Here is a 44,978-nt window from a genome sequence, read left to right on the forward strand (position 1 = left end):
GCCGCCGCCCTGCGGGCGCGGGGACTGCGGACGGGCCATACCGGCGTTGCCGCCGGAGGTGAAGGGGTTGTTGCCCGGACGCGGGCCGGACGGACGGGCGCCGGGGCGCGCCGCCGGGGCACCGGGACGCGGACCGCCGGAACGGCCCTGCCCGCCACCCTGCTGGCCCTGGCCCTGGCCCTGACCGGGACCGGAGGGCCGGCCGCCGGGACGGGGAGCGCCGGGACGCGCGCCGCCGGGCCTGGGCCCGGACGGGGCGGGTGCGGAGGGAGCCGCCGCCGCGGGCGGCGCGGTGAACTCGGGCGCGGCCGGAGCCGGACGCGGCGCGGGCTTGGGACCCGGCGTCGGACGCGGGCCCGGGGCCGACGGCGCGGGGGCCGAGGGCGCCGAGGAGGCCGCGGGGGCCTGCGGCTGCTGGGCGGCCGCGGGCTTGGGCGCGGCCGGCCGCGGGGCGGCCGGACGGTCTCCGGCCGGCTTGGCGGCGCGGGGGGTGCCACCCGGGGCAGCCTGCGCCGGCGAGGGCGCGGCGGGCCTGGGGGCGGCCTTGCGGGGCGCACCGGGCTTGCCGGCGGACCGGCCGTTCCCGCTGCCCTGCTGGAAGGCGTCTGTCAGTTTGCGTACGACGGGCGCTTCGATCGTCGAAGACGCCGAACGGACGAATTCACCGAGTTCCTGGAGCTTGGCCATGACGACCTTGCTCTCGACACCGAACTCCTTGGCGAGTTCGTAGACCCGGACCTTAGCCACTTCGCTCCTTTGAGGTCCGGGTTGCGTCCGGACCGTCGCTAGTTCATGGGCGTACTCATCGCGTACTCATCGAGTGCTCATCGCAATCTCGACCTGCTTTCGACTCGCGAGGTACCAAGCCGTACGGGGTTCCGTACGGCACGTCTTACTTGCCGTGGTTGCCCGACCAGCAATCCTGGTCAGCAACCCTCCGTCTGCTCGACGTACTGGCGCAACGCCTTTACGTCGAGCGGTCCCGGGACGCGCAGTGCCCTCGGGAACGCCCGGCGGCGTACCGCCTGGTCGAGACAGACCTGGGCGGGGTGAACGTACGCACCCCGGCCGGGCAGCGTACCGCGAGGATCGGGGGCGCATTCACCCTCGACCGCCACGATGCGCAGCAGTCCGGTCTTGGCCGCTCGCTCCCGGCACCCCACACAGGTGCGTTCAGGGCATGCACGAGCACGCGTCCGGCCAGACACTCCTAAGTCTACCTCCCCGCGGCGACCTCACCCCTTCGGGGCAAGAATCGAACGCCACGCCGTCTCGGAAGCTGTCGATGATCTCAGCGCTCCGGCGGCTTCGGTCTATTCCCTCACTCGGACGGCTGCTGCTCGGTGTCCGGGCGGATGTCGATGCGCCAGCCGGTGAGCCGGGCCGCGAGGCGGGCGTTCTGGCCCTCCTTGCCGATGGCCAGCGACAGCTGGTAGTCGGGCACGGTCACCCGGGCGGAGCGGGCCGCCAGGTCGACGACCTCCACCTTGGTGACACGGGCCGGCGAGAGCGCGTTGGCCACCATGTCGGCCGGGTCGTCCGACCAGTCGACGATGTCGATCTTCTCACCGTTCAGCTCGCCCATCACGTTGCGGACCCGGCCGCCCATGGGGCCGATGCAGGCGCCCTTGGCGTTGAGTCCGGAGCGGGTGGAGCGGACGGCGATCTTGGTGCGGTGGCCGGCCTCGCGGGCGATCGCGGCGATCTCGACGCTGCCGTCGGCGATCTCCGGGACCTCCAGGGCGAACAGCTTCTTCACCAGGTTCGGGTGGGTGCGGGAGAGGGTCACGGACGGGCCGCGGACGCCCTTGGCGACCCGGACGACGTACGACCGCAGGCGGGTGCCGTGCGGGTAGGTCTCGCCGGGCACCTGTTCCTGCACCGGCAGGATGGCCTCCAGCTTGCCGATGTCGACCAGCACGTTCTTCGGGTCGCGGCCCTGCTGGACCACTCCGGTGACGATGTCGCCCTCGCGGCCGGCGTACTCGCCGAGCGTGGCGTCGTCCTCGGCGTCCCGCAGCCGCTGCAGGATGACCTGCTTGGCGGTGGTGGCGGCGATCCGGCCGAAGTCCGACGGAGTGTCGTCGAACTCGCGTGCCTCCTGCCCCTCTTCCAGGTCGTCCGGGTCCTCCTTCGCCCACACGGTCACATGGCCGGTCTCCCGGTCGAGCTTGACGCGCGCGTGGCGGCGGCTTCCCTCGGTGCGGTGGTAGGCGATGAGGAGGGCCGACTCGATCGCCTCGACCAGCAGGTCGAAGGAGATCTCCTTCTCCCGCACCAAGCCCCGCAGGGCACTCATGTCGATGTCCACGGCTACGCCTCCTCCTCTTCTTCCTTCATGTCGTTCTCGTCATGCTGGTGTTGCTTGTCCTTGCGGTTGAACTCGACCTGGACCCGGGCCTTGGCGATCTCGTCGAAAGCGAGGCTGCGGGCGGTGGCCTTGCGGCCCTTCACGCCGGGTACTTCGAGGTCGAGCCCTTCGTCGTCCACGCCGAGGATCCGGGCGACCAGTTCGCCGCCCTCGGTGAGCTGGAACCTCACCAGGCGGTCGACGGCCCGTACGTAGTGCCGGTGTTCCGTCAGCTCGCGCTCCGCGCCCGGGGTGCCGACCTCCAGGGTGTACTCCCCCGCGCCCATCGCGTCCGTCTCGTCGAGCTTCGCCGAGAGCGCGCGGCTCACATCGGCGATCGCGTCCAGGTCCGCACCGGTGTCGGAGTCGACGACGACGCGCAGCACCCGCTTGCGTCCGACCGAGTCCACCGCGATCTCTTCCAGATCCAGACCCTGGGAGGCGACCAGCGGTTCCAGCAGTTCTCGCAGCCTCTCGCTCTGGGTGGTGCTCATCCGGGTGACTCCTCGGCCGCGTGTGCTGTTGTGGGACGGTGCGCGTGTCAGGTCAAAGGGTATCCGGTCGCGGGGGGTGTTGCCGTCCACCCGGGCTCGACGGTGCCGCTGAGTGGCGCCGGGCGGCCTCCCGGGTACGGTGATCAAGGCGCACGCCGCCTCCGGCGACCGCCTCCCCGTTCCCTCCCGTTGCCCTCCCGTCACTTCCTTCCCGCCACTTCCGTACGAGCCTGCCGAGGACGTCTGCCGTGTCGTCGTTGCCCTCATCGCCGCGCCCGCCCTCGCGACCGCGCAGAAGGAGTCTGTTCGCCGTGGCCACCGGGGCCGTGCTGCTGGCCGGCTGTACCGGTTCCCCCGGTTCCGGCGAACCGGACGCCGCCGCCTCCAGGGCCGCCGACCGGGCACGCGCGCGGGCCGCGCGGGACAGCGCGGAGCTGGCGGGGCGGTACGCCGCGGTGATCGCCGCGCACCCGGCGCTGGCGGAGCGTCTGGAGCCGCTGCGCGCGGAGGTGCTCCGGCACGCGGCGGCGTTCGGCGGGGCGCGTGCCGCGTCCCCGTCGGTCTCCCCGTCCGGTTCGGCACGGGCCGCGGGGCCGGACGACGGCTCCACCGCCGACGCCGTACCGGCCGACGGGGAGGAGGCGCTCGCCCTGCTGGCCGCCGCCGAGCGGAAGCTGGCCGACCGGCGGACGGCGGCGCTGGCGGACGTGCCGGGCGAGCTGGCCCGGCTGCTGGCCTCGGTGGCGGCGGCCGGGGCGGGACACGTGTATCTGCTGACGGAGGGCGACCGGTGAGCGACGAGTCCGGGAAGAGCGAGAAGGACGAGAAGAAGCGGGAGCTGGAGGCGCTCCAAGCGGTCCTGGCGGCCGAGCACGCGGCGGTCTACGGCTACGGGGTCGTCGGCGCCCGGGTGGGCGAGGACCGGCGCACGGAAGCGCGGACGGCGTACGACGCGCACCGGGCCCGGCGGGACGCGCTGGGGCGCGAGGTGCGCGACCTCGGGGCGACGCCGGTCGCCGCCCGGGCCGGGTACGCGCTGCCCTTCCCGGTGAGCGACGCGGCCTCGGCGGCGCGGCTGGCAGCGCAGCTGGAGGAACGGGTGGCCGGGGTCTACTCGGACCTGGTGCGGGCGGCCGGCGGCGAGCTCCGGAAGGCGGCGGCCGAGGCGCTGCGGGAGGCGGCGGTCCGCGCGGTGCGCTGGCGCGGCGGGAGCGTAGCCTTCCCAGGGCTCGCCGAGCGGGCCGGCACGGCGCCGGCCTCGGCGGCACCGACCGCGTGACACGTACGGGGAGCGCCCGTACGGGAAGGGAACGGCTCGCGCATGGTTTTCGAACCGCCGCGGCGTCTGGTCAGGGCGCTCGGTGAGACGGCACCGGACGGTGACGACTGGCTGGCGGGTCTGCCGGAGGCGGCGCGCCGGGCCGTCGGTCTACGCGGGTTGACCGTGGAGCGGACGGTGGTGCCCGGCGGGCGCGGCAGCCTGGTGGTGCTGGTGCACACCGCCGACGGGACGCCCGCGGTGCTGAAGCTGGCCCCGCCGAGGGCGCGGCCGGAGAGCGAGCGGGCGGCGCTGGCGCACTGGGACGGCCGGGGTGCCGTGCGGTTGCTGGAGCCCCGCGTGACCGAGGGCGTCCTGCTGCTGGAGCGGCTGCACCCGGAGGTGTCGGTGCGGTCGCTGCCGGAGGCGCGGGCGCTGCTGGAGGCGGCGGGGACGCTGCGGCGGCTGTGGGTGGCGCCGCCCGTGGACCATGGCTTCGAGACGGTGGCCGAGCGGACCGGGCGGCAGGCGGCGGCGATGCGCGCGGGGGCCGAGGCCGACCCGGCGGTGGCGCCGCTGGTGGACGCGGCCCTGGCGGTGCGCGCGGAACTGCTGGCCGGGCCTGCTCAGGAGCGGTTGCTGCACGGTACGTTCCGGCAGAGCAAGGTGCTCGCCGGGGACCGGATGCCGTGGCTGGCCGTGGGGCCCGACCCGGTGGTGGGCGAGCCGGCCTTCGATCTGGCCCGGCTGGTACGGGACCGGGTGGAGGACCTGATCGCCCAGCCGTCCGGCGCCTCCACGGTCCGGCGCCGGATCAAGCGGCTCGCGGAGTCCCTGGAGGTCGACCGGGAACGGCTGCGCGGCTGGACCCTGTTCCGGGCCGTGGAGTCGGGCGTACGGGCGTCGCGGGTCGGCCGCCCCCAGGACGCGGAACTGCTGCTGGAGTTCGCGGGCTGGCTGTGAGCGTTGCCTCCGGCGGTGCGGGGGGGGTGGGCCGCCTGCGGCGGCCCGTGGCCGGGGGATGGGGTGCGCGGAGCGCGTCCCGTCGCGGGGCGGCTCCGGCGGATGCCTGCGGCGGCCCCTGGCCCGCCGGTGGAGGTGCGCGGAGCGCCTCCCGACGCGGAGCGGCTCCGGCGGATGCCTGCGGCGGCCCCAGGCCCGCCGGTGGAGGTGCGCGGAGCGCCTCCCGACGCGGAGCGGCTCCGGCGGATGCCTGCGGCGGCCCCAGGCCCGCCGGCGGAGGTGCGCGGAGCGCCTCCCGACGCGGAGCGGCTCCGGCGGATGCCTGCGGCGGCCCCTGGCCCGCCGGTGGAGGTGCGCGGAGCGCGTCCGGTGGTCTGGTGGGTCGGGGCCGGGCCGGGGTTGTCCGTCCTCGGAACGGCGCGGAATCGGTCGGCCACGGGGGTGGACGGCGCGGACGCGCCGACCGCTGCGGGCGGACACTCCCCGGCCCGGCCCCTTCTCGCCGTTCGCGGCTGTCCGAGTCCCGCGGGGCAGCCGCCGTCCAGCCGTAGCGGCGGGCATGCGTGCCCCTGGGGCGGTGTGGGTGGGCGATGGGGCCCCGCGTGCGAAGCTCGGGGAAGGGCGAGGCGCCCCGTCGCGCTGGGCCGCGCACCCACCCCCGCGCCGGGGGGGCTGTGAAGCCCCCCGGCATCCGTGGCGGTCAGGCCGTGAGGCGGGCGATGGCCTCGTCCACCGTTACTTCCTCGCGCTCGCCGGTGCGGCGGTCCTTGAGTTCGACGACGCCCTCGGCGGAGCGGCGGCCGGCGACCAGGATCTGCGGTACGCCGATCAGCTCCGCGTCGGTGAACTTCACGCCCGGGGAGACCCCGGCCCGGTCGTCGACCAGGACGCGGACGCCGGCGGCGGAGAGCTGGTCGGAGATCTTCAGGGCCAGTTCGGTCTGGACGGCCTTGCCGGCGGCGACCACGTGCACGTCGGCGGGGGCGACCTCCTTGGACCAGATCAGGCCCTTGTCGTCGGCGTGCTGCTCGGCGAGGGCGGCCACCGCGCGGGAGACGCCGATGCCGTAGGAGCCCATGGTGACGCGGACCGGCTTGCCGTTCTGGCCGAGGACGTCGAGCTTGAGGGCGTCGGCGTACTTGCGGCCCAGCTGGAAGATGTGGCCGATCTCGATGGCGCGGTCGAGCTTGAGGCCGGTGCCGCAGTTCGGGCAGGGGTCGCCCTCCTGGACGACGACGACGTCGACGTACGCGTCGACCTCGAAGTCGCGGCCCGCGACGACGTTCTTGGCGTGGGTGTGCTCCTTGTTGGCGCCGGTGATCCAGGCGGTGCCGGGTGCCACGCGCGGGTCGGCGATGTACGTGACCTTCTCGCCCAGACCCTGCGGGCCGACGTAGCCGCGGACCAGGTCGGGGCGGCCCACGAAGTCCTCGGCGGTGACCAGTTCGACGGCGGCGGGCGCGAAGTGCGCCTCGACCTTGTCCAGGTCGACCTCGCGGTCGCCGGGGACGCCGACCGCGACGATCTCGCCGTCCACCTTGACCAGCAGGTTCTTCAGGGTGGCGGAGGCGGGGACGCCGAGGGAGGCGGCGAGGGTCTCGATGGTGGGGGTGTCGGGGGTGGGGATCTCTTCGAGGGCGGGGACGTCCGTGGCGTCGACCGGCTTCAGTGCGAAGGTGATCGCCTCGGTGTTGGCGGCGTAGTCGCAGTTCGGGCAGTCGGCGAAGGTGTCCTCGCCGGCCTCGGCGGGGGCGAGGAACTCCTCCGACTTGGAGCCGCCCATCGCGCCGGCGGTCGCCGCGCAGATGCGGTAGTCCAGGCCGAGGCGCTCGAAGATGCGCTGGTAGGCGGCGCGGTGCAGGGCGTAGGACTCGGCGAGACCCTCGTCGGCGGTGTCGAAGGAGTAGGAGTCCTTCATCAGGAACTCGCGGCCGCGCAGGATGCCGGCCCGGGGGCGGGCCTCGTCGCGGTACTTGTTGGCGATCTGGTAGAGGATGACGGGGAGGTCCTTGTAGGAGGACGCCTGGTCCTTCACCAGCAGGGTGAAGATCTCCTCGTGGGTGGGGCCGAGCAGGTAGTCGCCGCCCTTGCGGTCCTGGAGGCGGAAGAGTTCGGGGCCGTACTCCTGCCAGCGGCCGGTGGCCTCGTAGGGCTCGCGGGGCAGCAGGGAGGGGAGGGTCACCTCCTGGGCGCCGATGGCGTCCATCTCCTCGCGGACGATGCGCTCCACGTTGGCCAGGACCTTCTTGCCGAGCGGCAGCCAGCTCCACAGGCCGGCGGCGGTGCGGCGGACGTAGCCGGCGCGGACCAGCAGCTTGTGGCTGAGGACCTCGGCGTCCGCCGGGTCGTCGCGCAGCGTCTTCGCCAACAACTTCGACATGCGCTGGACCGGTGCGTTCGCCATGGTTCTCGTGTCTCCTGCGAAGTGAGTGTGATGGCGACGAGGTTAGCCGGGCGGTCCGGGGTGGTGGAAATCGGTTATCGCCGCAGCAGCGGGAGGGGGGCGCCCATCACGGCGTACGGCTTGGGGGCGCTGGGGAAGAGGACCTGGCGGGCGAGGTCCCGGTAGCCGAGGGAGCGGTACAGGCCGCGGGCGGGGCTGTCGGTGTCGATCGCGGAGAGGATCGAGCGGGGCTCGGCGGCGCCGTCGGTGATGGTGGTGATCAGGGCGCGGCCCACGCCGAGGTTCTGGTGGGCGGGGTGGACGTGCAGCTCGGTGATGACGAAGGAGTCGTCGAGCCAGGCGTCGTTGCCCTGGGCGCGCAGGTAGGGCTCGACGATCGTGGACCACCAGTGGGCGCGGTCGTTGGGCATGCCGTAGACGAAGCCGGCGAGACGGCCGTCGGGAGTGTGCGCGCCGAGGGCGCGGGCGCCGGGGTGGGTCATGTGGCGCAGGACGATCTGGCGGCGGACGGCCACCTCGTCGGGGCCCAGGCCGAAGGCGGCGGCCTGGACCGCGAGGGCTTCGTCGACGTGGGCGGCGAGGTCCAAGGGGCCGATCACTACGTCCATGGGCGGAGCCTACAGGGGGCCGCGGGACGCGTTCAGAACAGGACGCTCATGAAGGCGCCGACCTCTTCGAAGCCGACGCGGCGGTACGTCCTCCTGGCCGCCGTGTTGAAGTCGTTGACGTAGAGGCTGGCGACCGGGGCGATGTCCGCCAGGGCGTAGCGCAGGACCGCCGCCATGCCGGGGGCGGCGAGGCCCCGGCCGCGGTGCTCGGGGGCCACCCAGACGCCCTGGATCTGGCAGGCGCGGTCGGTGGCGGCGCCGATCTCGGCCTTGAAGACGACCTTGCCGTCGGTGTCGAAGCGGGCGAAGGAGCGGCCGGCACCGACGAGTTCGGCGACTCTGGCCTGGTAGAGCAGGCCGCCGTCGCCGGCCAGCGGGGAGATGCCGACCTCCTCGGTGAACATCGCCACGCAGGCCGGCATGAGGGCGTCCATCTCGTCCTTGCGGACGCGGCGGACGTGCGGGTCGGGGGTGATGTGGGCGGGCATGCGGTCGGTGACCATGAGGGGCTGGCGGTGCCGGACCTCGCGGGCCGGGCCCCAGGTGGGTTCGAGCAGCCGCCACAGCTGGGTGGTGGGGTCGGCGGGGCCGACGATGGAGGAGCAGCGGCGGCCGGCCCGGCGGGCGCGGTCGGCGAAGGCGCGGACGGCGCGCGGGGTGGCGCAGATGGGGACGAGGTTGGCGCCCGCGTAGCACAGGGACGTCAGCATGCCGTCCTCGTACCAGCCCCACATCTCGCCGCCGAGCCGCCACGGGTCGAGGCCGGCGACCCGGACCCGGGACGTCACGAAGGCGTTCGCGACCGGCTCGCGGTCGAGGACGGCGAGCGCGGCGTTCAGGTCGCTCGGTTCGAGGACCCGGGAGGTGGTCTGCGTCAACACGTGCGGGGCCCTCACCCTGGGGTCTGCTGATCTCCGCACTGTACCCGCGGAAGCTGAGCGGCGTCGCCCCGCGTTCCGCTGCCGTTCGTTCGCCGGTGGCCGTCGGCTGCCCTGCCGTCCGGGGGCCCGCTCCCGCTTCGGCCCTGGACGGGCCTGGTCCTCAGGCGCCGGACGGGCTGGAAGTGCCCGGCCCGCGCCGAGGACGCACCGGAGAACCTCAGCCCGCGACCGCCACCGAGGGCTCGCCCGACGCCACGCCGTCCGCCTCCATCTGCTCGGCGATCTTCATCGCCTCCTCGATGAGGGTCTCGACGATCTTGGACTCGGGGACGGTCTTGATGACCTCGCCCTTGACGAAGATCTGCCCCTTGCCGTTGCCGGAGGCGACGCCGAGGTCGGCCTCGCGGGCCTCGCCGGGGCCGTTGACGACGCAGCCCATGACGGCGACGCGCAGCGGGACCTCCATGCCCTCCAGGCCGGCGGTGACCTCCTCGGCCAGCTTGTAGACGTCGACCTGGGCGCGTCCGCAGGACGGGCAGGAGACGATCTCCAGGCCGCGCTGGCGGAGGTTGAGGGACTCCAGGATCTGGATGCCGACCTTGATCTCCTCGACCGGCGGGGCGGACAGGGAGACCCGGATGGTGTCGCCGATGCCCTGGGAGAGCAGGGCGCCGAAGGCGACGGCCGACTTGATGGTGCCCTGGAAGGCGGGGCCGGCCTCGGTGACGCCGAGGTGCAGCGGGTAGTCGCACTGGGCGGCGAGCTGCCGGTAGGCCTCGACCATGATGACCGGGTCGTTGTGCTTGACCGAGATCTTGATGTCGCGGAAGCCGTGCTCCTCGAAGAGCGACGCTTCCCAGAGCGCGGACTCCGCCAGCGCCTCCGGGGTCGCCTTGCCGTACTTCTGGAGCAGGCGGCGGTCCAGGGAGCCCGCGTTCACGCCGATGCGGATCGGGGTGCCGTGGTCCTTGGCGGCCTGGGCGATCTCCTTGACCTTGTCGTCGAACTGCTTGATGTTGCCGGGGTTGACCCGGACCGCGGCGCAGCCGGCCTCGATGGCGGCGAAGACGTACTTGGGCTGGAAGTGGATGTCCGCGATGACCGGGATCTGCGACTTGCGCGCGATGACGGGCAGCGCGTCGGCGTCGTCCTGCGTCGGGCAGGCCACGCGGACGATCTGGCAGCCGGAGGCGGTCAGCTCGGCGATCTGCTGGAGGGTGGCGCCGATGTCCGAGGTGCGGGTGGTGGTCATCGACTGCACCGACACGGGAGCGTCGCCGCCCACGGCCACCGAGCCGACCTGGATCTGCCGGCTCTTCCGGCGCTCGGCGAGCCTGGTCGGAACGGACGGCATGCCGAGAGAAATCGCAGTCATCTGCTGTGCAACCCCAAGTCGTGGATCAAGGTCCGGTCCCGTCAGCGGCGGGCTCCGATCCCCGAGATTACGGCACCGGACTGGGGCCGGGCACATCCTGCCGTCGTAAACGCACTCGAAGGAAGGCGGCCCGGCACAAGCGTGCCGGGCCGCCTTCGAAGCGGGAGTGACTAGGAGATTCTCACGGGGTTCACGACGTCCGCGATGAGCACGAGGAGCGTGAAGCAGACGAAGACGCCCGCGACCACGTAGGCGACCGGCATGAGCTTCGCCACGTCGAACGGGCCGGGGTCGGGGCGGCGCAGCACCTTGGCGAGGTTGCGGCGCAGGGACTCCCACAGGGCGCCCGCGATGTGGCCGCCGTCGAGGGGCAGCAGCGGGAGCATGTTGAACAGGAAGAGGGAGAGGTTGAAGCCGGCCACCAGCATCACGGCCATCGCCAGTTGCTGGGTGGGCGGGATGTCCAGGGTGAAGATCTCGCCGCCGACCCGGGCGGCGCCGACGACGCCCATCGGGGAGTCGGGCTCGCGCGGGCCGTCGCCGAACGCGGCGTCCCACAGCGCGGGGATCTTGCTGGGCAGGGCGGCGAGGGAGTCGACGGCGTCGCCGATCCGGTCGCCCATCCACACCACGGAGTCGCCGAAGTCCTGCTTGACGATGCCGGTGGCGGCGCTGAAGCCGAGGAAGCCGGCGGTGACGTACTCGCCCTGGACGTAGCCGCCGCTGCCGTCCTTCTTGGCGACCTTGTTGGTGGCGATCTCGGCGTGCAGCGTGACGTCCTTGCCGTCGCGCTCGACGACGATGGGCACGTTCTCGCCGGGGTGGGCGCGGATCAGGTCGGAGAGATCGTCCCACTTGTCGGTGCGTACGCCGTCGAAGGAGAGGATCTTGTCGCCGGCCTTGAGGCCGGCCGCGGCGGCCGGGGAGGGGGCGTCGGCGTCGGTGCACTTGTCGCGGTTCTCGGACTGGGAGATCACGCACTGGGAGACCGAGCTGACCGTGGTGGTCTGCTGGGAGATGCCGAAGCCCATCAGGACGATGAGGAACAGCGCCACCGCGAGGATCAGGTTCATGAACGGGCCGCCGAACATGACGATGACCCGCTTCCACGGCTTGCGCGTGTAGAAGAGGCGGTTCTCGTCGCCGGGCTGGAGTTCCTCGAAGGCGGCCGAGCGGGCGTCCTCGATCATGCCGCGCCACGGTGAGGTGGAGCGGGCCTCCAGCTTGCCGTCGGGGCCCGGCGGGAACATGCCGATCATGCGGATGTAGCCGCCGAACGGGATGGCCTTGATGCCGTACTCGGTCTCGCCCTTCTTGCGGGAGAACAGCGTGGGGCCGAAGCCGACCATGTACTGGGGCACGCGGATGCCGAAGAGCTTCGCCCAGGACAGGTGGCCCAGCTCGTGCCAGGCGATGGAGAACAGCAGGCCGACCGCGAAGACGACTATGCCGAGGATGAACATCAGGGTCGTCATGCACGGGCCTCCGCCGCTTGTGCCGCCAGTTCCCGGGCCCGGGTGCGCGCCCAGGTCTCCGCTTCGAGGACGTCCGCGACGGTCAGCGAAGTTCCCGTGGCCGGTGTGCCGTGTTCGTCGACCACCCGTGTGACGGTCTCGATGATGCCGAGGTACGACAGCGCCCCGGAGCGGAACGCCTCGACGCACTCCTCGTTGGCCGCATTGAACACCGCCGGGGCGGTTCCCGCGAGCTCTCCGACGCGGCGGGCCAGGTTCACCGAGGGGAACGCCTCGTTGTCGAGGGGGAAGAACTCCCAGGTGGACGCCTTGCTCCAGTCGAACGCGGGGGCGGCGTCGGGGACGCGCTCGGGCCAGCCGAGGCCGATGGCGATGGGGCCGCGCATGTCGGGGGGCGTGGCCTGGGCGAGCGTGGAGCCGTCGGTGAACTCGACCATCGAGTGGACGTAGGACTGGGGGTGGACGACGACCTCGATGCGGTCGAAGGGGATGTCGTAGAGGAGGTGGGCCTCGATGACCTCCAGGCCCTTGTTGACCAGGGTCGCGGAGTTGATGGTGATGACCGGGCCCATGGCCCAGGTGGGGTGGGCGAGGGCGTCCTCGACGGTGACCGCGGCCAGCTGCTCCCTCGTACGTCCCCGGAAGGGGCCGCCGGAGGCGGTGACGACGAGTTTGCGGACGTCGGCGCGGGTGCCGGCGGCGACGGCCTGGAAGAGGGCGGCGTGCTCGGAGTCGACGGGGATGATCTGGCCGGGCTTGGCGAGGGCCTTGACCAGCGGGCCGCCCACGATGAGCGACTCCTTGTTGGCGAGCGCGAGGGTGCGGCCCGCCTCCAGGGCGGCGAGGGTGGGGGCGAGGCCGATGGAACCGGTGATGCCGTTGAGGACGGTGTGGCAGTCGGAGGCGGCGAGCTGGGTGGCGGCGTCCGGGCCGGCGAGGATCTCGGGGAACGGCTCCCCCGTGCCGTACCGCGCCCGCAGCGCCTCGCGCAGCTCCGGTACGACGTCCTCGCGGGCGACGGCGACGGTGCCGGCCCGCAGCCGGTGGGCCTGCTCGGCGAGGAGGGCGACCCGGCCGCCGTTGGCGGACAGGCCGGTGACCCGGAAGCGGTCCGGGTTGCGCAGGACGAGATCGATGGCCTGGGTCCCGATCGACCCGGTGGAGCCGAGGATCACCACGTCCTTCGCGCCGTCTCCCGCCACGGGGTCGTAGACGAGGTGCGGGTCGGCGAGGGGGGCAGGGCTGTCGGTCATTCCCCCATTGTTGCCTCAACCGCCCTCCGGCAGGACAGCGCGTCCCTCGGGCGGGTGGCGGGGCCGCCGCCCGGGGACGCGCTGAGGTGTATCTCACCTGATGGGACGGTGGACGTTCGGTTTCGTACTGACCCCGGGCGTCGCGTCGGCGATCCACGGGCCGTCGCCCGAGGGGTCCACGACGCCGTGCTCCAGCCACGCATAGGTGCCGGACAGGACGCCCTTGACGACCGTGCGGTCGAGGTCGTCGGTGTTGGTCCACAGCCGGCCGAAGAGTTCCTCGACGCGGATGCGGGCCTGGCGGCAGAAGACGTCGGCGAGCTGGTACGCCTCGCGGCCGTGGTCGTCGCGGGAGCGGAGCAGCTCGGCGCGGACGCAGGCGGCGGACATGGCGAAGAGTTCGGCGCCGATGTCGACGATCCGGCCGAGGAAGCCCTGCTTGGTCTCCATCCGGCCCTGCCAGCGGGACATCGCGTAGAAGGTGGAGCGGGCGAGTTTGCGGGCGGTGCGCTCGACGTAGCGCAGGTGTCCCGACAGGTCGACCTCGTGTTTGAAGTCGCTGTACGAGGTGGGGAGTTGGCCCGGGCCGGTCATCAGTTTCGGGAGCCACCCGGCGTAGAAGGCGCCCGCCCGCGCGCCCGCCCGCGCCTTGTCGGACAGGGACTTGTCCGGGTCGATCAGGTCGCCCGCGACGGAGAGGTGGGCGTCGACCGCCTCGCGCGCGATCAGCAGGTGCATGATCTCGGTGGAGCCCTCGAAGATGCGGTTGATGCGCAGGTCGCGCAGCATCTGCTCGGCGGGGACCGCGCGTTCGCCGCGGGCGGCGAGGGAGGCGGCGGTCTCGAAGCCGCGGCCACCGCGGATCTGGACCAGTTCGTCGGCCACCAGACAGGCCATCTCGGAGCCGTAGAGCTTGGCGAGGGCGGCTTCGATGCGGATGTCGTTGCGGTTCTCGTCGGCCATCTGGGAGGAGAGGTCGACGACGGCCTCCAGGGCGAAGGTGGTGGCCGCGATGAAGGAGATCTTCGCGCCGACCGCCTCGTGCAGTGCCACCGGCTTGCCCCACTGCTCGCGCGCCCCGGACCACTCGCGGGCGATCTTCAGGCACCACTTGCCGGCGCCGACGCACATCGCGGGCAGCGAGAGGCGGCCGGTGTTGAGGGTGGTCAGGGCGATCTTGAGGCCGGCGCCCTCGGGGCCGATGCGGTTCGCCGCGGGGACGCGGACCCGGTGGAAGCGGGTGACGCCGTTCTCCAGGCCGCGCAGGCCCATGAAGGCGTTGCGGTGCTCGACGGTGACGCCCTCGGAGGCGGTCTCCACGACGAAGGCGGTGATACCGCCCCGGTGGCCCTCGGACTTCGGGACGCGGGCCATGACGACGAGGAGATCGGCGACGACCCCGTTGGTGGTCCACAGCTTCACGCCGTCGAGGACGTATTCGTCACCCTCCGGTACGGCCGTGGTGGCGAGGCGGGCCGGGTCGGAGCCGACGTCCGGCTCGGTCAGCAGGAAGGCGGAGATGTCGGTGCGGGCGCAGCGCGGCAGGAACTTCGCCTTCTGCTCCTCGGTGCCGAACTGCTTCAGCGGCTGCGGCACGCCGATCGACTGGTGGGCGGAGAGCAGGGCGCCGACCGCGGCGTTCGCGGTGCCCACCAGGGCGAGGGCCTTGTTGTAGTACACCTGGGTCAGGCCCAGGCCGCCGTACTTGGTGTCGATCTTCATGCCGAAGGCGCCCAGTTCCTTCAGCCCGGCGATGACCTCGTCGGGGATGCGGGCGTCCCGCTCGATGACGGCGCCGTCGATCCGTGTCTCGCAGAAGGCGCGCAGCTCGGCGAGGAACTTCTCGCCGCGGCGGACGGCCTCGCCGTCCGGGAGGGGGTGGGGGTGGACGAGGTCGAGGCGGAGGCGGCCGAGGAAGAGTTCCTTGGCGAAGCTGGGCTTGCGCCAGTCCTGGTCGCGGGCCGCCTCCGCGACCTGGCGGGCCTCGCGTTCGGTGACGGTGGGTCGGGAGGAAGGGGTGGTCGGTGCGGACATGGGGCACCTCGCCGCGTCTCGGCACGTAGGGGGGATGTACGTTACTGATCGGTGCTACTCGTTCGTATGTACCCGATTACGGACGTCCCGGCCACCCCGCGTGCGGCCGTTCGGCCGATGAACGGACGGGAGCGCGCCCCGCGACGCGCTGGAGCCGGCCCGCCGTCGGGGAGGGTCTGTCGAAGCGCTTCGACGCGTGTGACGACGTATGGACACCCCACTGTTACTGGGGCTAGGGTCGGACCACCCTCACTTCGCATGATCCGTTACGTGCGCTTGTCGAAGCGCTTCACATCGCTTGGAGAGCCGGATGGTCACCCTCGCCGAGGTCGCCCAGCACGCCGGAGTCTCGGCGAGCACGGTGAGTTACGTCCTCAGCGGCAAGCGGTCCATCTCCAGCACCACCCGGCAGCGGGTCGAGGAGAGCATCCGGGAGCTGGGCTACCACCCGAACGCCGGCGCCCGCGCCCTGGCCAGCAGCCGGTCGCACATCATCGCGCTGATGATCCCGCTGCGCACCGACATGTACGTACCGGTGATGATGGAGATCGCCATCGCGGTGGCCACCGCCGCGCGCGCCCACGGGTACGACGTGCTGCTGCTCACCGGCGAGGAGGGCCCCGACGCGGTGCGCCGCGTCACCGGCAGCGGGCTGGCCGAGGCGATGATCGTCATGGACGTCGAACTCGACGACGAGCGGCTGCCGTTGCTGCGCGCCACCCACCAGCCGTCGGTGCTGATCGGGCTGCCCGCCGACACCTCCGGGCTGACCTGCGTGGACCTCGACTTCCGGGCGACCGGCGCGCTGTGCGCCGAGCACCTGGCGTCGCTGGGGCACCGGGACGTCGCCGTCATCGGCGAGGCGCCGGGGGTCTACGAGCGGCACACCGGGTTCGCCGAGCGGACCCTGGAGGGGCTGCGCGCGCGGGCCCGGGAGCTGGGGCTGCGGCTGCTGCACCGGCCGTTCGAGGGCGGGTACGACGCGATGGCGCTGACCCTGTCCCGGATCTTCGACGAGCGGCCCGGCACCACGGGGTTCGTGGTGCAGAACGAGGCGGCGGTGGAGCCGCTGCTCGCGCTGCTGCGGCAGCAGGGGCGGGCGGTGCCCGAGGACGTGTCGGTGGTGGCGGTCTGCCCCGAGCAGGTCGCCGCGCAGGCGTCGGTGCGGCTGACGTCGGTCGCCGTGCCCGCGCAGGAGATGGGCCGGCACGCGGTGGAGCAGCTGGTGGCCAAGCTCGGCGGGCGCGGCAGCGACGAGGTGGTGCTGCTGCCGCCGGAGCTGACGGTGCGGGCGAGTTCGGGGCCGGCCCCCGGGTGGACCGGCCCCTGACCCGGAGTGCGGTGGATCAACCGCCGCTGACCGTCAGGTTGTTGGTGACGAAGTCCAGGCCGCCGGCCGACGAGGTGATCTCGTAGCCGAACTGCACGTCCCCGATGGTCTCGTTCCCTATCCAGCCCTTGGTGTCCTTGATCCACTTCAGCACCGGGAGGATGTTGACCGTCCCGGCGGTGGAGTCGGAGGTGCGCAGGAACGAGTACACCGCGTTGGCGCCGTTGTCGCCCTTGTAGACGTTCCAGGTGTGGCCGCCGAGGGTGACCGTGCCCTGGGAGGTGCCGAGCGGGCCGACGGCGCCGTTGTAGTTGACCCAGAGCATGATCTCGTGGTCGTAGTCGGTGTCCCAGATGTCGTACGAGGTGTTGTACGCGCCGGAGGACGGGACCGTGACGTTGTAGCTGCTGGTGAGGGAGGTCAGGGAGGTGATCGGCTTGTTGATCACCTTCTTGCTGTTCGGGTAGGACTTGATGCCGCCCGTGTCGGGGTGATCGGCCCAGACACCCCAGTTGGTGCCGGAGTTGGCCCAGACGCACTGGCTGCCGGCGCCGGAGCCCCAGATGTTGTTGTAGAGGATGTAGCCGTTCAGCGTGGTGTTGCCCCACTGGTCGCAGGAGTTCCAGACGGCGGCCTCGGCGGGGGCGGCGGCGAGGCCGACGGTGGCGCCGAGGGCGAGGGCCGGGGCCAGCAGCGCCTTGGGGAGCCGGAGCGGTGTACGTCGTGCCATGGTCGTTCCCTTCCATGGGTGGGGGGACGGTGCGGTCACCGCGCCTTCAGGTGGAGGACGCGGTCTTCTCCGGCGGTGAGGTCGAGAGGCTCGGTGCCGGAGGAAGTCCTCAGTTCGACGCGTACGGTGCGGCCGGGCCGGACGACGGCGGTGGCGGCCTCGGGGGTCCAGGTGAGGTCGAGGGTGGCGCCGAACCGGGTGCGTACGCCGCGCAGTCCGCCCGCCGGGAGGGCGGCGGGCAGGGCGGGCAGCAGGACCAGGCGGGTGGGGGTGGACTGCACCAGCATCTCGACGAGCACGGCGGGCAGGGTGTGCGCCGCGTCGGCGTTGTAGACGTCGCGGCGCGGGTAGTGCGCGCTCATCAGGGAGGTGTGGAAGTAGTCGCCCGCCAGCACCGCGCCCAGGGCGTGCGCGACCCGCTCGCCGTCGCGCAGGCGGGCCGCGACCAGGGCGTGGTGGAGGTGGCCGTGGGCCGAGTCGTTCTCGGCGCCGCGCAGCTCCAGGGCCCGGTGGGCCGCCGCCGCCAGTTCCGGGGTGTCGTACGGGGTGATCTCCTCCAGCGGCCAGACGCCGTAGAGGTGGCTGAGGTGGCGGTGGTCGTAGGTGTCGTCGAGGCCCTCCCGGGCCCACTCGGCGAGGGCGCCGTCGGCGTTGATCCGGTGCGGCGGCAGCCGGTCGGCCAGCGCCCGCCAGCGGGCGGCGTGCTCGGGGTGGTAGTCGGCGGCGGTCAGCAGGGCGTGCCGGGCCGCCGAGAGGTCCATCGCCGCGTCGACGGTTCCCCAGCTGGCGTTGGCGGGACGGTTCTCCGGCGAGTAGGACGGGACGACCGTCAGGCGGCCGTCGCCGGCCTCCGTGAGGAAGTCCTCGTAGAACAGGGCGACTTCGGCGAGGGCCTCGGCGGTGCGGGGGTCGCGGGTGCCGTGGGTCTCGTCGTGGTCCACGAGCGGCTTGAGGAGCCAGTCGGCGCCGGCCGTCCACAGGTGCAGGGGGTACTCGCGGCTGAAGTGGTACGAGTGCCCGTTCTCGCCGTCGGTGTGGGAGGGCGCGACGACGCCCCGGGCGCCGAAGACGGCGCGGGCGTTCTCCCGCCAGTGGTCCCGTTGCCGGTGGACCAGGGCGGCGTGCGCCTCGGTGACCTCGGGGAGGGCGGCAGCGGCGGCGGAGGCGGTCTGGAGGTTGAGGTTGGCGTTGGTGGTGAACGCGCCGGACCAGGCCGTGTCCCAGTCGCCGGTCCACAGGCCGGTGAGGCGGGGCGGGAGCAGGCCGGAGGCGGAGAGCTGGTGGTAGCGGCCGGCGGCGAAGAGGCGCTCCAGGAGGGCCGGGCTGCCGGGGCGGCCGAGGAGTGCGGAGCCGGGCAGCGCGCGGTCGGCGGGGTCGGCGGCGAGGTCCAGGGTGACGCGCTCGTAGGCGGTGCGGTGGTGCGGCAGGTGGCGGTCGAGGAGGTCCTCGTAGGTGCGGCCGGTCATCAGGTCGCCCAGGGCGCGGGACTCGGCGTGCACGTCGAGTTCCCCGGTGTGCCGGCGGACCCGGGTCAGGAGCAGCAGTGACTCGGCCCGCTCGACGAGCAGGCCGGGCGGGACCAGCGCGGTGGTGCCGCCGGTGACGGCGGCCACGGTGACGCCGGTGTACGCCCGGTCGCTGTCCGGGTAGCGGGCGCGCAGGCTCAGGACGGCGCCCTCGGGGGTGCGGACGGCGCCGTGGCCGACGCCGAGTGCGGCGGGCGCCCCGGGCAGGCGGTGGTCCAGGGCGAGGTCGAGGGTGAGGTGCGGGGCGGTGACCTGCTGGACGATGACGTCGTCGGCGCGGGAGACGAAGACCCGGCTGGTCCAGCCGCCGGCGGTGGCCGTCGTCTCGCCGGTGGCGAAGTCGACGGTGCGGCGGTAGGCGTGGTCGGCGCCGGGCGGGCGGCGCAGCCGGAGCTGGAAGGCCGGGTGGAAGGGCTGCACCCATTGCAGCGGGCGGCCGTCGGTGAACTCCTCGGCGGCGGTGACGTCACCGGCCAGCAGCCGCTCCCGCAGCGCGGGCAGGGCGGCGGCCAGCTCCGGGGGGCGGGCGTGCTCCCCGCCGTTGGGACGGACGAGGGTGTGGTGGGTGACGATCACCCGGTCGTCGTGCGGATCGCCGAGGACCAGGGCGCCGTGGTGGCCGTTGCCGGTGAGGAAGGCGTCCTCCCAGCGGGCGGCGGGGGCGGGCTCCCAGGTGCCGTGGACGGGGGCGGCGGTCATGGGGCGAGCACCCGTACGCCGTACCGGCCCAGCTCGGTACGGTCCGTGACCGTCTCCCCCGTCAGCAGGTCGCGGTGGGTGCCGGGGACGTCGACGGTCACCGGGTCGCGGCCGTGGTGGAGCAGGAACAGCAGGTCGCCGCGGCGGACCGCCTCGACGCCCGCCGGGACGCGGTCCAAGGCCGGGCGGACCCCGGCGTCGGCGGCGATGCCCGCGACCAGGCCGCGCAGCGCCTCGGGTTCCGGGAGGGTGGAGACGTACCAGGCGCGGCCCTTGTTCAGGACGGCGGGCAGTCCGTCGAGTTCGCCGCCCTGGTAGGGGACGGTCTCGTCGGCGGTGCCGTCGGGCTCCAGTTCCTCCGACCACAGCGTGCCGCGGAAGCCGTCGCAGCCGACGGTCTCGCCCTCGGCCAGGGGCCACCACTCGTGCAGGGTGCGGATGCCGAAGAGGTCGCGCAGGCGGGCGTCCATCGCGCCGGGGCGTACCCGGTCGTCCTGGTCGGCGACGCCGGTGAGGAAGCCGCAGACCAGGGTGCCGCCGCCGTGGACGTACGCGACGAGGTTGTCGATCGCGGCGTCGGTGAGGAGGTAGAGCTGCGGGACGACGACCAGGCGGTAGCGGCTCAGGTCGTGCTCGGGGTGGGCGAGGTCGGTGGTGAGGTGGGCCTCCCACAGGGCGCGGTGCCAGGCGCGCAGGACGACGGGCAGGTCGGCCCGGTCGAAGGGGCGGGCCTGCTGGGTGCCGGCCCACCAGGAGTGCCAGTCGAGCAGGACGGCGGCGTCGGCGGTGACGCGGGTGCCGGTGACGTGCGGGGCGAGCCGGGCCAGGTCGGCGCCGAGCCGGCGGACCTCCTGGAAGGCCCGGCCACGGGGGCCGGCGTGGCCGACCATCGCGGAGTGGAACTTCTCGGCGCCCTGCCGGGACTGCCGCCACTGGAAGTAGCAGACGGCGTCCGCGCCCCGGGCGACCGCCTGGAGCGACCACAGGCGGTTCAGGCCGCGCGGCTTGGGCTGGTCGACGTCGCGCCAGCCGACCGCGCCCGTCGCCTGTTCCATGACCATCCAGGGGCCGCCCCGGGCCTGGGACCGGGTGAGGTCCTGGATCAGGGCGCCCTCCTGCGCGCCGGACGGGTCGCGCGGGTCGGGGTAGAGGTCGACGGAGACGACGTCCTCCTCCTCGGCCCAGCGCCAGCCGTCCTGGCCGAAGAAGAGCGGCATGAAGTTGGTGGTGACCGGGAGGTGCGGGGTGTGCCGGCGGACGATGTCGCGCTCGGCGCTGTAGCACTCCAGCAGCATGTCGGAGGTGAAGCGCCGGAAGTCCAGCACCTGGGCGGGGTTCTTGAGGTAGTGGGTGCGGCGCGGGGGCAGGACCTCCTGCCAGTCGCCGTAGCCCTGGCTCCAGAACGCCGTTCCCCAGGCGGTGTTGAGGGCGTCGAGGGTGCCGTACCGGCGCTGGAGCCAGGTGCGGAAGCGGGCGGCGGCCTCGTCGCCGTGGTCGTAGGTGCAGTACTCGTTGTTGATGTGCCACATGGTGAGGGCGGGATGGCCGGCGTAGCGGGCGGCCAGGGCCTCGGTGACGGCGGCGGCGTGGCGGCGGTAGACGGCGCTGGAGTGCGAGAAGTGCTGGCGTCCGCCCCAGTGCTCGGTGCGGCCGTCCTCGTCGACGGGCAGGGTGTCCGGGTGCAGGTGCCCGAGCCACGGCGGGGGCGAGGCGGTGGGGGTGGCGAGGACGACGCCGATGCCGTGCGCGTGCAGCAGGTCCATGACGCGGTCCAGCCACCCGAACGCGTAGACGCCGGGGCGGGGTTCGAGGCGGGCCCAGGAGAAGACGCCGACGGTGACGGAGTTGACGCCGGCCTCCCGCATGAGGCGGACGTCCTCCCGCCAGGTCTCCTCGGGCCACTGCTCGGGGTTGTAGTCGCCGCCGAACAGGAGACGGCCGCGGGTCACCGCGGCGAGGTCCGGGCTCACCCCTTCACCGCCCCGGTCAGCATGCCCTTCTTGAAGTGCCGCTGGACGAACGGGGAGAGGACCGCGACCGGCAGCAGCGCCATGACCATCACGGCCATCTGCACGGCCAGGCCGGACAGCTCGCCCGTCTTGATCGCCTGGCCGAGGCCGACCGGGGCCTCCTGCTTCTGCACGAGCTGGATCATGACGTTCTGCAGCGGCATCATGTCCTGGTCGTTCAGGTACAGGGACGCGTTGAACCAGGCGCTCCAGTAGCCGACGGCGTAGAACAGGGTGATCACGGCGAGGACCGCGCGGGAGAGCGGCATGACGATCTTCCACAGGATGCGGAGGTCGCCGGCGCCGTCGATGCGGGCGCTGTCGATCAGCTCCTGGGAGATGCCCATGAAGAAGCCGCGCAGCACCAGGATGTTGAAGACGCTGATCGCGCTCGGCAGGATCAGCGCGAGGTAGGTGTCGGTCAGGCCGAGGGACTGCACCAGCAGGTACGTCGGGATGAGGCCGGCGCTGAAGAACATGGTGGCCAGCAGGACCATCAGGATCCAGCGGTGGCCGAGCGAGCCGGTGCGGGACAGGCCGTAGGCGCACAGCACGGAGACCGTCATGGAGAACGCCGTGCCGACCAGGGTGATCAGGATGCTGATGACGGCGGCGCGGGTGACCTGGCCGCCGCTGAGCAGCTCCTGGTAGGCGACGAAGGTGACCTCCTTGGGGACCATGACCAGACCGCCGGCCTCGTCGATGGTCTTCCTCGACGACAGGCTGGTGACGATCACGATCCACAGCGGGAAGAGGATGGCCAGGCAGGCCAGCGTCAGGGCGAGGCCCTTGCCCGCCACCCCGGCCGGACCGGGCTTCTCCTCCCAGGCCGGCCGGGGCGGGGCGCCCCAGCGGGACGGCTTGTCGGACACGGGCTGGTCGATGACGGCGGTCACTTCTTGTACACCCCCTGCTCGCCCATGAGATGGGCCACCTTGTTCGCGGCGAGGACCAGACCGAGGCTGACCACGCCCTTGACGAGTCCGGCGGCCGCCGCGTAACCGAAGTCCTGGTTGCGTACGCCGTTCCACCACACGAAGGTGTCCAGCACCTCGGCCGCGCCCGGCCCGACCATGTCGCGTTGGAGCAGGATCTGCTCGAAGCCGACGGTGAGCGCGTCGCCGACGCGGAGCACCAGCAGCAGCGCGATCACCGGGCGCAGCGCGGGCAGGGTGACGTGCCACATGCGGCGCCAGCGGCCCGCGCCGTCCATCGCGGCGGCCTCGTACAGGTCGGGACTGACCGAGGCGAGCGCGGCGAGGAAGACGATGATCCCCCAGCCGGCGTCCTTCCAGACGCTCTGCGCGGTGATCAGCACCGCGAAGGTGTCCGGGTCGGTCATGAAGTCCAGGCCGTCGTAGCCGTGCTCGCGCAGCAGCTGGGAGAAGATGCCGGCGCCGCCGAAGAGCTGCTGGAAGACGGCGACGACCAGCACCCAGGAGAAGAAGTGCGGCAGGTAGAGGATGGCCTGCGAGACCGCCCGGACCCGGGGCCGGACCACGCTGTTGATGAGCAGCGCGAGCAGGATCGGGATCGGGAAGAAGAGGACGAGCTGGAAGAAGAAGAGGATCAGCGTGTTCTGTACGGCGTTCCAGAAGTCGGAGTCCGCGAAGATCCGCTCGAAGTTCTCCAGGCCCACCCAGGGGCTGTGCAGGATGGAGACGATCCCGTTGTCGCTGATGTAGGGGTCGTACTCCTGGAAGGCGACGACGTTGCCGAGGATCGGCAGGTAGTTGAAGACCAGGAGCAGCAGGACGGCCGGCAGCACCATCAGCAGCAGGACGCGGTCGCGTCTGAAGCGCAGGCGCAGGCTCACTTTCCCGGAGGGGATCTTCTTCTCGGGGCCGGTGGTGCCGTCGGGCACCGCCGGGGACTTCTTCTGGGCCTCGGTCCTGCTCCGAGGCACCGTGCTGTTCGACACGGCCGTTCTCCTCGCCTCGCCCGCGCCGGTCAGCTCGCCGCCGAGCCGTTCTCGTCCAGCAGCTTCTTGTACCAGTCGCGGAGCTTGTCGCCGCCCTTGCTGCGCCACTCCGAGACGGCCTGCTGGACCTCGCTCATCTTCTTGCGGCCCCGGACGAAGTCGTCCTCCATCTGCTCGAAGTCGCTGGAGAGGTTGGTGTACCGGGAGGGCTCGGTGACCTGCATGCCGTAGAAGGAGGACTTCTTGGTGAAGGCGCCCATCCGCTGCTGCCACTCCACCTGGCCCTTGGCGACCTCGGGGAAGTCGGGGTGGGCGACGGTCGGGGCGGGGCTGGCCAGCATGACGTAGGCGTTCATCACGTCGATGTTGCCCTGGTCGGTCTTGGTGGGGACGCCGTCCTTGACGGTGTAGTGGGTGCCCTCGACGCCGTAGTTGGTGGCCATGTACTCCTTGGTGCCGTACGGCGCCGCCGTGACGTTGGCCGCGGCCAGCACGTCCTTGATGACCGACTCGGACGCCTTCTTGTTCACGAAGGCCCAGATACCGGCGGGCTGTTCGGCCCAGAGCACCGGGTCGCCGCCGTCGTGGCCCCAGATGTCCATGCCCCAGATCTTGAACTCCGGGTTCTGGGTGGCCTGTTCGGCGGTGCGGCTCCACCACTGGCTCATGTTCTGGACGTAGACGAGGAACTCGCCCTTGGCGAACTTGGGCCCGGGGTCGGTGGCCTGGCTCTTGCCGAGTTCGGCGTCGGGGTGGACGACGCCGGCGGCGAACAGCTTGCGGGTCCACTCCAGTGCTTCGAGGTACTCGTCGGTCTCGAAGCGGCAGATCATCTTGCCGTCGACCAGGTTCCAGCCGAGCGGCTTCTCGTTGGCGGAGAGCACGCCGAACGCCTGGAAGGCGGTCCACTTCATGTCCAGGCAGGCCCAGCGCTTGGCCTTGGCGTTGGTGGCGTCCTTGGCCCAGTCCATGAACTCGGCGCAGGAGGTGGGGACTTCGTACCCCTCCTTCTCGAAGATGTCCTGCCGGTACAGGGGGACGAGCCCGGTGACGTACGGCTGGGGCTGCGGCAGGCCGCGCAGCTTGCCGCCGAAGATCGAGCGCTGCCAGGCGTCGGTGGGGATGGCGGCCAGGTTCGGGTAGTCCTTGACGGCGTCGCCGGACAGGTAGGGGCCGAGGTCGGCGAACTTGGAGATGATGGCGCTGGGGATCTTGCCGTTGAGGTTCCAGCTGGGGACGACCACCACGTCCGGTACGTCGCTGGAGGCGAGGACCGCGCCGAGCTTCTGCTCGTAGGTGTTGCCGTCCTGGTTCTGCCACTTGATGTCGACGCCGATCATGTCGTTCATCGCCTTGTAGTAGGCGTTGTCCGACTTCGGCGGGGAGCCCCAGAACGGGGACATGATGGTGACCTGGCCGCCCTTGCCGAGCTTCTTCGGCACCGAGGTCTTCAGGTCGGCGACGGCGAGCTTGCTGGTGAAGCCGACCGCCGAGCCGTTCTTGGACGGGATGTCGGGGCTCACCACGTTGCTGGCCACATAGGCCGGCAGCAGCTTCTTGGCGTCCTTGCCCGCGGTCGTGCCCTCGCGCGAGCCGCTGTCCGTGCCGCCACAGGCGCTGAGCAGGGGCATCCCGCCCGCCACCGCGGCGGCGGCGACCGCCGAGGAGGCGAGGAAGCTTCTCCGGCTCGGCGCGGAGGTGGCGGAGGCGGCGTTCGGCGTCATTGCGTCAACCCTTCATGGCGCACCAGGACACCCGGCGGTGGCCGTCGGCTGCGGTGTCTTGAGTGGAACTCGCTGAGCTGGGGGTGGAGCGGGCGGGGCGGGAGGCGCCCACAGGGCCCTCACCGTCGAAGCGCTTCGATGTTGCAGCGAGGTTAAGTGAACACGAGGGTGGGCACAAGAGTCGTTTCCAAGATTCCTCGGATGTGTGCGGGGCGGCTCGGGCCAGCCCAGCGCCCCCTGTGCTGGCTGTGAAGGTGGACGGAACGGCCCGCCGCGTCTTGACACCCGGCCTTCGCCGACTGAGCATCGAAGCGCTTCGAAAGCCGCTTCGGAAGCGCATCGCCGCACATCGCAAGGGGAATCCCACGTGACCGCACCCACGCCGCCCACACCGCCTTTCCGCGATCCGCGCACGCCGGTCGCGGAGCGCGTCGACGACCTGCTGTCGCGGCTCACGCTCGACGAGAAGATCGGATTTCTGCACCAGTTCACGCCGGGCGTGGACCGTCTGGGCGTCGCCGCCTTCCGCACCGGCCAGGAGGCGCTGCACGGCGTGGCCTGGATGGGCCCGGCGACGGTGTTCCCGCAGGCCGTCGGTCTCGGCGCCACCTGGAACGAGGAGCTGGTCCGCCGGGTCGGCGACGCCGTCTCCGCGGAGGTCCGCGCGATGCGCGCCCGCGACGAGCGGGTCGGCCTCAACGTCTGGGCCCCGGTCGTCAACCTGCTGCGCCACCCCCTGTGGGGCCGCAACGAGGAGGGCTACTCCGAGGACCCGAGGCTGACCTCGGCGATCGCCACCGCCTACACCCGCGGCCTGCGCGGCAGTCATCCGACCTACTGGCGCACCGCCCCCGTGCTGAAGCACTGGCTCGCCCACAACAACGAGACCGACCGCGACACCGCGTCCTCCTCGGTCCGCCCCCGCGTCCTCAACGAGTACGACCTGCGCGCCTTCCGGGAGACGGTCGAGGCGGGCGCGGTGGCCGGGGTGATGCCGGCCTACAACCTGGTCAACGGCCGCCCCAACCACGTCTCCCCCTACCTGGCCGAGCACCTGCGCGCCTGGACCGGCGAGGAGCTGCTGGTCTGCTCGGACGCGGGCGCCCCCTCCAACCTGGTCGACTCCGAGCACTACTTCGACACCCACGAGGAGGCGACGGCCGCCGCGCTGAAGGCCGGGGTCGACAGCTTCACCGACCACGGCACCGACTCGACGAAGATCACCGCACGGGTGCGCGGCGCGCTGGAGCGGGGCCTGCTGACCGAGGCCGACGTCGACACGGCGGTGCGCCGGCAGCTCTCGGTCCGCTTCCGCCTCGGCGAGTTCGACGGTCACGAGGAGGCGGGCGCCTTCGACACCCCGGAACACCGGGCGCTGGCCCAGGAGGCGGCCGAGCAGGCGATCGTCCTGCTGAAGAACGAGGGCGGCCTGCTTCCGCTGGCCCCCGGCAGCCGCCTCGCGGTCGTCGGACTCCTCGCCGACGAGTGCAAGCTCGACTGGTACAGCGGCACCCTGCTCCACCGCTCCACCCCGCTGGAGGGCCTCTACGAGCGGTTCGGCGCCGGGCAGGTCGCGTTCGCGGAGGGCGTGGACCGGGTCCGGCTGCGCACCTCGGCCGGTACGTTCCTGCACGTCCCGCCGGCCGGCGACGACGCCCCCGCGCCGGTGGCCGAGGGCGCCCTCGACCCCGCGCTGCTGGCCGGCCGCACCGATCTGCCGCCGCTCACCACCGACGCCACCGGCACCGAACTCGCCCTGGTCGACTGGGGCGAGGGCGTGCTGACCCTGCGCGCGCCGGACGGGCGGTACCTGTCGGTGGCCGAGGACGGGTACCTGCGCGCCTCGGCCGACCAGCCGGGCGGCTGGGTGGTGCAGGAGACGTTCCGGCTGGAACCGCACGGCGACGGCCACCTCCTCAGGCACACGGGAACGGGGCACCATGTAGCGGTGACCGCGGACGGCGTGAAGGTTGCCGCGTCCGGCGGGGAGGTTTTCGCGCTGGAGACCGTCGAGCGCGGCGAGGAGGCGGTGGCGCGGGCCGCCGCCCGGGCCGACGTGGTGCTGGTGGTGGCGGGCAACGACCCGCACATCAACGGCCGCGAGACCGAGGACCGCACCACGCTGCGGCTCCCCGCCCACCAGGAACGGCTGCTGCGCGCCGCCCGGGACGCCAACCCGCGCACGGTGCTGGCGCTGGTCTCCGCCTACCCGTACGCGGTCGACACCGAGCCGCTCCCGGCAGTGCTGTGGACCGCGCACGGCGGCCAGGCGGCCGGCACCGCCCTGGCCCGCGTGCTGGCCGGTGACGTCTCCCCCGCCGGACGCCTGCCGCAGACCTGGTACGCCGACGACCGGGACCTGCCCGACCTGCTCGACTACGACGTCATCGGCTCCCGGCAGACGTACCTGTACTTCGAGGGGACGCCGCTGTTCCCGTTCGGGCACGGGCTGTCGTACGCGTCGTTCGGCTACGGCGACCTGCGCGCGGAGGCCGGTGACGGCTCGGTGCGGGTCTCGTTCACGGTGACCAACACCGGTGACGTCACCGCCGACGAGGTGGCCCAGCTGTACGCCCGGGCCGAGCAGCCGTCGGTGCCGCGTCCGCGCCGCGAGCTGCTCGCCCACCGCCGCGTCACCCTCGCACCGGGGGCCTCCACCGAGGTCTCCTTCACCGTCCCGCTGTCCGCCTTCGCGTACTGGGACGTGGCGCACGGCCGGTGGCGGCTGGAGCCCGGCCCGTACGCGCTGCTGGTGGGCGCCTCCAGCGAGGACGTCCGGCTGCGGACGACGCTCACCCTGGACGGGGAGCCGGCCGCGCCGCGCCCGGTGCGCGAACGGGGCCTGCCGGCCGCCGACTTCGACGAGCAGAGCGGCACGGAGATCGTGGACCGGACCAAGGAGTCGGGCGACGCGGTGACGCCGACGGCCGACAAGTCCGGCGAACTCCTCTACCGGGCCTGCGACTTCGGCTCCGGCGTGACCTCGGTGACGGTCGAGGTGGCGGGCGAGGGCGTGGTCGAACTGTCCCTGGACGGCGGCCCGGTGCGGGCCGTGCTGTCGACGGACACGCCGACCCCGGGACCGTACGACTACGTCTCCCTGACCACCGGCCTGACCGCCGAGGGCGTGCACGACCTGCGGGTGGGGCTGCGGGGGCCGGTGCGGCTGGCGGGGATCGGGGTCTCGGCCTGATCAGGTTCTTCGCCCGAAGACCGACGGCGATGACCGACGGCGATGACCGACGGCGATGACCGACGGCGATGACCGACGGCGACGGCGGGGCGTGCCGGTCCGCACGCCCCGCCGTCGCCGGTGCCGGTGCCGTCAGAGCGCGAGGCCGGTGAGCACCATGACCCGCTCGTAGGTGTAGTCCTCCATCGCGAACCGCACGCCCTCGCGGCCCACCCCGGACTGCTTGACGCCGCCGTACGGCATCTGGTCGGCGCGGTAGGAGGGTACGTCGCCGATGACCACGCCGCCGACCTCCAGGGCGCGGTGGGCGCGGAAGGCGGCCTGGAGGTCGTGGGTGAAGACGCCCGCCTGGAGGCCGTACTTGGAGTCGTTGACGGCGGCGAACGCCTCCGCCTCGCCGTTCACCTTCTGCACGCTGAGGACCGGGCCGAAGACCTCCTCGCGGGCGAGGGTGGTGCCGGCCGGCAGGTCGGTGAGGACGGTCGGCGCGTAGGAGGCGCCGTCGCGCTGCCCTCCGGTGGCGAGCGTGGCACCGTCGGCCACGGCCTCCCGCACCCACGCCTCGACCCGCTGCGCCGCGGCCTCGCTGACCAGCGGGCCGACGTCGGTCTTGTCGTCGGACGGGTCGCCGGTGACCTGGGCCTCCACGGCGGCGACGATGCGCGGCAGCAGCCGGTCGTACACGGCGGCGTCGGCGATCACGCGCTGCACGGAGATGCAGGACTGGCCGCCCTGGTAGTTGGAGAAGGCGGCGATGCGCTGCGCGGCCCGGTCCAGGTCCTCGTCGCTGGACCAGTCGGCCAGCACGACGGCCGCGCCGTTGCCGCCCAGCTCCAGGGTGCAGTGCTTGCGCGGCACCGAGTCCATGATCGCGTATCCGACCTGCTCGGAGCCGGTGAAGGAGATCACCGGCAGCCGCTCGTCCTGGACCAGGGCGGGCATCCGGTCGTTGGGGACCGGCAGGACGCTCCAGGAGCCGGCCGGCAGCTCGGTCTCGGCGAGCAGTTCGCCCAGGAGCAGGGCGGAGAGGGGGGTGGCCGGGGCCGGCTTGAGGATGATGGGGGCGCCGGCGGCGATCGCGGGGGCGACCTTGTGGGCGCACAGGTTCAGCGGGAAGTTGAACGGCGCGATACCGAGCACGGCGCCCTTGGGGAAGCGGCGGGTGAGGGCGAGCCGGCCCTGGCCGCCCGCGTCGGTGTCCAGGCGCTGGGCCTCGCCGCCGTTGAACCGGCGGGCCTCCTCGGTGGCGAACCGGAAGACGGAGACCGCCCGCCCGACCTCGCCGCGGGCCCACTTGACGGGCTTGCCGTTCTCGGCGGAGATGAGCTGGGCGATCTCCTCGGTGCGCTCCGCGAGACGCCGGGCGACGTGGTCGAGGGCGGCGGCCCGGACGTGGGCCGGGGTGGCGGCGAACTCGTCCCGTACGGCGTGGGCGGCGGCCACCGCCTCCTCGACCTGTGCCTGGCTCGGGACGCTCACGGCGCCGACGAGGTGGCCGTCCCACGGGGAGGTGACGTCGAAGCTGTCCTCGCCGGTGGCCTGGCGGCCGGCGAGCCAGAAGGCGTGGATGGAGGTCATGTCGGGTTCCGGCCCTTCCCGTCGGGGGTGTGTACGTGTGGTGCTGGGTCCACGGTAGGGGCGGGGCGGCAGAGCGGCGTTTGTCCTGTCTGTAGTGGTGGGGCGGGGCGATGCGCCGCAATGGCCACACCCGGCGTCCCGGAGGGGCCACGCTCCGCCGTTTCGGAACGCCGCGCCCCCGGCGTCAGTGGGCCGCCGTCGCCTTCAGCGCCAGCCACAGTTCCATCCGTACGTCCGGGTCGTCGAGGGAGCGGCCGAGGATCTCCTCGACGCGCCGCATCCGGTAGCGCAGGGTGTGCCGGTGGACGCCGAGGTCGGCGGCGGCCGCGTCCCACTGGCCGTGCCGCGACAGCCAGGCCCGCAGCGAGGCGACCAGGTCGCCGCGGCCGGTGGCGTCGTGGTCGCGCAGGGCGCGCAGCAGCCCGTCGGCGAAGGCGCGCACGGCGTCGTCCGCGAGCAGCGGCAGCACCGAGCCGGCCGCGAGCCGCTCGTGCTCGACGCAGATCCGGCCGCGCCGCCGGGCCACCGAGAGCGCCTGTTCGGCCTGCTTGTACGCGGCCGAGGCGCCGATCGGCCCGGACGGCGCCGACAGTCCGGCGACCCACGCCTCCTCGTCGCCGCCGGCCGGCGCGTCCGGCACCGTCCGCCCCGCCTCCAGCGCCGCCGCGTACTCCGTGCAGGCGGCGACCGCCGCTCCCCCGTCGGCGGCCAGCACCACCAGCCGCTCGCCCTGCGGCACCACCAGTACCGCCTCGCCGGCCCGGGCCGCGGCGGCCTCGACGACCTCGGCGAGGGCGCCGGGCGGCTCGCCGCCGGCCGGCACGGATTCGGCGACGACCAGCCGGAAGGGCGCGTCGAGCAGGGCGCCGTAGAGGTCGCCGGCGACGGTGCGGGCGTGGTCGGGTTCGCCGGCCAGCAGCATGCCGAGGACGGCCGTGCCGATCCGCTGCTCGGCGGCGTGCAGGGAGCGGGAGCGTTCCGTGGTCAGGGTCAGCAGCGCGACCGCCGAGTGCAGGGCGTAGCGCTCGGCGGTGCCGAGGGGGGCGGCGGTGCCGACGGCGAGGGCGGCGCGGGGGCGGCGGGAGGTGCCGATGGAGTGCAGCTCGACCCGGTCGGTGTCGCCGCCCGGTTCCGTGCCGCCGACGACCGCGGAGGCGGGGGCGGGCCGCTCCCGCAGCCGCCGTACGTCCGCGGTGAGCCGGGCGGCGCGGCGGCCGGCCCACTCGGGTGCCGCGGCCACCACCTCGCCGGCGGCGTCGTACAGCGCCGCCCAGCCGTCGACCTGGGCGGCCAGCGCGGCCAGCAGCCCTTCCGGGCCGTCGGCGAGGGCCCGCCTGGTCAGCTCCCGCTGGGCGGCGAAGCCGTCGGTCACCGCCCGGTACTGGTCGGCGGCGATCGCGGCGGAGACGGCCTTGCTGATGGCGAGGAACGGGGTGCGGCGCGGCACCTCCAGCAGGGGCAGCCCCTCCTGCTCGGCCGCGTCGACGAGGGCGGCCGGAACATCCTCGTAGTGCACCCCCACGGCGAACCCGAGCCCGACCACACCCGCGCCGGCCAGCCGCTTCACATACCGCCGCATCGCCTCCGGGTCCTCGGCGTCCAGCTTCAGCGCGGTGATCAGCAGCAGTTCCCCGCCCTCCATGTAGGGCACGGGGTCGGCCAGCTCGCTGGCGTGGGCCCAGCGCACGGGCACGTCCAGGCGGTCCCGGCCCGCCCGCACGGTCAGCTTCAGCGCGGAGTGGTGGACCAGCGAGGCGAGGGTCGGGGGCATGGGTCCGCTCCGCGTCGGTGGTGTGCGACCAGTGAAGTCTTGGCCGCGGCGTATGAACGGCCTGGGTCGATTCTGCCTCACTGTACGGTCCCGGCGCGGCGGCCGGGACGGTCAGCCCCGCAGATCCACCAGCAGGGGCGGCGCGTGCTCCCCCTTGACGGTCGTCAACGACAGCACGGCATGCCCGGGCGGCACGGCGTGCGCCAGCTCGGAGGCGGACCAGCGTTCGCGTTCGACCTGCTTCACGGTGACCGCGTCCGTCGTGACCGCCTTGCCCGTCACCAGCTTGCGCAGGGCGTGGAAGGCCCGGGTCATCGGCTGGTCGGCGAAGACGGTGTGCTGGGCGACCTCGGTGGTCTCCACCCACTCGGTGCCCCAGGCCTGCGCGAACCGGCTGCCGTCCCAGGTGGTGACGCCGCAGAAGGCCATCCGGCAGCCGACCGCGCCGTAGAGCGGGCCGTGCAGGGCCTCGGGGACGTCGGCGATGGTCCGCAGCGCGAGCAGCACGCCCGCGTTCTGTCCGCGCAGCCGCTGGACGCGGCGCACCGACTCGGCGGTGACGGTGCCCGTCGCGTCGTCCAGCACCAGGCCGGCGAAGTGGGTGCGTCCGCTCTCCCGGACGACGGCGAGGAACTGGGCGAGGACCAGCCGGGTGATCACCCGGCCGGCCTCCTCGTGGCCGCGTTCGGGCAGGTCGATCCGTACCCGCAGCGAGTGGTGGGCGACGGCGCGCAGGGAGAAGGGCCGGCCCGGCCCGCCCCCGCCGAAGAAGTCCGCGAACACCGGCCGGTTCAGCAGCCCCAGCCGGTCGGCCAGGACCCGGCCGGCGTCACCCGGCGTGCCGGTCTGCCGCAGCCGCGCGTCGAGTTCGCGGACCATGACGTCGTTCCCGGCGGCGACGAGCGCCTCGCGCAGCGGGGTCAGCGCCCCGTCGCCGCCCTCCAGCAGTTCCCGCAGTTCCGGCAGGGCGGGGAAGCGGCCGTGCACCGCCCGGAAGGGGCCGAGGAGCTGGGCCAGTACGGTGGCGGCGCCCTGGGAGCCCGCCGGTTCGAGGTCGCCGGCGAGTGCCTCGGCGAGGAGGGCGGCGGCCTCGTCCGGGTCGTCGGACTCGGCGTAGGGGTCGAGGTCGTGGACGGAGGACGGGTCGCCGATCCGCACGATCACGTCGAAGGCGTCGTCGGCGCCGAGCGGGCGGCCCGCGGCGGAGACGGCGACGACGGCGCAGCGTCCGGTGAGCGCCTGGAGGGCGAGGGCCTCGGTCACCGGTTCGACCAGGGTGCGGGTCTTGCCGGAGCCGGAGGGGCCGATGGCCAGCAGGGAGGTGCCGAGCACCTCGGGGCCGAGGGCGGCGCCGGCCTCGTGGTAGGGGCGCGGGGTGCGTTCGGCCGGCGCCCAGCGGCCGATGCGCACCTGGCCGGCGAGCAGGTCGTGGCGGGCGGTCCGGCGGGGCAGGTCACGGGCGCCGGAGGGGTGGGTCCAGGCGGCGCCGCCCTGGCGCAGCACGGTGTCGCGGAAGGCGTCGAGGCCGGCGCCGCGCCGGGCGAGGTGGAAGGCGTGCTCGACGCGGGTGCAGTCGACGTCGTTCATCCGGCCGCCGGCGACCTCGGCGGTGAGCAGCTCGGCGGCCTCGTGCTGGCCGGTGTCGCGCAGGGCGGGCCACTGGGAGCGGGGCCGCTCGGCCACGGGGACGGCGCTGGGGGCGCCGGCGGCCCGGCGGGCGGCGAGCAGCTTCCGGGCGTACGGCCACCAGCCGCCGAGGCGGGCGAACGGCCACACCACGAGCGCGGTGACGACCGCGTACAGCGTGTCCGTGTAGAGGACGGAGGCCATCAGCTCGTAGCTGCCGGTGACCAGCACGGTCAGGGACAGCAGCGGTCCCACGACCGGCACCGGGTCCCATCCGGCGCCCGGGAACGCCTCGGGGAAGACGAGGCTGAGGGCGATCAGGGCGAGGCCGGCGGCGATCAGGGCGCGGACCGGCTGGGGCCGGTGGCCCGTGTAGTGGCGGGCGATGGCGGGCCAGCTGCCCAGCGCGGCCACCGCGAGGACGAGGACGACGAAGAAGAGGCCGTCGTAGACGAGCGCGGCGTGCGCCCCCGGCAGCGTCACCGCCTCGCCCTCGACCGGCTTGGGCGTGGCCTTCGTACCGCCCCACCACCAGTCGTTCGGCGTGAACATCCGCAACAGGACGAACTGGTACGGCACCACACCGCGCCGCCAGAACGACCACACCCCGATCGCCAGCACCAGCGGTACGAGCATGCCGACGACCGTCACCGGGGCGAGCTTCTCCGTGGCCTCCTTGAGCGGGCGGTAGCCCTGCCGCCAGATCCCGGGCCGGGCCTCCGGCCGGTCCGCGTCGAGCCAGGCGGCGACGGTGGAGGCGGACCGGGGCAGTTGCTGGGGCACGGGTGGTGTGCCCGGTACCGGGGGCCTGCCCGGCGCCTGGGCCGTGCCCGGTGCCTGGGCCGCACCCGGTACCTGGCCCGCACCCGGTGGCATACCCGGTGCCGGTGGCGCACCCGCACCCGGTGGCATACCCGGTGCCGGTGGCGCACCCGGTGCCCGGGCCGGCCGGGGCGGCACCGCGGGCCGCGTCGGCGGCATCGGAGGCGGCACGGGATTCACCCGCGCCCCCCGCACGTCCCGCTTCCCGTCGCTGTCCATCGCCCCTGCCCCCTGAGCAGCCGTTCCGTCCACCATCGCCAGTCAATCTAACGCCCTTGCACGGGCGTTCACCGCTTACGCGGCCGGGTGGGAGTCGCCGGGCCCGGGGACGTCTCTGTCCACCGCGGACAATCCGGCCGGCCGACACCGCCCACATGGAGCATGCCCACCCCGGTCCGCCGCGCCTAGCCTGCGGGAAAAGAACGTAAGTGTCCGTAGAACCACCAGGAGCCCCGCATGACCGCACTTCCGCAGGAGCGCCGCCTCGTCACCGCCATCCCGGGCCCGAAGTCGCAGGAACTGCAGGCCCGCCGCACGGCCGCGGTCGCGCAGGGCGTGGGCTCCGTGCTGCCGGTGTTCACCGCGCGGGCGGGCGGCGGCATCGTCGAGGACGTCGACGGCAACCGGCTGATCGACTTCGGCTCCGGCATCGCCGTGACCTCGGTCGGCGCCTCCGCCGAGGCCGTCGTCCGCCGGGCCGCCGCGCAGCTCGCCGACTTCACCCACACCTGTTTCATGGTCACGCCGTACGAGGGGTACGTCGCCGTCGCCGAGGCGCTGGCCGAGCTGACCCCGGGCGACCACGCCAAGAAGTCCGCGCTGTTCAACAGCGGCGCCGAGGCCGTCGAGAACGCCGTCAAGATCGCCCGCGCGTACACCAAGCGGCAGGCGGTGGTCGTCTTCGACCACGGCTACCACGGCCGTACCAACCTCACCATGGCGCTGACCGCGAAGAACATGCCGTACAAGCACGGCTTCGGGCCGTTCGCGCCCGAGGTGTACCGCGTCCCGGTGGCGTACGGCTACCGCTGGCCGACGGGTGCCGAGAACGCCGGGCCGGAAGCCGCCGCGCAGGCCATCGACCAGATCACCAAGCAGGTCGGCGCGGAGAACGTGGCCGCGGTCGTCATCGAGCCGGTGCTCGGCGAGGGCGGCTTCATCGAGCCGGCCAAGGGATTCCTGCCGGCGATCAGCCGGTTCGCGAAGGAGAACGGCATCGTCTTCGTCGCCGACGAGATCCAGTCCGGCTTCTGCCGCACCGGCCAGTGGTTCGCCTGCGAGGACGAGGGGATCGTCCCCGACCTGATCACCACCGCCAAGGGCATCGCGGGCGGGCTGCCGCTGGCCGCCGTCACCGGCCGCGCCGAGATCATGGACGCCGCGCACTCCGGCGGCCTCGGCGGCACCTACGGCGGCAACCCGGTGGCCTGCGCGGGCGCGCTCGGCGCCATCGAGACGATGAAGGAGCTGGACCTCAACGCCAAGGCGAAGACCATCGAGGCGATCATGAAGTCCCGCCTCACCGCCCTGGCCGGGAAGTTCGACGTCATCGGCGACGTCCGGGGCCGCGGCGCCATGATCGCCATCGAGCTGGTCAAGGACCGCGCCACCAAGGAGCCGGCCCCGGAGGCGACCGCCGCGCTCGCCAAGGCCTGCCACGCCGAGGGGCTGCTGGTCCTGACCTGTGGCACCTACGGCAACGTCCTGCGCTTCCTGCCCCCGCTGGTGATCGGCGAGGAGCTGCTGAACGAGGGGCTGGACATCATCGAGCAGGCCCTCGGCCGCATCTGAGCCCCCGCCTCCCCCTCCCCTCTCACGCGCATCCGAGCAGCCGTCCGCTCGGCCGGTTCCGTGAACGGCAGAGCGTGTGAAGAAGGTGTGCGAGGTGGATGGCAGGTCGCGGATGCCCCTGTCTTCGGGCCCGTTCCCTGTCGTAGGTTCTACGCAGATGAGAGATACACCCCGCCCACAGGGAACTGTGGGTGACTCCAGGCCGGGGCCTCCCCAGCTGCGGCCTGGTCGTGCCCTCGCGCACACAAACGGAGCCTCCGGCTTCGGATCTCCTCACCGATCGGACGGTCGCTCGCCCCAGACCCCCCGGGGCGCGCGACGTTCCGGTCCGTTCGGCCGCCTCGGAACCACCCCCCCTGTTCCGGGGCGGCCGACCTCCCCCTCTCCCCTCCGTCTGCTCGGCGGCATCGGGCTGCCCGTCCTGCTCTTCGCGCTGATCACCTGGCAGGTCGTCGCGGACGGTCCGCTGATCCGGGTGGACGAGCGGCTGAGCAGGGCGTTGGTCCGTCCGGACCGGTTCTCCGAACTCCTCGCCGACCTCGGCAACACCCAGGTCGCGCTGCCCGTGCTGGTGGCCGCGCTGGCGTACGCGGCCTGGCGCGGGCGGTCCACCGGTACAGACCAATGGTGGCTGCCGCCCCTCGCCGGGGCGCTGCTGATGGCGCTGGTGCCGGCGCTGGTCGTCCCCCTCAAGATCTGGACCGACCGCCCCGGCACCCCGGCCGTCGAACCGGCCACCGGCTACTACCCCTCCGGCCACACCGCCACCGCCGTCGTCGCCTACGGCGCGGCGGTGCTGGTACTGCTGCCCCTGCTGCGCTCGGCGGCCGTCCGCCGCATGCTGTGCCTGGCCGGCGCGGTCCTCGTCCTCGCCGCCTCCTACGGGCTGGTCCGGCGGGGCTACCACTGGCCACTGGACGTGGTGGCCGGCTGGTGCCTGTTCGGCGCGCTGCTGTGCTGCCTGCGCCTCCTGGTGGGCCGCCGCCGGACCGGGTGACGGCGGAGTCAGCTGTCGAAACCCAGGCCGAGCCGGTCCAGCGTGCGCAGCCACAGGTTGCGGCGGCCGGCGTGCGCGTCCGCGCGGGCCAGCGACCACTTGGTCAGCGCGATGCCGGTCCAGGCGAAGGGCTCCGGCGGGAACGGCAGCGGCTTCCTGCGGACCATCTCCAGCGCCGTCCGCTCGGTCCGCTCCCCCGCCAGCAGGTCCAGCATCACCTCGGCACCGAACCGCGTGGCGCCGACCCCGAGGCCGGTGTACCCGGCGGCGTAGGCGACCCGCCCCTGGTGGGCCGTGCCGAAGAACGCCGAGAAGCGGGAGCAGGTGTCGATCGCCCCGCCCCAGGCGTGGGTGAAGCGGACGCCCTCCAGCTGCGGGAAGCAGGTGAAGAAGTGCCCGGCCAGCTTGGCGTGGGTCTCGGGCCGGTCGTCGTACTCGGCGCGGACCCGGCCGCCGTAGTGGTGGACCGCGTCGTAGCCGCCCCACAGGACGCGGTTGTCGGCGGAGAGCCGGAAGTAGTGGAACCGGTTGCCGCTGTCCGCCAGCCCCTGACGGCCCCGCCAGCCGATGGAGGCGAGCTGTTCGGCGGTGAGCGGCTCGGTCATCAGGGCGTAGTCGTAGACCGGGACGGTGTAGGAGCGGACCCGGCGCAGCAGGCTGGGGAAGACGTTGGTGCCGAGGGCTACGGCGCGGGCGCGGACCAGGCCGTAGGGGGTGCGTACGGCCATTCCGGCGCCGTACGGCTTGAGGGTGAGCGCGGGGGTGTGCTCGTGGACGCGGACGCCGAGGGCGAGGCAGGCCCGCTTCAGGCCCCAGGCGAGCTTGGCGGGGTTGAGCAGGGCGACACCCCGGCGGTCGTGGAGGCCGGCCCGGAAGGTGGGCGAGTCGACCTGTGCCCGTACGGCGTCGGCGTCGAGGTACTCGATGTGCTCGCCGAGGCCCGCGCGCCGGATCTGTCCGTGCCAGTCCCGCAGTTCCCGGGCCTGGTAGGGCTCGGTGGCGAGGTCGATCTCGCCGGTGCGCTCGAAGTCGCAGTCCAGGGCGTACCGGCTGACGGCCTCCTCGATGGCGTCGAGGTTGCGGGCGCCGAGTTCCTCCAGCCGGTGGATCTCGTCGGGCCAGCGGGCGAGGCCGTTGGCCAGGCCGTGGGTGAGGGAGGCGGCGCAGAAGCCGCCGTTGCGGCCGGAGGCGGCCCAGCCCACCTCGCGGCCCTCCAGCAGGACGACGTCCCGGCCGGGGTCGCGTTCCTTGGCGAGCAGCGCGGTCCACAGCCCGCTGTAGCCGCCGCCGACGACCAGCAGGTCGCACGTCTCGGTGCCGGTGAGGGCGGACTCGGGGCGGGGGCGGCCGGGGTCGTCCAGCCAGTACGGCACCGGCTGGGCGTCGGAAAGAGACCTGGTCCAACGGGTCATGGCGCTCGGGGCCATGATGTCAACTCCCTACGGAATCATGCTTTCGGTCGGGTCCGGCGACGGCCGGCGGCCATCGAGACGAGGACGAGCAGGACGGCGACGGCGAACATGGCCGTCCCGATGACATTGATCTGCACGGGCGTTCCGCGCTGCGCCGAGCCCCAGACGAACATGGGGAAGGTGACGGTCGAGCCCGCGGTGAAATTGGTGATGATGAAATCGTCGAAGGAGAGCGCGAAAGCGAGCAGCGCGCCGGCCGCTATTCCGGGGGCGGCGATGGGGAGCGTGACCCGTACGAACGTCTGGAAGGGGCCGGCGTAGAGGTCCTGGGCGGCCTGTTCCAGTTTCGGGTCCATCGACATGACGCGGGCTTTCACGGCGGTCACGACGAAACTCAGGCAGAACATGATGTGGGCGATGAGAATCGTCCAGAAACCGAGTCGCGCGCCCATGTTCAGGAAGAGCGTGAGCAGCGAGGCGGCCATCACCACCTCGGGCATCGCCATCGGCAGGAAGATGAGCGAGTTCACCGCGGAGCGGGCGCGGAAACGGTAGCGGACGAGCGCGAAGGCGATCGCGGTGCCGAGCGCGGTCGCGCCGAGCGTCGCCCAGAACGCGATCTGGAGGCTGAGGGTGAGGGAGCCGCACAGATCGGCGACACCGCACGGGTCCTGCCACGCGTCCGTCGAGAATTCCTGCCATGCGTAATTGAAACGGCCGACGGGTTCGTTGAAGGAGAAGACCGTGACGACGACGTTCGGCAGCAGGAGATAGGCGAGCGTCAGCAGTCCGGCGAGGACCACCAGATTGCGTTTGAGCCAGGTGACGAAAGGCGTCATCACACCAGGTCCTCCGTCCCGGATTTACGGATGTAGAGCGTGACCATGATGAGGATCGCCGCCATGAGGATGAAGGAGAGGGCGGCGGCCGTCGGATAGTCCAGGACGCGCAGGAACTGGGTCTGGATGACGTTGCCGACCATGCGGGTGTCGGTGGAGCCGAGCAGGTCGGCGTTGACGTAGTCGCCGGTGGCCGGGATGAAGGTGAGCAGCGTGCCGGAGACGACGCCCGGCAGGGAGAGCGGGAAGGTGACCTTGCGGAAGGTGGTGAAGGGGCGGGCGTACAGGTCGCCGGCCGCCTCGTGCAGCCTGCCGTCGATGCGCTCCAGCGAGGTGTAGAGCGGCAGGATCATGAACGGGAGGAAGTTGTACGTCAGTCCGCAGACCACCGCGAGCGGGGTGGCGAGCACCCGGTCGCCGGCCGTCCAGCCGAGCCAGCTCGTGACGTCCAGGACGTGCAGGGTGTTCAGCGCGCCGACGACCGGGCCGCCGTCCGCGAGGATCGTCTTCCAGGCGAGGGTGCGGATGAGGAAGCTGGTGAAGAACGGGGCGATCACCAGGACCATGATCAGGTTCCGCCAGCGGCCCGCGCGGAACGCGATCAGATAGGCCAGCGGGTAGCCGAGCAGCAGGCACAGCGCGGTCGCGGCGGCGGCGTAGGCGACCGAGCGCAGGAACTGCGGCCAGTACGCGGACAGCGCGTCCCCGTAGGTGGCGACGTGCCAGGTGACCTTGTAGCCCTCCTCCAGCGAGCCGGTCTGCACGGAGGTGGACGCCTGGTAGACCATCGGCAGCGCGAAGAAGACGAGCAGCCACAGGATGCCGGGGAGCAGGAGCCAGTACGGGGTGAGGCGGCCCCGGCGGCGTGGGGGTCCGCCGTCCGGCGGCGCGGTCGGGGGCGCCTCGGTGAGGGTGGTGGCGGTGGCGGCGGTCATCAGGCGGCCTCTTCCACGCCCGCGGCTCGGGTACCGTCCTGGGCGGACTGCGCGGCGTTCAGGCCGAAGGTGTGGGCCGGGCTCCAGTGCACGACGACCTCGGCGCCGGGGACGAGACGCGGGTCGCGGTCGATGTTCTGGACGTAGACCGCGAAGTCGCGGCAGACGGGGCTGTCGACGACGTACTGGGTGGAGACGCCGAGGAAGCTCGCGTCGGCGATGGTGCCGGTGATGCGGTTGCGGCCCTCGGGGACCGTGCCGGCGTCGGCGGCGGGGACGAGGGCGGCCTTCTCCGGGCGGACGCCGACCAGCACCGTGCCGCCGGCCGCCGTGGCCGCGCCGCAGCGGTCGGCGGGCAGGGCCAGCGTGCCGCCGCCCGCCTTCACCACGAGGTCCGCGCCGCTGCGGCCGGTCACCTCGGCCTCGATGAAGTTGGAGGTGCCGAGGAAGTTGGCGACGAAGGTGGTGCGCGGGTGCTCGTAGAGCCCGGTGGGCGTGCCGAGTTGCTCGACGCGGCCGGCGTTCATCACCGCGACCGTGTCGGCCATCGTCATGGCCTCCTCCTGGTCGTGGGTGACGTGCACGAAGGTGATGCCGACCTCGGTCTGGATGCGTTTCAGCTCCAGCTGCATCTGGCGGCGCAGCTTCAGGTCGAGGGCGCCGAGCGGCTCGTCGAGGAGGAGGACGCGGGGGTGGTTGATCAGGGCGCGGGCGACGGCGACGCGCTGCTGCTGGCCGCCGGAGAGCTGGTGCGGCTTCTTGCGGGCCTGCTCGCCGAGCTGGACCAGGTCGAGCATCTCGCCGACCTGTTTCTTGACGGACTTGATGCCGCGCCGGCGCAGGCCGAAGGCGACGTTCTCGAAGACGTCGAGGTGCGGGAAGAGGGCGTAGGACTGGAAGACGGTGTTCACCGGGCGCTTGTACGGCGGCAGGTGCGTGACGTCCTGGTCGCCGAGGTGCACGGTGCCGCAGGACGGTTCCTCCAGGCCGGCGATCATGCGCAGGGTGGTGGTCTTGCCGCAGCCGGAGGCGCCGAGCAGGGCGAAGAAGGAGCCCTCGGGGACGGTCAGGTCCAGCGGGTGTACGGCGGTGAAGGAGCCGTAGGTCTTGCCTATGCCGGTGAGGCGGACGTCGCCGCCCTTTTCATTGATCATGTGGGTCACGCCCCCGTGAGCTTCGCGAACTTGGCCTCGTACTCCGTCTCTTCCTTCGAACTGAGCGAACGGAAGGCGCGGGACTTGGCCTGCATGGCCTGGTCAGGAAGGATCAGCGGATTCTCCGCCGCGTCCGGGTCGATCTTCGCCAGTTCGTCCTTCACTCCGTCGACGGGGCAGACGTAATTGATGTAGGCGGCGAGTTCGGCGGCGGCCCGGGGCTCGTAGTAGTAGTCGATGAGCCGCTCGGCGTTGGTCTTGTGCCGGGCCTTGCCGGGGACCAGCAGGTTGTCGCTGGAGGTGAGGTAGCCGCTGTCGGGGATGACGAAGTCGACGTCCGGGTTGTCCGCCTTGAGCTGGACGACGTCACCGGCCCAGGCGAGGCAGGCGGCGAAGTCGCCCTTGCTGAGATCGGAGGTGTAGTCGTTGCCGGTGAAGCGGCGGATCTGGCCGGAGTCGACGGCCTTCTGGAGGCGGGCGACGGCCGCGTCGTAGTCGTCGTCGGTGAAGCGGCCCGGGTCCTTGTCCAGGTCGAGCAGGGCCATGCCCATGGTGTCGCGCATCTCGGTGAGCAGGCCGACGCGGCCCTTGAGCTTCGGGTTGTCGAGGAGGTCGGAGAGGGTCTTCACCTCGATGCCGTCGAGCGCCTTCCTGTTGTAGGCGATGACGGTGGAGATGCCCTGCCAGGGGTAGGAGTAGGCGCGGCCCGGGTCCCAGTCGGGGGTGCGGAACTGGGGCGAGAGGTTGGCGAAGGCGTGCGGCAGGTTGGCCGGGTCGAGCTTCTGCACCCAGCCGAGGCGGATGAGGCGGGCGGCCAGCCAGTCGGTGAGGACGATCAGGTCCCGGCCGGTGTCCTGGCCGGCGGCGAGCTGCGGTTTGACCTTGCCGAAGAACTCGTTGTTGTCGTTGATGTCCTCGGTGTACTTGACGGCGATACCGGTGCGCTCGGTGAAGGCGTCGAGGGTGGGGTGCTTCTTGCCGCTGTCGTCGACGTCCATGTACTCGGTCCAGTTGGAGAAGGCGACCTCCTTCTCCTTCGCCGAGTGGTCCGCCGCGGAGGTGCCGCCCTCGGTCCGGCCGGCGGCGGGGATGCCGCAGGCGGTCAGCGTCCCGAGTCCGCCGGCCACGAGTGCGCCGCCGGCGGAGGCGCGCAGCAGCGAGCGGCGGGTCAGAGCGGCCCTGCCGGTGCGCAGGGTGCGCCGCATGGCGGCCAGTTGGGCCGGGGAGAGACGGTCTGGCTCGTACTGCTCCATGCGCGTGGTGCCCTTTCGGCTGCGGTCGTCTGTGGTTGGCGGCTCGGGTGGTTCTTCTCAGCGGGTCCTGACGTCAGCGGTCTCCGAAGACGGTGCGGTGCCAGTCCTTCGCGGCGGTCGCGGTGTTGTCGAACATGACGTGTTTGAGCTGGGTGTACTCCTCGAAGGAGTACGCGGACATGTCCTTGCCGAAGCCGGACGCCTTGTACCCGCCGTGCGGCATCTCGCTGATGATCGGGATGTGGTCGTTGATCCAGACGCACCCGGCCTTGATCTCCCGGGTGGCGCGGTTCGCGCGGTACACGTCCCGGGTCCAGGCGGAGGCGGCGAGGCCGTACGGGGTGTCGTTGGCGAGCCGGACGGCCTCGTCGTCGGTGTCGAACGGCAGGACGACGAGGACCGGGCCGAAGATCTCGGCCTGGACGGCCTCGCTGTCCTGGGCGGCGTCGACGATGAGGGTGGGCCGGTAGTAGGCGCCGTCCTTCAGGCCGCCGTCCTGGGGGGCCTCTCCGCCGGTCACCACGCGCGCGTAGGTGCGCGCCCGGTCGACGAAGCCCGCGACGCGGTCGCGCTGCGCGTGGCTGACCAGGGGGCCGAGGTCGGTGCCGGGGGCGAAGGGGTGTCCCAGGCGGACGGTTTCCATGAGGGCCGCGGTGCGTTCCACGAACGCGTCGTGCAGGGGGCGTTGGACGTACGCGCGCGTGGCGGCCGTGCAGTCCTGGCCGGTGTTGATGAGGGCGGCGGCCACCGCGCCGTGCGCCGCCGCCTCCAGGTCGGCGTCGTCGAAGACGAGGAAGGGGGCCTTGCCGCCGAGTTCGAGGTGGAGGCGTTTGAGGGTGCTGGTCGCGATCTCGGCGACGCGTCTGCCTACGGCGGTGGAGCCGGTGAAGGAGGTCATGGCGACGTCGGGGTGGGCCACGAGGTGTTCACCGGCCTCGGGGCCCGTGCCGGTGACGATGTTGAGGACGCCGTCGGGGAGGCCGGCTTCGGTGGCCGCCTGGGCGAACATCAGGGAGGTGAGGGGGGTCGATTCGGCGGGCTTGAGGACGATGGTGTTGCCTGCGGCGATGGCCGGGAGGACCTTCCAGGCGGCCATCTGGAGCGGGTAGTTCCAGGGGGCGATGGAGCCGACGACGCCGATGGGTTCGCGGCGTACGTAGGAGGTGTGGTCGCCGGAGTACTCGCCGGCCGACTGGCCCTGGAGGTGGCGAGCGGCGCCGGCGAAGAAGGCGGCGTTGTCGATGGTGCCGGGCACGTCGAACTCGCGGGTGAGCTTGAGCGGTTTGCCGCACTGGAGGGACTCGGCGCGGGCGAGGTCCTCCGCCCGGTCGGCGAGGACGGCGGCGAACCGGTGCAGGGTGTCGGAGCGTTCGGCCGGGGTGGCGGCCGCCCAGGCGGGGAACGCGGCGCGGGCGGCGGCGACGGCCGCGTCGACGTCGGCCGGGCCGGCCGGGCGGTAGGTGAGGACCGGGGTGCCGGTGGCCGGGTCGACGACGGTGTGCGTGCGGGCGGAGGTGCCGTGGGTGAGGCGGCCCGCGATGTACTGGGCGCCGTCCGCGAAGCGGTCGTGCATGTCGGCTCTCCTCGGTGTCCCCGTGGCGGGGTCCGGTGTGGCTCGGACTCGATGTGAGTGCCGATCCTGACAGAGGTGTGGGCCTCCAACAAGTGATTCCGTTGTTGCCATTTGGTTACGCGACGGAATCTGTCGACCGGGGGTCGAGTCACCGTGGGACGTCGGGTTGCCGTGGGGAAAAAGGGGGGACGGGGTGTCAGTGGTGCGTGCGACAGTGGCGTGCATGGGAGAGGTCACGGGGGTGTCGGGCAGTCGGGAAGCGCTGGTCGGGGCGGTGCGGGCGGGGGCGCGGGTCAAGTACCTGTACTTCTGGGGGCACCGGCCTGGTCCGGGCGGACGGGTCGGGGCGGGCTGTCTGAGTCAGTGGTGGCCGTCGCCGTTCACGGTGGACGGGGTGGAGTACGCGACCGCCGAGCACTGGATGATGGCCGGCAAGGCCCGGCTGTTCCGGGACGCGGAGGCGGAACGCCGGGTGCTGGCGGCGGGGCATCCCGCCGAGGCGAAGAAGGCGGGGCGGCTGGTGCGGGGCTTCGACGAGGCGATATGGGAACGGGAGCGGTTCGGGATCGTCGTCGAGGGCAGCGTGCACAAGTTCGCTACGGACACCCCGCTGCGGGAGTTCCTGCTGGGCACGGGGGACCGGGTGCTGGTGGAGGCCAGTCCCGTGGACCGGGTCTGGGGCATCGGCCTCGCCGCCACGGAGGAGGGGGCGGGGGATCCGGAGCGGTGGCGGGGCGCGAATCTGCTGGGGTTCGCGTTGATGGAGGCGCGGGGGAGGCTGCGGAGGGGCGTCAGGTCGTAGGGGCAGGGCGGGCGGTGCGGGCGGTGCCGGCGGTGCCGGCGGTGCGGGCGGTGCCGGCGGTGCGGGGTCGTGGGTGGGGATGCCTGCGGCGCCTGTGCGGGTTCGGTGGGGGTGCGCGTAGCGCCCAGTCGTGTGCGGGTGGGTCGGGGCCGGGGTGGGGGGTGTCCGTCCTCGGAACGGCGCGGAATCGGTCACTTA

At 72.7% G+C, this 44,978-nt stretch carries 34 protein-coding genes (1 of these 34 only partly in view); 8 read left to right on the top strand and 26 right to left on the bottom strand.

Features of this window, described 5'->3' with window-relative positions; translation table 11 throughout:
- The 4 genes from infB to rimP all read right to left on the bottom strand — a co-directional run.
- On the bottom strand, positions 1–747 hold the 5' end (the start) of the coding sequence (gene infB / locus ACIQR3_RS32485) for a translation initiation factor IF-2 (protein ID WP_403544352.1). The gene continues 2,376 nt to the left of window position 1, outside the view; the window shows 747 of its 3,123 coding nt (coding positions 1–747); the start codon lies at positions 745–747; its stop codon lies beyond the left edge, outside the window.
- A gap of 179 nt (positions 748–926) precedes the next feature.
- Entirely contained in the window at positions 927–1,208 is a 282-nt protein-coding gene (locus tag ACIQR3_RS32490) for a YlxR family protein (RefSeq protein WP_403544354.1), read from the bottom strand.
- Positions 1,209–1,321: 113 nt separating this feature from the next.
- Positions 1,322–2,311 carry a transcription termination factor NusA gene (nusA, locus tag ACIQR3_RS32495; protein ID WP_403544356.1) on the bottom strand — a complete coding sequence of 330 codons (990 nt, stop codon included), beginning with the start codon at positions 2,309–2,311 and terminating at the stop codon, positions 1,322–1,324.
- A 2-nt stretch (positions 2,312–2,313) separates the two neighbouring features.
- Positions 2,314–2,844: a ribosome maturation factor RimP gene (gene rimP / locus ACIQR3_RS32500; protein ID WP_403544358.1), complete on the bottom strand. Its 531-nt coding sequence runs from the start codon at positions 2,842–2,844 to the stop codon at positions 2,314–2,316.
- 311 nt (positions 2,845–3,155) lie between these two features.
- Between rimP and ACIQR3_RS32505 the strand changes: the two genes are divergently transcribed.
- From ACIQR3_RS32505 to ACIQR3_RS32515, 3 genes are read left to right on the top strand one after another with little or no spacing between them, the layout of a single operon-like run.
- Entirely contained in the window at positions 3,156–3,638 is a 483-nt protein-coding gene (locus ACIQR3_RS32505) for a hypothetical protein (RefSeq protein ID WP_403544360.1), read from the top strand.
- Positions 3,635–4,123: a ferritin-like domain-containing protein gene (locus ACIQR3_RS32510; RefSeq protein WP_403544361.1), complete on the top strand. Its 489-nt coding sequence runs from the start codon at positions 3,635–3,637 to the stop codon at positions 4,121–4,123. Before ACIQR3_RS32505 ends, ACIQR3_RS32510 begins: the two co-directional genes overlap by 4 nt.
- Positions 4,124–4,165: 42 nt before the next feature.
- Entirely contained in the window at positions 4,166–5,065 is a 900-nt protein-coding gene (locus tag ACIQR3_RS32515; protein WP_403544363.1) for an aminoglycoside phosphotransferase family protein, read from the top strand.
- A gap of 700 nt (positions 5,066–5,765) precedes the next feature.
- On the opposite strand, the gene ACIQR3_RS32520 is transcribed toward ACIQR3_RS32515, so the two are convergent.
- The 7 genes from ACIQR3_RS32520 to ACIQR3_RS32550 all read right to left on the bottom strand — a co-directional run bounded on the left by ACIQR3_RS32520 (position 5,766) and on the right by ACIQR3_RS32550 (position 15,095).
- Positions 5,766–7,469 (bottom strand): proline--tRNA ligase, encoded by a 1,704-nt coding sequence (locus ACIQR3_RS32520; RefSeq protein ID WP_403544364.1) that lies wholly within the window; start codon positions 7,467–7,469, stop codon positions 5,766–5,768.
- Between the two features lie 74 nt (positions 7,470–7,543).
- Positions 7,544–8,077 carry a GNAT family N-acetyltransferase gene (locus tag ACIQR3_RS32525; RefSeq protein WP_403544365.1) on the bottom strand — a complete coding sequence of 178 codons (534 nt, stop codon included), beginning with the start codon at positions 8,075–8,077 and terminating at the stop codon, positions 7,544–7,546.
- Positions 8,078–8,109: 32 nt separating this feature from the next.
- Positions 8,110–8,958 carry a GNAT family N-acetyltransferase gene (locus ACIQR3_RS32530; protein ID WP_403544367.1) on the bottom strand — a complete coding sequence of 283 codons (849 nt, stop codon included), beginning with the start codon at positions 8,956–8,958 and terminating at the stop codon, positions 8,110–8,112.
- Positions 8,959–9,175: 217 nt separating this feature from the next.
- Complete coding sequence (gene ispG, locus ACIQR3_RS32535; RefSeq protein WP_215164483.1) at positions 9,176–10,333, bottom strand: flavodoxin-dependent (E)-4-hydroxy-3-methylbut-2-enyl-diphosphate synthase; 1,158 nt, start codon at positions 10,331–10,333, stop codon at positions 9,176–9,178.
- 170 nt (positions 10,334–10,503) lie between these two features.
- On the bottom strand, positions 10,504–11,796 hold the full coding sequence (locus ACIQR3_RS32540; RefSeq protein WP_403544411.1) for a M50 family metallopeptidase: 1,293 nt from the start codon (positions 11,794–11,796) through the stop codon (positions 10,504–10,506).
- An 8-nt stretch (positions 11,797–11,804) separates the two neighbouring features.
- Complete coding sequence (gene dxr / locus ACIQR3_RS32545; protein ID WP_403544368.1) at positions 11,805–13,061, bottom strand: 1-deoxy-D-xylulose-5-phosphate reductoisomerase; 1,257 nt, start codon at positions 13,059–13,061, stop codon at positions 11,805–11,807.
- 93 nt (positions 13,062–13,154) lie between these two features.
- A complete protein-coding gene (locus ACIQR3_RS32550) occupies positions 13,155–15,095 on the bottom strand; it encodes an acyl-CoA dehydrogenase family protein (RefSeq protein WP_403544370.1) in 1,941 nt (646 codons plus the stop codon).
- A 310-nt stretch (positions 15,096–15,405) separates the two neighbouring features.
- Here ACIQR3_RS32550 and ACIQR3_RS32555 point away from each other — a divergent pair, with 310 nt between their 5' ends.
- Positions 15,406–16,425 carry a LacI family DNA-binding transcriptional regulator gene (locus tag ACIQR3_RS32555; protein WP_403544372.1) on the top strand — a complete coding sequence of 340 codons (1,020 nt, stop codon included), beginning with the start codon at positions 15,406–15,408 and terminating at the stop codon, positions 16,423–16,425.
- 16 nt (positions 16,426–16,441) lie between these two features.
- Here ACIQR3_RS32555 and ACIQR3_RS32560 read toward each other — a convergent pair whose 3' ends face one another.
- The 6 genes from ACIQR3_RS32560 to ACIQR3_RS32585 are packed head-to-tail and all read right to left on the bottom strand — an operon-like array spanning position 16,442 to position 25,034.
- A complete protein-coding gene (locus ACIQR3_RS32560) occupies positions 16,442–17,155 on the bottom strand; it encodes a hypothetical protein (RefSeq protein ID WP_403544374.1) in 714 nt (237 codons plus the stop codon).
- Positions 17,156–17,190: 35 nt separating this feature from the next.
- Entirely contained in the window at positions 17,191–19,380 is a 2,190-nt protein-coding gene (locus tag ACIQR3_RS32565) for a glycosyl hydrolase family 95 catalytic domain-containing protein (protein WP_403544376.1), read from the bottom strand.
- Entirely contained in the window at positions 19,377–21,350 is a 1,974-nt protein-coding gene (locus ACIQR3_RS32570) for a beta-galactosidase (protein WP_403544378.1), read from the bottom strand. The genes ACIQR3_RS32565 and ACIQR3_RS32570 overlap by 4 nt, the downstream gene beginning before the upstream one ends.
- Complete coding sequence (locus ACIQR3_RS32575) at positions 21,347–22,285, bottom strand: carbohydrate ABC transporter permease (RefSeq protein WP_403544380.1); 939 nt, start codon at positions 22,283–22,285, stop codon at positions 21,347–21,349. Before ACIQR3_RS32575 ends, ACIQR3_RS32570 begins: the two co-directional genes overlap by 4 nt.
- A complete protein-coding gene (locus tag ACIQR3_RS32580) occupies positions 22,282–23,310 on the bottom strand; it encodes an ABC transporter permease (RefSeq protein ID WP_403544381.1) in 1,029 nt (342 codons plus the stop codon). Before ACIQR3_RS32580 ends, ACIQR3_RS32575 begins: the two co-directional genes overlap by 4 nt.
- Positions 23,311–23,339: 29 nt before the next feature.
- Positions 23,340–25,034: an extracellular solute-binding protein gene (locus ACIQR3_RS32585; protein WP_403544383.1), complete on the bottom strand. Its 1,695-nt coding sequence runs from the start codon at positions 25,032–25,034 to the stop codon at positions 23,340–23,342.
- 367 nt (positions 25,035–25,401) lie between these two features.
- Between ACIQR3_RS32585 and ACIQR3_RS32590 the strand changes: the two genes are divergently transcribed.
- Positions 25,402–28,227: a glycoside hydrolase family 3 C-terminal domain-containing protein gene (locus ACIQR3_RS32590; protein WP_403544385.1), complete on the top strand. Its 2,826-nt coding sequence runs from the start codon at positions 25,402–25,404 to the stop codon at positions 28,225–28,227.
- Positions 28,228–28,359: 132 nt separating this feature from the next.
- Here ACIQR3_RS32590 and ACIQR3_RS32595 read toward each other — a convergent pair whose 3' ends face one another.
- The 3 genes from ACIQR3_RS32595 to ACIQR3_RS32605 form a co-directional block, all read right to left on the bottom strand.
- Entirely contained in the window at positions 28,360–29,805 is a 1,446-nt protein-coding gene (locus tag ACIQR3_RS32595) for an aldehyde dehydrogenase family protein (protein WP_403544387.1), read from the bottom strand.
- A gap of 184 nt (positions 29,806–29,989) precedes the next feature.
- Positions 29,990–31,576, bottom strand: a complete 1,587-nt coding sequence (locus ACIQR3_RS32600) for a PucR family transcriptional regulator (protein WP_403544388.1) — start codon at positions 31,574–31,576, stop codon at positions 29,990–29,992.
- 111 nt (positions 31,577–31,687) lie between these two features.
- The gene (locus ACIQR3_RS32605) at positions 31,688–34,243 is read right to left on the bottom strand and encodes an ATP/GTP-binding protein (RefSeq protein ID WP_403544390.1); all 2,556 of its coding nucleotides are present in this window, start codon (positions 34,241–34,243) and stop codon (positions 31,688–31,690) included.
- A 237-nt stretch (positions 34,244–34,480) separates the two neighbouring features.
- Here ACIQR3_RS32605 and gabT point away from each other — a divergent pair, with 237 nt between their 5' ends.
- Both gabT and ACIQR3_RS32615 read left to right on the top strand, forming a co-directional pair.
- On the top strand, positions 34,481–35,815 hold the full coding sequence (gene gabT / locus ACIQR3_RS32610; protein ID WP_403544392.1) for a 4-aminobutyrate--2-oxoglutarate transaminase: 1,335 nt from the start codon (positions 34,481–34,483) through the stop codon (positions 35,813–35,815).
- A 475-nt stretch (positions 35,816–36,290) separates the two neighbouring features.
- A complete protein-coding gene (locus ACIQR3_RS32615) occupies positions 36,291–36,812 on the top strand; it encodes a phosphatase PAP2 family protein (RefSeq protein ID WP_403544394.1) in 522 nt (173 codons plus the stop codon).
- A gap of 8 nt (positions 36,813–36,820) precedes the next feature.
- Here the strand turns inward: ACIQR3_RS32615 and ACIQR3_RS32620 are convergent, their stop codons facing one another.
- The 6 genes from ACIQR3_RS32620 to ACIQR3_RS32645 form a co-directional block, all read right to left on the bottom strand.
- The gene (locus tag ACIQR3_RS32620; protein ID WP_403544396.1) at positions 36,821–38,239 is read right to left on the bottom strand and encodes an NAD(P)/FAD-dependent oxidoreductase; all 1,419 of its coding nucleotides are present in this window, start codon (positions 38,237–38,239) and stop codon (positions 36,821–36,823) included.
- 20 nt (positions 38,240–38,259) lie between these two features.
- Complete coding sequence (locus ACIQR3_RS32625) at positions 38,260–39,063, bottom strand: ABC transporter permease (protein WP_403544397.1); 804 nt, start codon at positions 39,061–39,063, stop codon at positions 38,260–38,262.
- A complete protein-coding gene (locus ACIQR3_RS32630) occupies positions 39,063–39,998 on the bottom strand; it encodes an ABC transporter permease (protein WP_403544399.1) in 936 nt (311 codons plus the stop codon). Before ACIQR3_RS32630 ends, ACIQR3_RS32625 begins: the two co-directional genes overlap by 1 nt.
- The gene (locus tag ACIQR3_RS32635) at positions 39,998–41,152 is read right to left on the bottom strand and encodes an ABC transporter ATP-binding protein (protein WP_403544400.1); all 1,155 of its coding nucleotides are present in this window, start codon (positions 41,150–41,152) and stop codon (positions 39,998–40,000) included. The genes ACIQR3_RS32630 and ACIQR3_RS32635 overlap by 1 nt, the downstream gene beginning before the upstream one ends.
- 5 nt (positions 41,153–41,157) lie before the next feature.
- Positions 41,158–42,405, bottom strand: a complete 1,248-nt coding sequence (locus tag ACIQR3_RS32640) for a spermidine/putrescine ABC transporter substrate-binding protein (RefSeq protein WP_403544402.1) — start codon at positions 42,403–42,405, stop codon at positions 41,158–41,160.
- A gap of 73 nt (positions 42,406–42,478) precedes the next feature.
- A complete protein-coding gene (locus ACIQR3_RS32645; RefSeq protein WP_403544404.1) occupies positions 42,479–43,978 on the bottom strand; it encodes a gamma-aminobutyraldehyde dehydrogenase in 1,500 nt (499 codons plus the stop codon).
- A 223-nt stretch (positions 43,979–44,201) separates the two neighbouring features.
- Between ACIQR3_RS32645 and ACIQR3_RS32650 the strand changes: the two genes are divergently transcribed.
- Entirely contained in the window at positions 44,202–44,780 is a 579-nt protein-coding gene (locus tag ACIQR3_RS32650) for an NADAR family protein (RefSeq protein WP_403544406.1), read from the top strand.
- The last annotated feature ends 198 nt before the right edge of the window (positions 44,781–44,978 follow it).

Origin of the sequence: Streptomyces sp. NPDC090994, from assembly GCF_044768905.1 — a bacterium.
GTDB lineage: Bacteria > Actinomycetota > Actinomycetes > Streptomycetales > Streptomycetaceae > Streptomyces.

Excerpts from the sequence above, each read along its gene's own strand:
- rimP (WP_403544358.1), bottom strand. The coding sequence starts at position 2,844 with ATGAGCACCACCCAGAGCGAGAGGCTGCGAGAACTGCTGGAACCGCTG.
- ACIQR3_RS32515 (WP_403544363.1), top strand. The coding sequence starts at position 4,166 with ATGGTTTTCGAACCGCCGCGGCGTCTGGTCAGGGCGCTCGGTGAGACG.
- ACIQR3_RS32520 (WP_403544364.1), bottom strand. The coding sequence starts at position 7,469 with ATGGCGAACGCACCGGTCCAGCGCATGTCGAAGTTGTTGGCGAAGACG.
- ACIQR3_RS32525 (WP_403544365.1), bottom strand. The coding sequence starts at position 8,077 with ATGGACGTAGTGATCGGCCCCTTGGACCTCGCCGCCCACGTCGACGAA.
- ispG (WP_215164483.1), bottom strand. The coding sequence starts at position 10,333 with ATGACTGCGATTTCTCTCGGCATGCCGTCCGTTCCGACCAGGCTCGCC.
- ACIQR3_RS32540 (WP_403544411.1), bottom strand. The coding sequence starts at position 11,796 with ATGTTCATCCTCGGCATAGTCGTCTTCGCGGTCGGCCTGCTGTTCTCC.
- dxr (WP_403544368.1), bottom strand. The coding sequence starts at position 13,061 with ATGACCGACAGCCCTGCCCCCCTCGCCGACCCGCACCTCGTCTACGAC.
- ACIQR3_RS32550 (WP_403544370.1), bottom strand. The coding sequence starts at position 15,095 with ATGTCCGCACCGACCACCCCTTCCTCCCGACCCACCGTCACCGAACGC.
- ACIQR3_RS32555 (WP_403544372.1), top strand. The coding sequence starts at position 15,406 with ATGGTCACCCTCGCCGAGGTCGCCCAGCACGCCGGAGTCTCGGCGAGC.
- ACIQR3_RS32560 (WP_403544374.1), bottom strand. The coding sequence starts at position 17,155 with ATGGCACGACGTACACCGCTCCGGCTCCCCAAGGCGCTGCTGGCCCCG.
- ACIQR3_RS32565 (WP_403544376.1), bottom strand. The coding sequence starts at position 19,380 with ATGACCGCCGCCCCCGTCCACGGCACCTGGGAGCCCGCCCCCGCCGCC.
- ACIQR3_RS32585 (WP_403544383.1), bottom strand. The coding sequence starts at position 25,034 with ATGACGCCGAACGCCGCCTCCGCCACCTCCGCGCCGAGCCGGAGAAGC.
- ACIQR3_RS32595 (WP_403544387.1), bottom strand. The coding sequence starts at position 29,805 with ATGACCTCCATCCACGCCTTCTGGCTCGCCGGCCGCCAGGCCACCGGC.
- ACIQR3_RS32600 (WP_403544388.1), bottom strand. The coding sequence starts at position 31,576 with ATGCCCCCGACCCTCGCCTCGCTGGTCCACCACTCCGCGCTGAAGCTG.
- ACIQR3_RS32605 (WP_403544390.1), bottom strand. The coding sequence starts at position 34,243 with ATGGACAGCGACGGGAAGCGGGACGTGCGGGGGGCGCGGGTGAATCCC.
- gabT (WP_403544392.1), top strand. The coding sequence starts at position 34,481 with ATGACCGCACTTCCGCAGGAGCGCCGCCTCGTCACCGCCATCCCGGGC.
- ACIQR3_RS32620 (WP_403544396.1), bottom strand. The coding sequence starts at position 38,239 with ATGGCCCCGAGCGCCATGACCCGTTGGACCAGGTCTCTTTCCGACGCC.
- ACIQR3_RS32625 (WP_403544397.1), bottom strand. The coding sequence starts at position 39,063 with ATGACGCCTTTCGTCACCTGGCTCAAACGCAATCTGGTGGTCCTCGCC.
- ACIQR3_RS32630 (WP_403544399.1), bottom strand. The coding sequence starts at position 39,998 with ATGACCGCCGCCACCGCCACCACCCTCACCGAGGCGCCCCCGACCGCG.
- ACIQR3_RS32635 (WP_403544400.1), bottom strand. The coding sequence starts at position 41,152 with ATGATCAATGAAAAGGGCGGCGACGTCCGCCTCACCGGCATAGGCAAG.
- ACIQR3_RS32640 (WP_403544402.1), bottom strand. The coding sequence starts at position 42,405 with ATGGAGCAGTACGAGCCAGACCGTCTCTCCCCGGCCCAACTGGCCGCC.
- ACIQR3_RS32645 (WP_403544404.1), bottom strand. The coding sequence starts at position 43,978 with ATGCACGACCGCTTCGCGGACGGCGCCCAGTACATCGCGGGCCGCCTC.
- ACIQR3_RS32650 (WP_403544406.1), top strand. The coding sequence starts at position 44,202 with ATGGGAGAGGTCACGGGGGTGTCGGGCAGTCGGGAAGCGCTGGTCGGG.